Source organism: Mucilaginibacter corticis, assembly GCF_007558865.1.
GTDB lineage: Bacteria > Bacteroidota > Bacteroidia > Sphingobacteriales > Sphingobacteriaceae > Mucilaginibacter > Mucilaginibacter corticis.
The window spans coordinates 55,190-112,860 of the sequence record NZ_VLPK01000007.1 but is presented as its reverse complement, the minus strand read 5'-3'; the positions used below and the strand labels follow the sequence as shown (position 1 = coordinate 112,860).

The 57,671-nt window shown below is 44.0% G+C and carries 51 protein-coding genes (1 of these 51 cut by a window edge); 7 read left to right on the top strand and 44 right to left on the bottom strand.

Going from position 1 to position 57,671, the window contains the following annotated elements; all coding sequences use genetic code 11:
* The 16 genes from FO440_RS23245 to FO440_RS25015 form a co-directional block, all read right to left on the bottom strand.
* Window positions 1-1,500 carry the 5' portion of a M16 family metallopeptidase gene (locus FO440_RS23245; RefSeq protein WP_144250711.1) on the bottom strand. It extends 1,290 nt beyond the left edge of the window, so 1,500 of the gene's 2,790 nt are visible here — the first part of the coding sequence; its start codon is at window positions 1,498-1,500; its stop codon lies off the left edge, out of view.
* Window positions 1,501-1,665: 165 nt separating this feature from the next.
* A complete protein-coding gene (locus tag FO440_RS23240; protein WP_144250710.1) occupies window positions 1,666-2,799 on the bottom strand; it encodes a TlpA disulfide reductase family protein in 1,134 nt (377 codons plus the stop codon).
* Window positions 2,800-2,828: 29 nt separating this feature from the next.
* A complete protein-coding gene (locus FO440_RS23235; protein WP_144250709.1) occupies window positions 2,829-4,157 on the bottom strand; it encodes a MutS-related protein in 1,329 nt (442 codons plus the stop codon).
* Window positions 4,154-5,497 carry a MutS-related protein gene (locus FO440_RS23230; protein WP_144250708.1) on the bottom strand — a complete coding sequence of 448 codons (1,344 nt, stop codon included), beginning with the start codon at window positions 5,495-5,497 and terminating at the stop codon, window positions 4,154-4,156. Before FO440_RS23230 ends, FO440_RS23235 begins: the two co-directional genes overlap by 4 nt.
* A 93-nt stretch (window positions 5,498-5,590) precedes the next feature.
* A complete protein-coding gene (locus tag FO440_RS23225) occupies window positions 5,591-8,134 on the bottom strand; it encodes a Gldg family protein (protein ID WP_186292774.1) in 2,544 nt (847 codons plus the stop codon).
* A 7-nt stretch (window positions 8,135-8,141) separates the two neighbouring features.
* Window positions 8,142-9,071: an ABC transporter ATP-binding protein gene (locus tag FO440_RS23220; RefSeq protein WP_144250706.1), complete on the bottom strand. Its 930-nt coding sequence runs from the start codon at window positions 9,069-9,071 to the stop codon at window positions 8,142-8,144.
* 87 nt (window positions 9,072-9,158) lie between these two features.
* Window positions 9,159-10,676 carry a RagB/SusD family nutrient uptake outer membrane protein gene (locus tag FO440_RS23215; RefSeq protein WP_144250705.1) on the bottom strand — a complete coding sequence of 506 codons (1,518 nt, stop codon included), beginning with the start codon at window positions 10,674-10,676 and terminating at the stop codon, window positions 9,159-9,161.
* Window positions 10,677-10,693: 17 nt separating this feature from the next.
* A complete protein-coding gene (locus FO440_RS23210) occupies window positions 10,694-14,374 on the bottom strand; it encodes a SusC/RagA family TonB-linked outer membrane protein (RefSeq protein WP_186292773.1) in 3,681 nt (1,226 codons plus the stop codon).
* 278 nt (window positions 14,375-14,652) lie between these two features.
* A complete protein-coding gene (locus FO440_RS23205) occupies window positions 14,653-15,786 on the bottom strand; it encodes a FecR family protein (protein WP_144250703.1) in 1,134 nt (377 codons plus the stop codon).
* A 103-nt stretch (window positions 15,787-15,889) separates the two neighbouring features.
* Entirely contained in the window at window positions 15,890-16,468 is a 579-nt protein-coding gene (locus tag FO440_RS23200) for an RNA polymerase sigma factor (RefSeq protein WP_144250702.1), read from the bottom strand.
* 556 nt (window positions 16,469-17,024) lie between these two features.
* Window positions 17,025-17,960 carry a cation diffusion facilitator family transporter gene (locus FO440_RS23195; protein ID WP_144250701.1) on the bottom strand — a complete coding sequence of 312 codons (936 nt, stop codon included), beginning with the start codon at window positions 17,958-17,960 and terminating at the stop codon, window positions 17,025-17,027.
* Window positions 17,961-18,050: 90 nt separating this feature from the next.
* Complete coding sequence (locus tag FO440_RS23190) at window positions 18,051-20,324, bottom strand: GH92 family glycosyl hydrolase (RefSeq protein ID WP_144250700.1); 2,274 nt, start codon at window positions 20,322-20,324, stop codon at window positions 18,051-18,053.
* Between the two features lie 79 nt (window positions 20,325-20,403).
* On the bottom strand, window positions 20,404-21,465 hold the full coding sequence (locus FO440_RS23185; RefSeq protein WP_144250699.1) for a serine hydrolase domain-containing protein: 1,062 nt from the start codon (window positions 21,463-21,465) through the stop codon (window positions 20,404-20,406).
* An 88-nt stretch (window positions 21,466-21,553) separates the two neighbouring features.
* Window positions 21,554-21,808 carry an RNA recognition motif domain-containing protein gene (locus FO440_RS23180; protein ID WP_144250698.1) on the bottom strand — a complete coding sequence of 85 codons (255 nt, stop codon included), beginning with the start codon at window positions 21,806-21,808 and terminating at the stop codon, window positions 21,554-21,556.
* Window positions 21,809-21,984: 176 nt separating this feature from the next.
* Window positions 21,985-23,676: an FAD/NAD(P)-binding protein gene (locus tag FO440_RS23175; RefSeq protein WP_144250697.1), complete on the bottom strand. Its 1,692-nt coding sequence runs from the start codon at window positions 23,674-23,676 to the stop codon at window positions 21,985-21,987.
* Between the two features lie 2 nt (window positions 23,677-23,678).
* Window positions 23,679-23,804 carry a hypothetical protein gene (locus tag FO440_RS25015; protein ID WP_262711512.1) on the bottom strand — a complete coding sequence of 42 codons (126 nt, stop codon included), beginning with the start codon at window positions 23,802-23,804 and terminating at the stop codon, window positions 23,679-23,681.
* Between the two features lie 202 nt (window positions 23,805-24,006).
* Here FO440_RS25015 and FO440_RS23170 point away from each other — a divergent pair, with 202 nt between their 5' ends.
* Window positions 24,007-25,113: a DUF748 domain-containing protein gene (locus FO440_RS23170; RefSeq protein ID WP_144250696.1), complete on the top strand. Its 1,107-nt coding sequence runs from the start codon at window positions 24,007-24,009 to the stop codon at window positions 25,111-25,113.
* Window positions 25,114-25,123: 10 nt separating this feature from the next.
* On the opposite strand, the gene FO440_RS23165 is transcribed toward FO440_RS23170, so the two are convergent.
* From FO440_RS23165 to FO440_RS23110, 12 genes are all read right to left on the bottom strand, one after another.
* Complete coding sequence (locus FO440_RS23165) at window positions 25,124-25,519, bottom strand: ankyrin repeat domain-containing protein (protein ID WP_144250695.1); 396 nt, start codon at window positions 25,517-25,519, stop codon at window positions 25,124-25,126.
* Between the two features lie 174 nt (window positions 25,520-25,693).
* Window positions 25,694-25,996, bottom strand: a complete 303-nt coding sequence (locus FO440_RS23160; RefSeq protein ID WP_144250694.1) for a hypothetical protein — start codon at window positions 25,994-25,996, stop codon at window positions 25,694-25,696.
* Between the two features lie 128 nt (window positions 25,997-26,124).
* Window positions 26,125-27,843, bottom strand: a complete 1,719-nt coding sequence (locus FO440_RS23155) for a right-handed parallel beta-helix repeat-containing protein (protein WP_144250693.1) — start codon at window positions 27,841-27,843, stop codon at window positions 26,125-26,127.
* A 158-nt stretch (window positions 27,844-28,001) separates the two neighbouring features.
* Complete coding sequence (locus FO440_RS23150; RefSeq protein ID WP_144250692.1) at window positions 28,002-28,784, bottom strand: sugar transferase; 783 nt, start codon at window positions 28,782-28,784, stop codon at window positions 28,002-28,004.
* A 227-nt stretch (window positions 28,785-29,011) separates the two neighbouring features.
* The gene (locus FO440_RS23145; RefSeq protein ID WP_144250691.1) at window positions 29,012-29,932 is read right to left on the bottom strand and encodes a glycosyltransferase family 2 protein; all 921 of its coding nucleotides are present in this window, start codon (window positions 29,930-29,932) and stop codon (window positions 29,012-29,014) included.
* The gene (locus FO440_RS23140) at window positions 29,929-31,053 is read right to left on the bottom strand and encodes a glycosyltransferase (RefSeq protein WP_144250690.1); all 1,125 of its coding nucleotides are present in this window, start codon (window positions 31,051-31,053) and stop codon (window positions 29,929-29,931) included. Before FO440_RS23140 ends, FO440_RS23145 begins: the two co-directional genes overlap by 4 nt.
* Before the next feature lie 2 nt (window positions 31,054-31,055).
* Window positions 31,056-32,036: a glycosyltransferase family 2 protein gene (locus FO440_RS23135; protein ID WP_144250689.1), complete on the bottom strand. Its 981-nt coding sequence runs from the start codon at window positions 32,034-32,036 to the stop codon at window positions 31,056-31,058.
* Window positions 32,033-33,370, bottom strand: coding sequence for an oligosaccharide repeat unit polymerase (locus FO440_RS23130; protein WP_144250688.1), 1,338 nt, complete (start codon window positions 33,368-33,370; stop codon window positions 32,033-32,035). Before FO440_RS23130 ends, FO440_RS23135 begins: the two co-directional genes overlap by 4 nt.
* The gene (locus tag FO440_RS23125; RefSeq protein WP_186292772.1) at window positions 33,370-34,086 is read right to left on the bottom strand and encodes a glycosyltransferase; all 717 of its coding nucleotides are present in this window, start codon (window positions 34,084-34,086) and stop codon (window positions 33,370-33,372) included. The genes FO440_RS23130 and FO440_RS23125 overlap by 1 nt, the downstream gene beginning before the upstream one ends.
* A gap of 4 nt (window positions 34,087-34,090) precedes the next feature.
* A complete protein-coding gene (locus FO440_RS23120) occupies window positions 34,091-35,497 on the bottom strand; it encodes a flippase (protein WP_186292771.1) in 1,407 nt (468 codons plus the stop codon).
* Window positions 35,498-35,517: 20 nt separating this feature from the next.
* Window positions 35,518-36,753, bottom strand: a complete 1,236-nt coding sequence (locus FO440_RS23115; protein WP_144250685.1) for a protoporphyrinogen/coproporphyrinogen oxidase — start codon at window positions 36,751-36,753, stop codon at window positions 35,518-35,520.
* Complete coding sequence (locus FO440_RS23110; protein WP_144250684.1) at window positions 36,750-37,838, bottom strand: GumC domain-containing protein; 1,089 nt, start codon at window positions 37,836-37,838, stop codon at window positions 36,750-36,752. Before FO440_RS23110 ends, FO440_RS23115 begins: the two co-directional genes overlap by 4 nt.
* 128 nt (window positions 37,839-37,966) lie before the next feature.
* Between FO440_RS23110 and FO440_RS23105 the strand changes: the two genes are divergently transcribed.
* The gene (locus FO440_RS23105; RefSeq protein WP_144250683.1) at window positions 37,967-38,839 is read left to right on the top strand and encodes an FkbM family methyltransferase; all 873 of its coding nucleotides are present in this window, start codon (window positions 37,967-37,969) and stop codon (window positions 38,837-38,839) included.
* 9 nt (window positions 38,840-38,848) lie between these two features.
* Here the strand turns inward: FO440_RS23105 and FO440_RS23100 are convergent, their stop codons facing one another.
* The gene (locus FO440_RS23100; RefSeq protein WP_144250682.1) at window positions 38,849-41,350 is read right to left on the bottom strand and encodes an SLBB domain-containing protein; all 2,502 of its coding nucleotides are present in this window, start codon (window positions 41,348-41,350) and stop codon (window positions 38,849-38,851) included.
* A gap of 610 nt (window positions 41,351-41,960) precedes the next feature.
* Window positions 41,961-42,272, bottom strand: a complete 312-nt coding sequence (locus FO440_RS23095; RefSeq protein WP_144250681.1) for a hypothetical protein — start codon at window positions 42,270-42,272, stop codon at window positions 41,961-41,963.
* Window positions 42,273-42,363: 91 nt separating this feature from the next.
* On the opposite strand from FO440_RS23095, the gene FO440_RS23090 reads away from it, so the two are divergent.
* A complete protein-coding gene (locus FO440_RS23090) occupies window positions 42,364-42,744 on the top strand; it encodes a hypothetical protein (RefSeq protein ID WP_144250680.1) in 381 nt (126 codons plus the stop codon).
* A 29-nt stretch (window positions 42,745-42,773) separates the two neighbouring features.
* Here the strand turns inward: FO440_RS23090 and FO440_RS23085 are convergent, their stop codons facing one another.
* On the bottom strand, window positions 42,774-43,232 hold the full coding sequence (locus FO440_RS23085; protein ID WP_144250679.1) for a hypothetical protein: 459 nt from the start codon (window positions 43,230-43,232) through the stop codon (window positions 42,774-42,776).
* 207 nt (window positions 43,233-43,439) lie between these two features.
* On the opposite strand from FO440_RS23085, the gene FO440_RS23080 reads away from it, so the two are divergent.
* On the top strand, window positions 43,440-43,823 hold the full coding sequence (locus FO440_RS23080) for a response regulator transcription factor (protein WP_144250678.1): 384 nt from the start codon (window positions 43,440-43,442) through the stop codon (window positions 43,821-43,823).
* A gap of 26 nt (window positions 43,824-43,849) precedes the next feature.
* Here FO440_RS23080 and FO440_RS23075 read toward each other — a convergent pair whose 3' ends face one another.
* From FO440_RS23075 to FO440_RS23050, 6 genes are all read right to left on the bottom strand, one after another.
* The gene (locus FO440_RS23075) at window positions 43,850-44,689 is read right to left on the bottom strand and encodes a hypothetical protein (protein ID WP_144250677.1); all 840 of its coding nucleotides are present in this window, start codon (window positions 44,687-44,689) and stop codon (window positions 43,850-43,852) included.
* Window positions 44,690-44,777: 88 nt separating this feature from the next.
* Entirely contained in the window at window positions 44,778-45,812 is a 1,035-nt protein-coding gene (locus FO440_RS23070) for a fatty acid desaturase (protein WP_144250676.1), read from the bottom strand.
* Window positions 45,813-45,834: 22 nt separating this feature from the next.
* On the bottom strand, window positions 45,835-46,155 hold the full coding sequence (locus tag FO440_RS23065) for a hypothetical protein (protein WP_144250675.1): 321 nt from the start codon (window positions 46,153-46,155) through the stop codon (window positions 45,835-45,837).
* A gap of 9 nt (window positions 46,156-46,164) precedes the next feature.
* Window positions 46,165-46,896: an acyl-CoA desaturase gene (locus FO440_RS23060; RefSeq protein WP_144250748.1), complete on the bottom strand. Its 732-nt coding sequence runs from the start codon at window positions 46,894-46,896 to the stop codon at window positions 46,165-46,167.
* Between the two features lie 171 nt (window positions 46,897-47,067).
* Window positions 47,068-47,262 carry a cold-shock protein gene (locus FO440_RS23055; protein ID WP_144250674.1) on the bottom strand — a complete coding sequence of 65 codons (195 nt, stop codon included), beginning with the start codon at window positions 47,260-47,262 and terminating at the stop codon, window positions 47,068-47,070.
* A 185-nt stretch (window positions 47,263-47,447) separates the two neighbouring features.
* Window positions 47,448-47,795, bottom strand: a complete 348-nt coding sequence (locus FO440_RS23050) for a helix-turn-helix domain-containing protein (protein ID WP_144250673.1) — start codon at window positions 47,793-47,795, stop codon at window positions 47,448-47,450.
* A gap of 412 nt (window positions 47,796-48,207) precedes the next feature.
* On the opposite strand from FO440_RS23050, the gene FO440_RS23045 reads away from it, so the two are divergent.
* Genes FO440_RS23045 through FO440_RS23035 form a run of 3 tightly spaced genes read left to right on the top strand, consistent with a single transcriptional unit; the run spans window position 48,208 to window position 52,138 of the window.
* Window positions 48,208-48,825 (top strand): 2Fe-2S iron-sulfur cluster-binding protein, encoded by a 618-nt coding sequence (locus tag FO440_RS23045; protein ID WP_186292778.1) that lies wholly within the window; start codon window positions 48,208-48,210, stop codon window positions 48,823-48,825.
* 11 nt (window positions 48,826-48,836) lie between these two features.
* The gene (locus tag FO440_RS23040) at window positions 48,837-49,820 is read left to right on the top strand and encodes an FAD binding domain-containing protein (protein WP_144250672.1); all 984 of its coding nucleotides are present in this window, start codon (window positions 48,837-48,839) and stop codon (window positions 49,818-49,820) included.
* On the top strand, window positions 49,817-52,138 hold the full coding sequence (locus FO440_RS23035; RefSeq protein WP_144250671.1) for a xanthine dehydrogenase family protein molybdopterin-binding subunit: 2,322 nt from the start codon (window positions 49,817-49,819) through the stop codon (window positions 52,136-52,138). Before FO440_RS23040 ends, FO440_RS23035 begins: the two co-directional genes overlap by 4 nt.
* On the opposite strand, the gene FO440_RS23030 is transcribed toward FO440_RS23035, so the two are convergent.
* The 7 genes from FO440_RS23030 to FO440_RS23000 form a co-directional block, all read right to left on the bottom strand.
* On the bottom strand, window positions 52,127-52,708 hold the full coding sequence (locus FO440_RS23030; RefSeq protein ID WP_246104308.1) for a nucleotidyltransferase family protein: 582 nt from the start codon (window positions 52,706-52,708) through the stop codon (window positions 52,127-52,129). The two genes, FO440_RS23035 and FO440_RS23030, sit on opposite strands and share 12 nt — an antisense overlap.
* Window positions 52,705-53,814, bottom strand: a complete 1,110-nt coding sequence (locus FO440_RS23025; RefSeq protein ID WP_144250670.1) for an XdhC family protein — start codon at window positions 53,812-53,814, stop codon at window positions 52,705-52,707. Before FO440_RS23025 ends, FO440_RS23030 begins: the two co-directional genes overlap by 4 nt.
* An 82-nt stretch (window positions 53,815-53,896) precedes the next feature.
* Window positions 53,897-54,256 carry a response regulator gene (locus FO440_RS23020; protein ID WP_144250669.1) on the bottom strand — a complete coding sequence of 120 codons (360 nt, stop codon included), beginning with the start codon at window positions 54,254-54,256 and terminating at the stop codon, window positions 53,897-53,899.
* Between the two features lie 23 nt (window positions 54,257-54,279).
* Window positions 54,280-54,645 (bottom strand): response regulator, encoded by a 366-nt coding sequence (locus FO440_RS23015; RefSeq protein ID WP_144250668.1) that lies wholly within the window; start codon window positions 54,643-54,645, stop codon window positions 54,280-54,282.
* Window positions 54,635-56,191 (bottom strand): PAS domain-containing sensor histidine kinase, encoded by a 1,557-nt coding sequence (locus FO440_RS23010; RefSeq protein WP_246104307.1) that lies wholly within the window; start codon window positions 56,189-56,191, stop codon window positions 54,635-54,637. The genes FO440_RS23015 and FO440_RS23010 overlap by 11 nt, the downstream gene beginning before the upstream one ends.
* Before the next feature lie 172 nt (window positions 56,192-56,363).
* Entirely contained in the window at window positions 56,364-56,906 is a 543-nt protein-coding gene (locus FO440_RS23005; RefSeq protein WP_144250667.1) for a hypothetical protein, read from the bottom strand.
* Entirely contained in the window at window positions 56,906-57,460 is a 555-nt protein-coding gene (locus FO440_RS23000; RefSeq protein WP_144250666.1) for a DUF1543 domain-containing protein, read from the bottom strand. The genes FO440_RS23005 and FO440_RS23000 overlap by 1 nt, the downstream gene beginning before the upstream one ends.
* Window positions 57,461-57,671: the final 211 nt, after the last annotated feature.

The following is a 57,671-nucleotide window of genomic DNA, read 5'->3' as shown; positions in this document are numbered from 1 at the left end:
AACCGGCTGCGTTTTCAGCAGGCTTTCTTTGCTGGTTTCGTCATGGTAAGCCGTCATGCTTTCATCATCCACCGCTTTTATCCAACTGTTAAATACATCGGCGTTTGGTAAACTTGCTTTATCTTTTTCAGGTGCCATGATCAGTACGTCCCGGTCTGTCGCTTTTAAGTTTGTTTTGGCATAGGCATTTACTTCCTCCAGGTTAATACCCGACAGGTCTGTTTTTACCAGGTTATATTCATAGGCTATACCCGGCGAGGCATTGTCATGCAAAAAGTATTGCAGGTACTCTTTTACGTAGCTGTCTGACGGTGTTTTATCTTTTTCTTTTAAGGCTATTTCATACTGGTTCAGATAGGCTACTTTGGCGCGTTCCAGTTCGGTAGTGGTAAATCCAAAACGCATGGCCTGATCATTAACCCGCCAGGCGGCTTTAAAGCCTTTTTCCAGTTCGCCGGGTTTGGCAGTAACCGATACCGCGTAGTTATCCAGGCCACCCAAGAATTCGCCTGTGCCTGCCCCGCCGCTTAAAAACGGCGGATCGGCCTGCCGCTGCAGATCGGCAAAACGGTCTGAAAGCATCATATTGAACAATTCACGGATGATGCCTGTCCTGTAGTCTTCAGTCGTATGCAGCTTAAGTTCCGGCTGCTTCATGATCACCTGCGCCGCGGTAGCGGTCATCTCCGGGTCGGTTACCGCGATAAACTGGTTTTTTCCTGTTAATGGCACGCTGTATGTTGACCTTGGCTTTTCATTCGCGGGATTTTTCAAATCGCCGAATTTAGCTTTGATATCTTTTTCCATCGCGTCAACATTAATGTCCCCCACCACGATCAGCGCCTGCAGGTCAGGGCGGTACCAGTCATGGTAAAACTGTTTAATGGTTTCGGGCTTGAAGTTATTCAGTACTTCATCTGTGCCTATAGGCATCCGCTCCGCGTAGATAGAGTTGTTGAGCAATGTCGGGAAATATTGTCGCCTCATACGCTCGCCGGCACCTTTACCCAATCGTTTTTCTTCCAGTACTACGCCGCGTTCTTTATTGATCTCAACCGGGTCAAGCGTGGCTTCCTGCGCCCAGTCCCGCATGATCTGCAGGCCGTGCTGTACGATTTCGGGCTGGTCTGACGGGATAGGTAGTTGGTACACCGTTTCATCAAAACTGGTATAGGCATTCAGATCGGCCCCGAAACGCACGCCTGTTTTTTGCAGGTAGTTCACCAACTCGTTCTTCGGGTAATGCGTAGTGCCGTTAAAGCTCATGTGTTCCATAAAGTGCGCCAGGCCTCGTTGGTCCTCCGATTCAAGCACAGAGCCTACTTTATTGGCCAGGTAAAACGTTACCCTGTTCTTTGGCTCTTCGTTATGGCGGATGTAATACGTGAAGCCATTGGCCAGTTTGCCGGTTCGCACTGCCGCGTCAAAAGGTAAGGTTTGAGCTAAGAGGATCGATGGTGTTATTGCGAGTACCGCGAGTAGTTTTATTTTTAAGGTCATATTTTTAATGGTATTCTTTGAAGCAAGCCAAATTCAGCATTAGGATAATTAATTACAAGTACACTTAATTTTATCCGTAAATTTTACAGATTATCTATGTTTTTTTATTACTTTTTCCAGTTATTTCAGATAAAAATTGATACGCTTCGTTCTTTTTTCATACGGTTAATCCAAAATGGCTGCGAGTTTTTTCATTAGATCATCGCCGCGGAGATTTTTCCCGATGATCTTTCCGCTGGGGTCAATCAGGTAATTTTGCGGAATCGCCTTGATCCCATAAAGTTTAGCAACATCATTGTCCCAGAATTTTAGATCAGATATCTGTGTCCACTCCAACCCATCGGTTTTAATTGCCGATAGCCATTGTTCTTTATTACCTGGCCTGTCTAAAGAAACACCCAATACAGTAAAGTTTTTGTCTTTATATTTTTTATAGGACGTAACAACGTTAGGGTTCTCGCCCCGGCAGGGGCCGCACCATGATGCCCAAAAATCAAGCAATACATATTTGCCCTTAAAATCAGCAAGTGAAACAGGTTTGTCATTCACATCATTTTGGGTAAATAAGGGTGCCATAGCTCCAACTGATGTAGCACGTGCCGCGTCAATCGATTTTTCAAAAGCTTTTCCTGATGATGTACCGCGCACATCGGCAGACAGATTTTTATACAGGGGTTCAATCGCTGCAACATCGATATCCTGTCCGCCCGCCTCCGTTAATGCCATGAGGCTGATGTAAGAGCTCGGGTTTTGTTTTGCAAATTGCAGTAACACGCTCTTTTTATCTTCCTGCGCTTTAGTGAAACGTGCCTGCAGGCCGTTTACATAATCCGGGTTGTTTTTTTGATCAGCCGTGGCGGCATTATAATCTATGTTCACCTGCACCATCGCTTTATCCGGTGCAGCGGTAAAAGCCGCCAGCTTTACATATTCTTCGTTTAATTTAGAACCCGTAAAAACAGCGTTTTTTACAGAATCATTTGTAGTGAGGTCAATGTGCCCTTTCTCAAGAAACATCATCTTTACGTCCGCATTGCGCCCCAGTTTTGACAGGCCTGCTCCCTGATGGTCAAGTACCAGCTGCGCCATAGCCGGCTCTGCGATCACCCCTTTAAATAGAAAAGCATTGTCAACTGCTTTAGCCGAATCTTTGACTATTTTACCGTCCGTCAGGTAGTTTAAATATGCTTTGGCTGCTGGTTCTGCCGAACCTACTTTTATTTTTACCACAAAACTGTTATCCTGAGCCCAAACTAAAGCGGGAAAAACCGCAAAAGCCAATGTTATTATTTTTTTCATTTTGATTTGATTGATTATTACACTATTATTTAATTCCCTCTGATAATATCAAGGATCCCTTCATTTTCTATGATCATCATACCATGCCGGTCTGTGGTAATTCCCTCTGTAAGCCTGTAAGTATACTGTGGTACAAGACCATCCATTACTGTCGGTAAATAAGTGAACCTGAAATTACTGCATCTTTCCCTAAGCGTTTCCCCTACTTCAATAATGTGCGTGGAGATCACAAAAAAGCAATTACGGTTTTCAGAAAAAGCCTCCGTTATAGCAAGCGTCGCGTCATAGGCGTCTTTGACATTGGTACCTTTAAAGAGCTCATCAAATATGACCACCAGGTCTTTCTCCGCCGCTACTTCTTCGGCAACCTTTTTTACGCGCAGAACCTCGGCATAAAAGTGACTGTAGCCCAGGTCTAAATTATCCGGAACGTTGATAGACGAATAAAGTCCGTCTTTTACAGAAAACTCCATAAACGTCGCGGCCACCGGGAAACCCATATGGGCGAGGTAAATACTGATCCCGAATGATTTCATTAAAGTTGATTTACCTGCCATATTCGCCCCGGTTAAAAAAACAACATTAGCTTCACGGTCAAAAGCAATTGAGTTCCCGACGGCATGATCAATAGCCGGATGAAATACACCCTTAACAGTAAGTACATTTTTATCTTTCGGCAGGGCAAGAGCAAAACTTAATCCTTTTGCGCAGGCAACTGCGGCAACAGCTATATATACATCTAATTGAAAGATCAGCCCGGTAAGCTGTTTCATTTCCGCGTGCAGCCCGGTGCGTAAGAGATGGTCATACCTGATCAGTTTGAACAGCGGCAGAACCTTCACTCCCTGCTCCTGCTTTAACCATTTTAGTTTTGGATTGTTGTAAATGTGCCCTATCTGTGCTATTTGACTGCTATAAGGCGATCCCTTATCATCAAAGCGCCCCATAAAGTCGTGAAAGCGATTGAGCACGTCAATGGTTTTACATATATCCTTATTCAGATGTTCATATTGCGTATCCTGGGCGGCGGCCTGCATTACTTTTTTGGATAAAATACCCAGGCCGACTGTTACTTTATTGCTGCCACTACCCAGGCCCAGGTAGTTTTCCATTACACTAAATTCACTTTCAGTAAAAGGAAACTGAAACGCTTTACCGGTAAAATACTTAAATATACCGCTGCGCTGATTGATCTCGTCTGCATTCGTGAGCGGTGACTGGAACATCGTATCCATCAGCTTTCTGCCGCCTGCCGTCACTACTTTATCAAAAATCCTGGCAATTGAATTGTTTTTATGCCTGCCGGGAATATTTAGATCTTCCAATGTCTGTTTATCTGCAAAAAAGGTTTTGTTCATGTCGTTTTGTTTTTTCTGCTGCTGAGAATTTCCAGGATCCCTTCGTTGTTTATAATGATCATTCCATGCCTGTCGGCTGTGATGCCCTGTTCAAGCCGGTAAGTGTAAACAGGTTTGTTGTCATCCATTCGGGTGGGCAGGTATACAAAATTGATATTGCTGCAGCGTTGCTTAAGTACGTCTCCGGCTTCAATAATATGCGTTGATACCACGAACATGCAATTTCGTTTAGCCGCGAACGCCTGGGTGATGGCAATAGTCCCTTCATAGGCATCTTTTACATTTGTCCCCCTGAACAACTCATCAAAAATGACAAACAGGTTCTTTGCTACTCCCAGTTCTTTTGCTATCTTTTTCACCCTCAGTACCTCAGCATAAAAATGACTGTTGCCCGAGTTCAGATCATCCGGAAGGTTGATGGTCGTATAAATACCATCCCTTACCGAAAACTCCATCTCTTGGGCGGCTACCGGGAAACCCATATGTGCCAAATAAAGCGCAATACCTAATGATTTCATAAATGTTGATTTACCCGCCATATTGGCACCGGTTAAAAAAACAATATTGCTATCAGGCGTAATATTAAGGCTGTTGGCTGTTGCATTTTTAACCAGCGGATGATAAACTCCGGTTAACTTTACAACGTTCACATCTTTGGGTAATGCTTTTGGAAAAACATAACCGCGTTTTAAGGCGACCTCTGCAACGGACAGGAATACATCGAGCTGATAGATGAATGTAAGCAGTTGTTTAAGCGTGGCCCGGTGTTCAAACCGCAATAATTTATCAAGCTGAGCTATTTTTTGATACGATAATTTATCAACCTGTTTTTCGGCCAATATCACACTCAAACCGTCTTTTGACAGCCAGGTTTCTATTTCTTCTATGTTGAGGGCATATGGTGTGGAAGCGGCTGACGATTTTATTTTTACCACAAAGATTTGCATGGTTTGCCAGATCTCCGCAATTGCCGCTATGCCGTTAAAAATGACCTGATAATCGCCATCAGCTGCGATCAGCTGGCTAAATTTCCGCGCAAGGCTCTTATCGGATTCAGAGAGCATCGTGCGTTTATCGGTCATGCCCAGGTAGTTTTCGGCGCTATCCAGGTTTTCAGTCCGGAACGGAAATTTCACATTGATGGATTTGAAATACTGAAACGTTTTACAACGGTTGTTGATAGCCGAAACCTCTGCCAGCGGATAAAGGAACATTTGTTCAAGAATATCTGCACCGCCACGGGTATAGGTATTATTATATAACGCATAAACAGAGTCTGTGCCGGGTTTACCCAGGATGTTCAAATCGTCAAGCGTCTGTTTATCGGTAATAAAATTCATAGCTATTTTTATAAGGTGTACAGCAATTTGGAGACGGCCAACCAATTATAGCCATCTCCATATTTTTCTTGCTGCATTCACTAACAAACAAAATTATTTTCTTCTTCTTTTAAATAACGTTATAGCCCCCCAGATGGCTATTAATGCCGGGATAATGCCTTTAAGCAACCACATCAGCGCAGTGATTTGTTTTCGCGATATTTTCAGGTCCATATCTCTTGCAGGCGGCCGGGTAACGTCAACCGGAAAATTATCGTTACTAAACCATCTTAATAGTCCCTGCAGGTAATATTCGTTAAACTGGCTGCGGGAACGAGATAATTCGCCATTACTGATAAAATCAGCATCACCGGATACAACAATGTGCTGTTTTTTGCCATTAATTGTCCTGCTAAGCGCTACCGATATCGGGAATGCACCTTTTTGATCACCTTCTGCTGCATTAAAACTCAAGTCAGCTGTGGTCAGGTCTATCGAACCTAATTTTGTTGATCCCGCCGAATGGACCTTAGGGATATAAACACCTTCATCGCCAACCGAAACGCCCGCGGTCGCGACAGCTACAGGGGCGGCAGTGGCTACCACAGCTCCTGCTGAACTCGCACCCGCACTAACTACTGTTGCGGTAGTGATTGGTTTTACAGGTTTTATTGGCTTGACTGGTTTTACCGGGGCTTTCTTAATAACCGGTTTCTGCGCTTCTTCTTGCGTATTTCCTGAAAAAACTTTATTCCAGCCGTTTACCGGGCTCATTAATAATGGTTCGACCTTAAAACTACCGGGAATAGATTCTATAGCGGCGGCACCTTGCATGGTTACCATGATATTCGCTTTTTTCATCCGTGCCAGGTTGGAATCAACACCCAGCGCTTTATCAGAAATTTGCGCGTTTACAAAACCCGGCGTCGTATTTTTATCCTGCCTGATCAGGATGCCTTGCTTCAACTGCACTTGTATTTGCTGCAGTAAGGGGTTCAGTATCTGCTGTCTCCCCGGTTCGCCGGTTATCATCATATCGCCGCCTTTGCTGATGTAAGCCATTAGTCGCTGTTGTGCAACAGGGCTAAGCGGGACGGTTGGGTCAGCTAATACAACAATATCCGTACCGCCCGGGATGTCTTTCTGATTGATATCAAGTGTATCCACGTCAAAACCCTGGTTAACAAACGCTTTCCGCCTGGTTTTGAGGGCGCTGATCTGTTGGTAATCCCTGTCTGCCTTGCTGTCAATTCCTCTTTCATTATTTCCGGTCAGGAAAATAATTTTAGGTGCTTTGATCAGCAAACGTTTTAAAGCAGCATCAACTTCGGCTTCGCTGGCATAGGGGTTATTTTCGCCCATGTAAAAGCGCAGGAATGTGCTTTTACCATTATATTCAAGCTTTCTTATCAATAAATATCCTTCAGGCTCAAGATCAATTTTTTTGGCTACTTCTGCTGGTTTTATAAACAGGTCTTTATCAATACCGCTTGCAGTAGCCATTTTGTCGGCAAGGACATCTACATCATTTATTCCTTTGGTATTGGGGTTGTACCTGTAGTCACGGTAATTGGTATCAACCGGTTTCTGGTAATAATATACGTAATCTACGTCCATGCCGGGAATAAACCTTTTAAAATTTTCCAGCTTTCCCAGGTCCGCGTTGCGCGATTCGGGTAATACATACCAAATGCTCGGGGCCAGCATGTTTATATAGGTGGTAACCTTTAACGGCCCTTTAATTTTTGCCGCTATATCCTGGCTTTTATTTGTAATTGTAAGGGATTTAAGATCGGTAGTATCCCAATAGCCGGTAAACACAGGCCTTGAAGTGAGGTAACCCAGCCCCAAAGCCGAACAAACCAAAAGCAAGTAACGCCCCGCCTTAACTGTCCAGGGCTTTAATTCCCGCTCACTTTTCAGACGGAGTACGCACAATGACAGGAACGAGGCAATAATGATCAGGTAATAAAAGAGATCTTTGGTCGTGATCATGCCGGCTATCATTTTTTCGGTTCTGCCGTTAATGGAAAGGAAATAAGTAAGGTCCCTTACAAAATCAATACTTTGCCCGATCGTACCCACGTAACGTAATACAGCAAATACGGCCAGCGTACTAATGGCGGCAACGACCTGGTAAGTCGTCAGGCATGACATAAACAAGCCGATGGCCGCGTAAGTACAGATCAGTAAATAAAGTGCAAGCAAACCCGAAAAGATCATACCAAGATCTACATCTTTGATAAAAACCGCGCCTATAAACCCAAAGATGATCAGCACGCCGATCAGCGCCAGCCCATAACCGATTATGGCCAGGTATTTACCTAAAATGATCTGCCTGAGTTTTACCGGCGATGAAAGCAACAGTTTGATAGAACCGCTACTGGTCTCACGGCTCATCAGCCCCATGGTCAGTATCGGCAGGTAAAGATAAATATAGCCCTGCATTACCGTGAATAAACCGCTGTAACCGCCGAAAAGGGTACCGGTGATCGGCATGGTTTGGTAACCGAGTGATAAAGTTGTACGGGTATTTTGTAAATTCTCTAAAAAGCTGATACCACATTGTACCATGAAGATAGCCAGTACCAGCCAGGCCACAGGAGAATAAAATAGAATACTTAGTTCTAACCTGGCAATTTTTAAAATCTTTCTCATCTGTTTTTTATTTTGATGTTTTGTTGGATAATTGTGCAAATACCTCATCCAGCGAGCTTTTCTCCAGCATGATCTCTTTTAGTTCCCATCCCTGTTTTACGCTCATGGCTATTATTTTTTTAGAGATATCCGGTGATGCCTTGAAGCGTAGCCTGATACTGCGGTCATTAAGGGGCTCGACACCGGTGATACCCGGGATTGCGCTTAATACTTCGGTTGACGGCGGGTTGTCCATAAATACCAGCATGGTATCAGGCATAATGTAGTTATTGAAAGCGTCCATGGTATCGGCAAATACCATACGGCCGCTCTCAATCATTTTAATTTCTTTACAAATGGCCTGCACCTCGGAAAGGATATGCGTGGAGAATATGACCGCGTGTTCTTCGGCTATTTCGCGGATCAGCTTACGTACTTCTAAAATCTGGTTTGGATCCAGTCCGTTAGTGGGTTCATCCAGTACAACCAGTTTGGGCTTGTGAATAATTGCCTGGGCAATACCCACCCGCTGGCGGTATCCCCCGGACAGGTTGCGCAATAGCCGGCCGGCAAAATGAGCTACTCCGCATTTCTCCATCACTTCGGCAACGGCCTGTTTGATCTTATCTTTGGGCACGTTGCGGATCTCGGCACAATAAACCAGGTACTCTTCTACCGTCAATTCAAGATGCAGCGGCGCATTCTGGGGCAAAAACCCCAATAGTTTTTTCGCTTCTTCAGGCTCCTGCCTGATGTCTATTCCGTCGATATACACATTCCCTTCGGTTTGATTCAATACGCCGCAAAGGATATTCATGGTGGTTGATTTGCCGGCGCCGTTCGAGCCCAAAAGGCCCAGGATACCAACCTTATCAATTTCAAAATTAATGTCGCGGATGGCCCAGTCCCGGCTATACCGGTGCGACAGGTTTTCAATTTTTACAATGCTTTGTTTCACTATTTCTAAGTTTTAAGTACGTGGCTTTCCTATCCGGGATGGTTTTTTGACCATCCCGTCAGGTTAATTTGCAAAAGATCAGGGTGTTTATGGGTTATTTACCATACCGGGGTTTTGATTAATATAAGCCGGCGGCAGGCGTAAAGTGAGTCTTTCCGGTTTTAAAGTATAAATGGTGCTGTTTGTGGCATCCTGGTATAACAGGTGTTGTGCAGCGGGCAGCCCGGAGTAAATAGGGTCAGTTGACAGTCGGCGCATGTCAAACCAATGATGCCCCTCAACCGCAAACTCCCGGACACGTTCCTCTATGATAAATTTAACTAATGAGGTCGCATCTGCCTGGGCACTAGCCGGCACGGCGGCTTCAGCGGGCGGTATTCTGTTGTTGCGTAATGTGGTAACATCAGCAATCGCGCTGGCCAGCTCACCTGTGCGGGCTTCCGCCTCTGCTTTAAGTAATAACAGGTCAGGCAGTTCAACCCCTATGCGGATATATTTAAGGTTATTTCTTCTTAAGCGGCCGCCAGGAATAACGGTGCTGCGATCTGATTCCAGGTTGGTATAGAACATTTTTCGCCAATCATTCGCCGAGAACAGGTTGATGGTTTTTGCCGGTATGGTCAGGAAATCAGTAGGAAACTGGTTACCCCCGTATGGCCCGGCGTAAGTAAATACAGACCATAATGATTCCGTAACATCGGTCGAATTGGTAAAGGGCGAGTTTGGCCCGTTCGTGGCATCGACCGGTAAAAAAGAACCGCCCGGGGCAAGCGTCTGATTATAATTATACAAGGCCGGAGGTGTTTTCATCGCTGCCATATCAGTAAATGCCTTATTGAACTGGACAAGCGCATCGCTGTATTTACCCATAAAGAGGTAGACCTTACCAAGCATGGCTTCTGCAGCCGCCCTTGAGACCCGTGTTTGAAAAACAGATTGCACCGGCAAATTTGGGATCGCGCCGGTAAGATCACTGATTATAAAATCATATGATTGCTGCACGGTACCCCTGCTGAATGTTTTCACGGTAATATCCGCCGTTTTGATTACCGGGAAGCCGGGATCTGTAGCAGCTGTAGCAGCATTGTACGGCCTGGTAAAATAATTAACTAACTGTATATTGGTAAAGGCACGTTCTGCCTGGGCTTCTGATTGTAACTGCAATTTTTGCTGATCAGTACCGCCCTGGGCATTTTTCACCTCGTTAATAATTTTGTTGAGCGTGTACATATTGGATAAAAAGGTCGACAGAAAAGCAGGTTTACTGGGACTGCTGTAATCATTCGGCGGGTCATTTAACGGGAACACATCGTCTTCCCATTGAAACAAAGAACGGGCTGCCGGGTAAGCTGAATTCGGAAGATTATACGCGTATGCTTCGGCAGACACTTCATCACCCATCAGTGCAGCGGCCTGCCACATGCCTATGCCCCCGCCGCCAAGCATATAAAAGTTCGAACCATTCATCAGCTTATTATAATCGTCATAGGTGACCGCTACTATTTCCTGCTTGGGAATGACCTCTAAAAAGCTTTTTTTGCAGGAAGTAAGTGTCATTGCGCACAGCATAAAAATTACCGCTGTTATGTTTTTATATCTTTTCATTTTCTTTTTTTTGATGATTAGAAATTAATATTGGCGCCTAACGTGATGGTATGCTGGCCAACCGGTATCCCTCTTGCGCCATATTGCGCTGCCGCAAATTCCGGGTTGATGCCATATTTGTTGGCTTTCCACAAAAGCACATTATTCAACTGCAGTCTTAAGGATGCGCTTTGTATTTTTAACCAGCGTAAGGCTGCTGCGTCAAGGTTGTAGCTTAGGGTAGCCTCATTCAACTTCAGGTAGGATGAGCTTACTACGTTAATATCCGCATCCTGATAAAATGTAGTGCTTCTATCGCCGTAGTTTTCCACCGGCAGGTAACGCGGGATATTTGTTTTTTTCTCATCACCCGGCTTTTGCCAGCGGTCGAGGAAATCAACGTTTAAGTTCCCGCCAAGATCATTGCTGGTAGTGATCATACCGGAATAAAATGTGTTCACATCGCGGCGCATGACCCCACCCAGGTTATAGGTGATATTAATAGAAAGGTCAAATTGCTTATACCTGAAAAAGTTATTAATGCTGCCGTTAAACTTAGGGGTCGTGGTGCCCATATATTTAAGGTCCGTGCCCAGGGGTACATCAGGTTTTTTGGTGGTTTTGCCGTTGGCCAAATACACCAATGGGTCACCGGTTCCATCTAATCCGGCGTATCTGTAGGCAAAAAGTGAATTGCTGGAATACCCCACGGCGTATGAACTAAATAATCTGTAAGAGGGCGAGTTCTCATAACTTTGCGGTACCTGGTATTTAACCAGCTTGTTCGTATTATGCCCCAGAACAAAACCGCTTTGCCATGTAAAATTTGTAGTGGTGATATTCGTGCTGTTCAGGCTGATATTGATGCCATTATTTACCAGGTCGCCAATATTGGTGGTCGCACTTGTTGATCCTGTAAAGTAATTCTCCGGCGCGCTTCCCAGTAAGTCGGTCGTGCTTTTATGATAATATTCGATCGAACCTGTTAAACGATTATTCAATACGCCGAAATCAACCGCCAGGTTGGTGGTATGGGTAGCTTCCCAGCTTAATTTGTTGTTCTGAGGACTTGAAAGATTATAAGCCGGGCCTCCGATTACAGGATAATAATAATTGGGGATTTGTTCTGCACCCAAAACATCATATACCGTACCCGCATTCAGGTAGGGAGAATTACCTGTAATACCATATGTACCTCTTAAAGCCAGCGCGTCAAGCCATTTTGCAGGCGACATGAAATTTTCGCCCTTTACGTTCCACTTACCGCCCATGCTGTAGGATGGTTTATTTTGTGCGGATACATCGCTGCCAAACAGGTTGCTATGATCCCTGCGCCAGCTTCCGTCAATACTATATTTACGATTCAGCGTGTAACTGGCCAATGCGAAATAAGAATTATAACGCGTTACTGTCTCCGTTTCCCGAAATGGCTGCTGAACATAACCACCGTATCCGCCAACCGTACCAAAAACACCCTGGTTAAGCGTGTAATAATCAAGCAGCGGGTAACTTTCCAGTTGCGGATCATAACCATATATCGTTTCCTGCCGGGTATTTGCTTTCCTTTCATTGGCTTCCTGGCCTGCCTGTAATGACAGGAGGTCATTTCCGTCCCTGCCGGAATAGGTATAGGCCAGTTGGTTACGTACCGTCCAGCTGCGCTGGTTATTATTTGAGGGCTGGTAGTACTCGCCGTCAACCGGAATTAAATAAGTTGGCGGGTCGCCCGGCATGGTATTGTTCAATAATTGTTTACGATAGCTGTACGCTTTGTTATTTTGTGTATACAGCATTTCGGTTGGCGATACAGAATAGCCATAAGTACCCAGGTACTGCAAGCCCTTCCAGATCCGGACCGCAGCATTGCCGACCAGGTTGATCGCATAGGAATTAATCCTGTTGTTGGTGTAATCCAATTCGTCCAAAGGCTGGTAGGTGCCCAGGTCAATGCCGCTGGCTGTCGAATATTGTTTGATCACATCCGGTGTCCAGCCGGACAGGTAGGGTAAATTGATATTGTTCCCATTAGCGTCTTTAAACAGCTGGTAGGGCAAAATATCAGGCTCGATCGCGAGCGGGCTTTTTGATGAACTGACATTATCGGCCAGTTGCGCGTCTAACGAAAAAGAAAAACGGTCGTTCGGCGTAAAAGACTGATTAAGATCTATTTTATAAGTACTGCTGTTTTGGCCTATAGAACTGCCATGCGAATCAGTATATCCTAAAGAACCGTAGATGGCATATGTACCGCTACCGCCGGATGCCGATAAGGTATGGCTTGTGGTAAAGGCATTACGCAGCCACAAATCTTTAAATTGTTTGGTATTATCAATTTGTGCCATACTGTCCAGCTGGGCATTGGCACGGGCGGCTGTGATGAGCCCCTGGTTCTGGTTATACAAGACTTGCTGGCTGGGTGCGATCGTATTATAATTGTACGGGCTGTTAATGTCGCTGTACGGAAAGTCTGCCGGGTCAAAAAGTTGTTTGGCAACAGCGATATACTGGCTGCTGCTCATATAACGTTTACGGGCATAGTCAAAATCAGGCTTACCTTCAAAATTCATGAAGCCGTTATAGGAAATCTTTACTCTTTGATTTCGGCTGCCGGCTTTAGTTGTTACGACGATAACCCCGTTACCAGCTTGTGCGCCCCAGATAGCAGCAGCAGCAGCGTCCTTTAGTACGGTGATATCAGCTATATTATCAAGATTCACCGAGCTAAAATCGGGAACTATCACCCCGTTGACCACATATAAAGGTTCGGTGGTCAACCTGATACTGCTTTCACCCCGGATCACCGACTTTTGGGTTTGGGTGCCGGTCGCCTGGTTGTAATTATAACCGTTTTCATAATACGGCGCTACGATCATTCCCGGGATCTGCCCTTCAAGCCTTCCTATCAGGTCCAGCGTACTCGAGCGGTTCGCTATTATTTTCAGATCGGGTTTTGAGAATGAACCAGTGGCGCGTTCTTTTGATAATTTCTGGTAACCTGTTTGTACAAACACTTCTCTTAATTTTGAGGTTACCGCATGGAGCTCAACCCGCAGAAAAGGCATGTTTTTCTTCACCTTGAATGTGTATGTTTTATAGCCGACAAAAGAAATACCTAATTCATCCCCTTCTTCGGCATCTATATAAAACAAACCGTTATCATCTGTAACATACGTTACCTCTGATACAACAGCGACCTGGGCGGTTGCCTGTGGTAAAGATTGCGTTGTTGCCTGGTTCGCATTTGAAGTAGCGGGTACCGCTACAGGTAGACCCGCGGCCGCAGTGCCATTTCCATAGCCACCCGGGCGGTTCTTCCGTTTTATAAAAAAAACTGTGGCGTGACTAAGCGGACGCCCGGTGGTATCGGTAATGATACCCCTGACAGTTATGGGGTCGTCGAACAGGTTCTTTATCCGCTCAACTAATGAGGGGGCCGCAGGTTTTAAAATAATATTGTTTCCTACTATTGAATAGGACACCGGCATATCTTTAAAGCACGCGTCCAGCGCTTCGGTTAAAGAAGCATTGCTTACATGCACATCAATATCAGCTATATTCAGCTTATCTTCATCGTATATAAAGATATAGTTGGTCTGCTTTTCAATTTTTTGCAGCACATTTTCAAGTGATGAATGTTTTTCATTAAGGGTTACCTGGCTGTAACCTTTGGCGCTTGCCTGTACAAGACCAATAATAAGGAGTAACGTTGACAACTTCATAATGCGTAGGAGTTGTTTAAAGTTTGGGCATGCGGCATGCATGACTATCGGAATAGTACGGAATTTCATTACATTTGTGATGTTTGGATTAATACACTAAACTCAGCTCAAATTTTGTTTATCCCGTTTACCGGGAAGGGTTAGTCCAAAAAGCTTTCCGTGGCTGTGCGTCAACACAGCCACGGTTTTTTTGCAATAACCTGTGGTGGTTAAACCTGTTGTCGTAAATAATATACCATAGTTAATTAATTAAGGGGTTAATGATCTGTTAATTATCTTTAGCTGTTTTGCATGATGATGATCTTTTTACCATCGAGCCTGAATTTGATACCCAGTTTAACCAGTATTTCCAAAACGTGCGACGCGTTAGCGTTCCGCTGCACCTTACCTGTTATGGCGGTTTCTGATATTTTACCTTCATAAACCACCTCAACATTATACCACCGTGCAAACTGCCGCATGACGGTTTGCAGGTCGGCGCGTTTAAATCTAAAAAGGCCGTCTTTCCAGGCTACCACTGTTTCTGTATCAGCATTTTTTATTGCTATATCGGCCGCGTTTGAGAGGATAACCGACTCTTGCCCGGGCACTAACATAGCCAGACGGTTTCCTTTTGATACCTTAACGCTACCCTCTAACAGTGTTGTCCGCGTAGCACCTTCATCCGTATAAGCGTTAATATTGAAATGTGTACCTAACACTTCAACCGTCTGGCCATTAGTGCTTACCCTGAATGGTTGTGCCTTATTATGGGCTACTTCAAAGTAGGCCTGCCCTGTAATTTCAACGCTTCTTTCATTACCGGTAAACGTTACCGGGTAACGGATGGATGAGCTCGCGTCGAGCGTGACTTTTGTTCCGTCGGACAAGGTCAGGCTATACGTGCCACCGGCGGGCGTTAGCATCGTATTGTAATCAATAACCGGAGCTAACTGGGATTTTTTAGTTGCCCGGTAAACTATTTTGCCATCTGCGGTTTTATTAATAGCGGCATTGCCCTGGGTGGCAAGCTGCCCGTTGTTGGCGCCTGTTAAAACAAGCTGCTTACCATTATTTAAAACTAAGATCGCCTTATTGCTGCCCGGGGTGGTCGCACTGGCAATTTTTTGAATGATCCTTTGTTGCTGTAACTGCGGGGAATAATTAAAGTAAAGCGCTATGGTGATAAAGATGAAGATAGCTGCGGCCGCTGTTACTTTATACCATGTTTTAAGAGACCTTACTTTTCGAGGCCGGACAGGCAAATTTTTGAAAATTTTATCCAGGTCGGCTTCACAATCGTGATCGCCAAGGTCATCAATTTCCTTTAGTTCATATTGAAGGTACCAGTCTTCTACTAAAGCTTTCTCGCGTTCATTACAGGTACCTGTATTATATCTGTGAAGTAATTGTATGATATCTTGCCGTTGCATAAAATAATTCTAAGATTTCCATCTTTAATTAATACTATGACAGGCGAAAAGTATCCAGGGGTTAGATAAAATCTAAATAAAATAAACTTTATTCTAATTTTAGTTACAATTGGGTAATTAAAACAATATAAATAAGCAAACCGAGGCGAACACGCAATATTTTCAGGGCATTTTTAACTTGTTTTTTTACAGTTTCTTCAGAAATATCCAATTTTTCGGCAATTTCACGATGAGTTAAATGAGATTTCCTGCTTAATTCAAAAACTTCGCGCATTTTAGGCGGCAAAGCGGCAATTTCTTTTTCAATAATTGCTGCAAGTTGCTTTTCGCGCACCAAATAATCAGTTGCGGCCACATATCCGCTTGCATAGTTTAACAAGGAGTCTATATGCTTCGTTTCAACTGTCCGGTGCTCAATAATATTAAGTACCCTGTTTCTGACCGCCGTGTATAAATAGGCAGAGAGTGTAGTTGTTATAAAAACATCTTCACGCTTTGACCATAAACTGGTGAACAGATCCTGTACGATATCATTAGCCGCGTCCCTGTCTCCTAACTTTTTGTACGCATGCGTATGCAACAGCCACTTATACCGGTTATAAATTTCAACATAGGCATTTTCGTCCCCTTCCTGTAACAGGGAAACTAAATCGTGATCAGAAATAGCAGTCAGCGGGATCAATATAATTTAAATATTATACTAATTTAATAAAAATTTAATCATGCCGGAAATTATATCATCATTTTATGAGTAAGATAACGGGTGTGATTTTTTTCCGCATATATATGGTAGACGAGCATTGGGGTGGATATTCGAAACGCTTGATCATGCAATTCCATTGTTTCTAGGGCACCGATTTGTGTTGTCGGATATTGTAAATTGTTTTTCTCTATCGATAAGTTACGAAGGTCAAGGTGTTACGGAATCAATTTATTGCATTCGCGGGTTAGGGTCGGCAATTGCCTCGGAATTTCCAGTACAGTGAGCCTCTAAAAGAATTGGATACCGTTTCTGAGATGATCCTGAACCTGCAGCCCACACAGCTGAAAAAGGACGGATCGGATTTAACAACTTGGTTGTGCCAATTGCAATGCCATTATCATATATATCTAAAGATCAAATACTTAAATTCAAAATACTGTGATTAACTGTTCGGTATTGTTACAACAGTCCGTACAGTATCGAACATTCATACTTTATCTTATTTCACAAAAAAGCTGCGTCAAGAGCTGAACTTTCAGATATAGGCTTGTACGTTAGCATCGATCTTGTCTAAATATACATCAGGCTGAATAATCAGAAACCTGATTCTTTTAAACTCTAATTTTATCTCCTCCCGGAGGCGGTCCGTCGCCTGAGTGATTTCGGCGGTGACAAGACCAGGCTTAAATGCCACAATGAGCATCATTAAGATCTCATCCGGCGACTGGTAGGTAGACATCAGGTGCATCAGGCTAATTACATCTTTATCTTCTTCAACAATTTGCCGGATGCGCTTTTTCGTTTTGTCTTGTATGCCCTCGCCCATAAGTAAACTCCGGCTTTCGCGTGCCAGTATAAGCGATATCACGATCAGGATCAATCCTACCAGCAATGATGCTACCCCATCCAGGTACGGCGCATTTAAAAGATGATTAAGAAAAAGACAAACGGCAACAATCACTAATCCAGCGACGGCAGCGCTATCCTCGAATAACACCAGGAAAGTTGAGGGATCTTTACTGTTGATAAAGGCGCCCCACCAGGATTGCCCCTCACGTAACTTATTGAATTCCAAAGCTGCGATTATCAATGAGGTCCCTTCAAAGACAAGCGACAGGGCGAGAACGATGTAACTCCAATTTGGATCTCCCGCTTCCACAGGATGCAAAATATGCGTAACGCCCTGGTACAACGATATGCCTCCGCCTAAACCGAAGATGAGTATGGACACGACAAAGGACCAGAAATACAATTCCTTACCATAGCCCAGCGGATGATGTTTATCCGGTTTTTGTTTACTCAGGCGCAAGCCCATGAGCAAAAGCATTTGATTGATGGTATCGACAACTGAATGTATGCCTTCAGCGATCATGGCTGCACTATGACTGATGGCACCCGCGATAAATTTGATAACTGCTATCATCAGGTTTGCCAGCAGTGCTGCGTAAATTGACTTGTTTTCTGCGCTCATTTCGTATGGCTATAAGTCAGAAACATGCCTTTATGTTTCCCCTATAGTTAATATTTATATTTCGCACAAAAAATAAGACGTGAAAGCTTCCTACTTCACCGGCATCGGCCCCATATTCATTTCCAACTTACCGCCTGCTACCAGGTCTTTAAAGCTGATAAAATTACCGCTCAAAGCTTTGCCGTTCAGTTTGGCAGATTGGATGTAAATGTTCTTAGCCGAATTGTTGTAGGCATTAATGGTAAACGATTTCCCCTTGTAATAACCGGGGTTCAGGGTGATCCTGATTTGGTTAAACAAAGGGCTGGTCAAGTCTATCCGCAGGTCGGGCGATGTGCCGCCGTTCATTTCAAAAAGGCCCATCGAACTTAAAACGAACCACGCCCCCATCTGCCCTTCGTCCTCATCACCGTTCCAGCCCACGTAAGGCGAATCGTCATAAAAAACATCCAGTATCCTGCGGGTGTAGTATTGGGTAAGGTAGGGTTTCTCTGTATAGTTAAACAAGTAAGCGGCCTGCATATTTACCTCGTTACCCTGGTTAATATAATATTCTGCAGATTGGCCCCAGGTCCTGTCCAACGCGTGGGCGGCAAACTGGTGCGGTTCTGATCTTTTAAAGCCTATCTCCAATCGTTTAAGGAATACATCTTTGTCGATATACTTTACCAGGCCGGGCACATCATGCGGCACATAAAACGAATATTGCCACGAATTACCCTCAACAAAATGATCAACTGAAAACAGGTCGAAATTATCAATGAACTGTCCGTTATCCTTTTTAGGTACCACATATTTGCGTACAGGGTCAAACACGTTTTTCCAGTTGGCAGACCGATTTAAAAAGAATTGGTAATCATCCTGCTTTCCTATGTATTTAGCCATCTGCGCTACGCACCAATCATCATAAGCATAATCAAGTGTTTTTGAGGTCGCGCCTTTTTCTGTTGATATGTAGCCATACTTGGCATAAGCCGAGATCTGCGGATTGCCCGGATATCCGCCGCAGGTTGGCTGCGGCTCAACCTCTACGTTTTTCTTCATGGCTTTGTAAGCGGTTTCGGCATCATTCTTCATAATGCCCTTTAAATAAGCGCTGGTGATCAACGCCATTTCATGCGAACCTTCCATAATGCCCGAATATTCAATACCCGTAGGGCCTTTTGATAGCCAGCCGGTTTTTTCATACATCTCTAACTGGGTGCCAACTAGTTTTTCAACCGTTTGCGGCGATGCCAGCGTCCAAAGCAGGTTCAGGTTCCAAAAAGAGTTCCAGTAAGCATCCCCGCCTATCATAGCTTTCCGGTTTGATGGCAATTGCTGTACATTTTCGCAGGCATCGGTGTATTTGCCATTCACATCACTCATGATCATTTTACTGGTAAAACACCTGTACAGGTTGGTGTAAAATTTTTTCTTCTCGGTTTCTGAGTCGCCCTCGACCGTAATGGTATTTAAGATCTTGCTCCAGGTGGCGCGGTTGGCTTTAACCAGCTTATCAAAATCCCAGTTATAGTCCTTTAACTCGCTATCCAGGTTAATACGGGCCTGGTCTATACTTACAAATGAGATTCCCGTCCTGATCATTACTTGTTCGGGCTTTGAAGTTGGGTAAGTTACATACGCGCCAACATCCTTACTGCCTTTTACCTCATGATCATTGTTGGTTTCCTGCTGATTTACATAGCCATGAAACTGCGCAAAGGGTTTGCTAAATTGCATGACAAAATAAAGCGTGTAATCATTAAACCCTGCTGTTGATGATTTAGCATAGCCCTGGATCTCGGTACTGCTGTTTTTGGTGATCACGGCGTCCTTAATTTCCAGACCATACTCTGAGGGCACGCTTAGCTGCACCATTATGCGGTTTGAGCTATCGGCAGGGAAACTGTAACGTTGTACGCCGGTACGTTCGGTGGCGGTTAGTTCGGCTTTCACATGCGGGTCAAGCAGGTAAACCGAATAATATCCCGGCGATGCATGTTCCTGGTCATGCCTGAACCTTGAATGAAAACCGGCATTAGCACCTTTAAATGGTTCGTCCGGCGATCCCGGTTTCAGGGCCAGGTCACCGTTGGCGGGCATGGTGAGCAAGCCGGCCATTATCCAGCCGTGAATATGTGTAAAGCCATGAATGCTGCCTACCGAATATTCATAACCGCCCTGCCATACATTGCCCTGGTTATCGGGGCTTAACTTTACCATCCCGTTAGGCATGGTAGCGCCGGGGAACAGCATCCACCGGCTGTTTGATGTGCCGATAAAAGGATCAACATAATCTATCGGCGCCTTTTTCTGTGCAAGAACGGGCGCACAGGCATAAATAAATAAGCAAAATAGCAGGACACGTTTTAACAGGCTCATGGTATGGTTTGAATATTTAAAGATAGCTTAAGGCAGGACAATAATCAAAAGCGCAATCTATAGGAAGCATATCATCGCATCAGGGCGTAAGCTCTTTAAAGTGAAAGGCATTTTTGATGATATTTTTTACCAGCTCAAACCCGTTATTACCATTGGTAAACAAGATGATTCCCCGTTTGGATTGTGGTAATAAAATGATCAGCGTTTTTACACCGTCGTCTGCTCCGGTGTGCATCAACAGGTATTCGCCATTTTCCAAAGGGGTCATTACTTCCCAGCCCAGACCCATATTTTCAACTGTCCCGGGTTTCATTTCCACCTGCGGGCTGACCATTTGCGCAAAGGTTTCAGGCGATAAGGCCGTGCCGGTCAATACCGCCAAACCGAATTTGGTGTAGTCGCTGATTGTTGTTACCAGCCAATCTGCCGCAATGGTTTGCGTAATTTTGACCATTTTGATCCGTTCCCCTTTTGTATCATGCGGGTCGGCAAAGCGAGCAGAATCCAAGCGATCGCTCCAGCCATAGCGGGTGTTTTTCATGCTCAGCGGAGTAAACAAAACCGAGTCGGCCAATTGCTGTAAAGATCGATGAAACTTGCTTTCCAGAGCATGCCGCAAATATTCATAGCCTTCACCCGAATAGCTGTATTTTGTGCCGGGGTCAAACATAAACGCCAGCTTTTTATCCGGGTTTTGTGAGCGCCAGTTTGGGAAGCCGGTCTGGTGGCTCAGGATGATGCGGGCAGTTAATCTTTTGTAGCGTTCGTCCGGTTTCAGATCCGGGTCTATCCAATATTTATAAAGTGGCTCATCCAAATCCAGTTTGCCGGCATCGATTAATTTTAATGTAAGCAATGCGGTAACAGGTTTGGTTAACGAAGCTACGTTAAAAAGCGTGTTGATATTGGCCGGGCTTCCGTTAGCTAGCCGGCCGAAAACTTTAGTCTCCTTTATTTTCCCGTTTTCAAATACACTTGCAGCTACAACTGGTACTTTATAGCGTTTCATCAAATCAGGAATGCTATCCAGACAACCGGCCGGCATTTGAACGGGCTTTAAAGTTTGCCCCTTCGTTAACGTTACGCTAAATACGAGTAAGAAAGCAGTGGTATACCAGGTGAATTTATGGCATCTGTTCATCTTGATCCTCTTTTGCGTGATTAGACTGGTAAAACGGGTTATCGGTTACAATCTTTTCCGTTATGTATAACTGTCAGCTGGCGTTTGATTACTTATCCAAAACAGGCGCTAAGCTAACAATCAAGCGACGGTTGCTTGTCTTAGTTCCATCCAGGGCCGAAATTACCGCAATGGCATCATTTTCGCTAGCCATTACCACAAAGGCATAACCTTTGGCTTTGCGCGTCTTTTTGTCCCTAACAAGCTTCATCTCCACAATGTCACCATGCGGCGCGATCAGTTGCGCGAGCCCCATCTCATCCATTTCCAATGGATATCCCCCGATAAATAATTTTATACCCATTTTATGTCAAATGTAATTTTTCGATATCAAGTTCCGAACTGATTTTTTCCTTTTAGACAAATATATAATGACTATCTTGACGGCAGTCAATCGTATTGATCGAACCTATACCTTATCAGAGTACGAACCCTTGGCAGATCTGCCGGGGCTTTTTTTGATCCAAAAAAACCTGCTATTTAAATCAACTTCCCGACAATACGCATGGAAGCGGCTTCACCGAAATCCAGTCCGGAATAATCCGGGTTAAAACCGCCGATAAAAGGCACCGCCATCATATAAATTCTTTCATTGATCTCTCCGGCATCATTGATGATCCGGAAATGGTCGTCAATGGTAATGCCCGGTACGTTCAAGTAATATTCCCCCTTGTCATTACGAAAAACACGCTGATTCCCGTCTTTTAAATAAGCCTCCGCAATGAGCGGATCCTTAAATTTTACTTTCGCAGCTGAAACCGTTTTTTCAGCAATCAAACCGGGGAATGGGATTTCATCATAATTCAAATGCGGCTGGCCTACACAATCGATAAAAGTTTCATAGCTTACAGCTACTTTTTCTCCTGCTTCATTGGTGTAGTGGTAGTTGATGCCGCCCGATTCCCTGGCTTCCACATTACTGTTTTCTCCTACCCTGACCAGTTCTAAAACGCCGGCATCATAGAGCGCGATCATTTCCTCTACCGAGTCCTGCGGTGCAAATGCAATGACAATGGCGATCAGTGGCATTAATGTCTTTTGTAACCTGAGCATATCCTCCGCTGAAAAATACTTCGCAGGATAATTCATCGCAAAACTCAGCACAGCCAGCATTTCTTTCCAGTAAACGGAGCGTTTTAACTTTATCGAGCGTTCCGCTTCCGCATATTCCGCCTTCAGCAACTCGAACGCCGGCGTATCTTCACGCCTGATCATCATCAGTTCCACGAAGTCCTCCAGGCTGAGGTCTTTGATGAGTTCATAGAAATCAGGCCTGTTCGTTTTTATTCCTTCCAGAAAATTGCGGCGGTAGACCTCATCCAGCGGCAAAAAACCGTCATGTGCTGCCTGGATCCGGGCCACTTCGCCGGCGTCCAAAACGGAATCCTTGGACAAGTGGGAATCTTCCAAATGAAACCGTACCGCGGGCAACAGACCATTCCGCGAATGCAATACGATCTTAAACTGCGGGCAGTCTTCACGCAAATGATACACCTTTTTTCCTTCGGCATTTAAGGAAAATGATCCGTTATTCAGCGCGAGCGTGCGTAAGGCATCAATTGCCGTGAGTGAAGAACCACGAATGGCAATCGTATGATTAACCAGGTTGGTCAATTTCTGCGGCGGGTAAGGCGAGTCAAAATAGCCGGGCACGATCCCTTCATTGTGTTTTGGCCAGTAATGCCCGCTGCATACCACGATCTTGTCAAATGTGTATACCGCATCATTTGCGGAACGAAGTTCGACCTGGTTACCGGAAACCGAATCTTTGATGTCGCTGATTTGCGCCTGGTAATGCACCTTCACTTTCAATCCCATTTTTTCCGCCTTTATCAGGAGAAAACTGAACTGCTGGGTCAGATACGCACCAAAAAGCAACCTGGGAAGTACTTTATACGCATTGAAATTTTTTACAGATACATCGTAACGATTGGCGGCCTGATAATTCATGCCTACCCAGTCATCAACGGTGGTGACCAGCTCAGGGATTTCGTTACCGGATACATTAGTGATATGTTCAGGGCAGGCACCTTCCTCACTGTAAGGCATCCCTGCTCCCAGCTTATTTGTCTTTTCAAAAATATCCACGCTGAAATCCGACCGGCCGGTATCCACCAGGCGTTTGAGGATGAACATTGCGCTCGGGCCACCCCCTACAATCCCTATACGCATGACTAAGCAGCTGCGGCTAAGGTCCTGTTTCGCTTACGCGCTTTCCATTTTTTCAGGTCCGCTTTCAGATCAAGAATGATCTTGCGGTCAAATAATTGGATTTGTATTAATTTATTCTCAGTTTTCATACGATTCTTATTGCGAAGCTTAATACATATATCATTCCTAAATATAATCGCCCCATCCTGACCGTATTTTCATTCAGAGAAATTAATTATCCTATAAAGATATGCCTGTTATTGACTGCACTCCGTACAGAATAAACGGCGGAAAGCAGGAGCCACCTAATTTTAACGGAAACAATGCAGGCGCCGGACAGTTATAGCCTTGATGGAAAAACGCAGGAAGAATTACCGGACATGGATCAAAGGGTTAAAATTACGCTACCTGGTCATTGCCCTGTTGATCATTGCTGTGATCGTGGTACGCCTGGCCTTACCGGGTATCGTCAAAAATTACGTCAATAAAAAACTGAATGAGCTTCCCGGTTATACGGGGCATGTCGAAGACATTGATATCCACCTATTGCGGGGTAGCTATGTGATTCAGGGACTTTTGTTAAGGAAAAAGACAGATCCTGCACCCTACCCTTTTTTACAGATAGGCCGGGCAAACCTCGCCTTGGAGTGGGGAGCAATTTTTAAAGGCAGGCTGGTTGGCGTAGTGGCGCTTGACCGGCCCGTGATCAATATTTTGACTACGGAAGAAATAGCCAGAGAGCCATCAAAGGAAAGCTGGACAAAAACCGTGAAAGCCCTGATGCCCATGACCATCAACCGGCTTACGATCACCAATGGAAGGTTTGATTACCGCGACCTCAACAAACAGCCGAACACCGATCTGCATATTGAAAAGATGCAGCTTACGGCGCTTAATTTGGCGAACGTGCAAAAAGCCAGCGATCCTTTACCTTCACAGGTTAACTTCACCGGGATTTCCATCGGAAACGGGAATCTCAAACTGGATGCGAAAGTAAATGTATTGAAAACCATTCCTGATTTTGAGGCCGGCATGCAGCTTACTGGGGCGAACCTGCTCAGCCTGAATGTTTTTTTCGAAGCGAACGCCAAAATGGATATCGAGCGCGGCGGTATCGATATCTTTAGCAAAATGAGCTTAAAAGACGGTGAAATGAGCGGCTATATTAAACCATTCATCAAAGATCTTAAGGTATTGGATGTAAAAAAAGACATCAAAAAGAAAGGCGGTGTACTGCGGGTCGTTAAAAAAGCGGTGGTTGGTTTGTTTGCCAAAGTAGTTACCAACCCTAAAACCAAAAAGATCGCTACCGTCGTTCCGATCAAAGGCAATATCAAAGACCCTAAAACCAGCGGCTGGGCGAGTTTTGTGGGCATATTAAGAAATGCCTTCGTACACGCGTTTCACGAAAGCCTGAGCAGTGAGTTAACGGCACAAAAGCCGGCCGGAGCCCAATAAAACGCAAGCATTAATGTCGATCAGCGCCGCGTTTTAATAAAAGCTCAACGATATGATTTTGGCCAAACAGGACAGCAAAGCCCAGCGCAGTGCTACCGTTAGCGTGCTTTACGTTCAGGTCGGCGCCAGCGTCAATGAGCTGGGTGGCAATATCCGTGTAACCTTTATATGCCGCACCCATCAAAGCCGTGTTCCCGCCTCTATCAGCTGCATTGACATCGGCACCTGACGAGAGCAAAAGCGCCACCGCATTATGCTGGTGATTAAAGACAGCAATGCTGAGGGGCGAATTTCCTTTATCATCCGTGTCGTTCAAGTTCGCACCCCCTTGCAGGAGATCCAGCAGGACGGGAATATCGCCTTCTTTTGCTGCGATCACCATCAGGTTATTTGTGTTAACGGACATTTTCAGGAATTTAAGGTTTTCATTATCGGGGTTTAATTCATGTTTTACTACTTTTTCTTCGGCACAGCGGCAATCTCTGTTTTAGCCGTAGTCGTTTTACTGCTCTGGTAATCTGATGGTCCTTTTTTACCCACCGGGTTTGGCATTTTTTTCTTATCCTTACTCATGTTTTATTTATTTAATTAAATTAAAATTAAGGTCATCGTAATGGTCCATCCGGTATTGAATCAGTCTTTCTTTACCTTCATCCCCCAATGCGATCAATTGATTGATATAGGAACGAGCACCAGCTTTAGCGCCGCGAATAGCCAGTTCCCGGCTTTTATAGCCATAGTACAACTTTCCTAAAGGTTGCAATCTCAGCGGGCCAATGGGTTTAAGTCCGGCGCGATGAAAATCATTTGTTGATATTTCGGTTATCGCAGTATCGTTCCGGAAAACCCGGAAATACTTCGCGTAGTTTTGTTGCTTTATCATAGCTAGCAATATAACTCATCCCGACTGCGTTTGTGTCGATTTAAATTCCGGAAACCCTAAGATGACTTTCAAACCACTATCATCGTGGGTCGGGGGTTCACGAAAATTACGAATGGATTCCGGAGCGATTATTTTCTAAGAAGACTTATTTGTTTGATTTCAAAAAAGCCAACGGATTTTCCCTGTTCAGGATCGATTCGTAGTTGAATAAGTTTTCCCTTCCAGTTTTTGAGGGTTGACATGTATATATCGTAAGTATGAAACTTTTCCCGGTCTTCAAATAACCAAAAGTCCAGGTGTTTTTTTTCATCCGGAATCGTGTCCATTGCTGTTAAAAAGTAGATTTGACCGTAACGCGCAGCGGTGGAATTTTTTAAAATTATCCTTAAAAATGTCGCCGAATCAATGCGCAGCCCATTTGGGTCTGCCCAGGCGATGCTGGGGTCGACACCAGTGATAACACCCCTTAACAGACCATGGCTGACCTGTAACATACCTATTCCATTACTGTAGGCTCCATTCTTCCAATTTTGAAAATTACCAGGATCATCAAATTTCCAGTCTTTGATGATTTCCGGTTTCTTTTCAGGATCACCCATATTCAAATTGCCGATTAAATCAATCTTGGTTGTATTTCCTGTTCCACCGAAAAACCGGGTACCTTTTGAATTATTATATTTATTATTCAAAATTTTTGCAGTCGGGGTTTGTCCTTTTTCCCAATCGACTACAGCAATCTGATAGCCCCCCTGCTTACCGGCCCAGTCATTTCCGATAAAAGTGCAGTTAGTTATTACGGCATTGCGGGTCGCTGATTTTAAATTTCCCGGTGTCGCCAGGAACTCTATTGCGGGTCCTGCATTATGTTTAAAAGTGCAGTCTACAATCGTCGGATTTTCATTATCGCATTCGAAGTCCACAGCAACATTGTCCGGGCAGGAGTTGAAGGCAGTATTATTCACGGTGACATTTTTTAATACCACATTTTTAGTGTACATCACTTGAATGGCACCCGTGCCCGAAGCTGCATATTTGGTTCCGTTCTCAATGACAGAATTTCTAACAGTGCAATTAGTTGTGCTTGTGATAAATAAGCTTACAAAGGATATGGGATCAACCGTATTATCATGAATATTTAAATCGGCATACTGGATTTCAGCAAATTTATTTGAAAGGGCCTGCGCTCCATCGACACAATGGTGATTTCCCCAGTCAATCGCAATCCCTGCGCCGGTCCGGTATACTTCCGTATGTGTTATTTTAAAATCAGTTAACACCCGGGTCTGATCGTTTGGGGTATCTTCAACGCCTGTAATTCCAATACCATAAGACCAGCTTACCCGGTCTCCCTGCAATTTTGCCGGCAAACCTTTAAAATCATGGGCAACGACATCTGTTATATAAACTGACCGGTTATGGTAGGAATGATCGTAAAATAAAACAATACCGGCTCCCCCATTGCAGACTTCAATGCCGGATAACAGAAGATACGCCGGATTATTAAGACGAATACACCTGTCGGCCGGATTCCCGGAACGTTGAATTTTCGGCCGTTCGCCCTTTCCATATGTCCCGATTCTGATAAATTGGTCAGCCTTTCCCGAACCGTTAATCGTAAGCTGGGTGTACCATATGCCGCCCCGCTTTAAAAGAATTTCGTCTCCCGCATGAAATGTTCGTGCGTTCACCGGTGCAAAATCCGCCCAGGGTGTCCTGCCAGAAGTGCCGTCATTGGAATCGCTACCGTGCGGATCGATATAGTATGTCTTTGCTGCTAAAGAGTTGCCATAAGCAGTCGTCCAGATAAAAGCTATAATAAGTAAAAGTTTATTTATGATGGGTCCCATCAGTTCTCATATATTACAACTGGCTAAAAAACGATATCACCCAAAAAACGCAAACGAGTAAACTTATGACTAATAAAACGCCTGTGAACAAAACAAACGTAAATACGGATGGAAAGACTAAGCTAAGCATAATGGGATTTTTTAATTCATGTTTACAACTATTTTCCCCTACCGCCAACCATTACACCAACGGTTTTTAGGATGACCGTAATATCATATCTTATATTGAAACGTTTGATATAAGCAAGATCGTGGTCCAGCCTTTCGCACATTTGCTCAATATTTTCTGCGTAACCGAAATTGACCTGCCCAATAGAAGTAATGCCCGGCTTTAGTTGTTGCAAATGTTGATAATCCGGTCTTATTTCCAGGATCTTTTTTGCAAAAAACTCTCTTTCCGGGCGAGGACCAACAACAGACATGTCTCCTTTTAATACATTCCAGAATTGCGGAAGTTCATCCAGCCGGGTGCGCCTGATGACCCTGCCCCATTTGGTGATTCGCGGATCATCTGCACGGGACAATTGCGGGCCGCAACACTCCGCATTGCAATGCATACTTCTGAATTTATACATATAGAACTTGCGCTGATTAATGCCTAATCTCTCCTGTCTATAGAACACAGGTCCACGGGAGGACAACCATGTAATCAACAAGATAAGAAAAAACACCGGAAAACCCAAAATCATTACCAGGATGGAAAAACAAACGTCAAAAATTCGTTTAGCTGCAACTGAATTTTCCGGGTATACCTTTTCCGGATCATTTTCAGCCAGCTGAATTTCTGTCGCTAACAATCCGCCTGGTATGACCTTTAATGCAACCTGCACATTGGTCCCAACTTTTTGATGAGTGAATTCTTGTTGTATTTCCGTCGCATTGTCAGCATCCGAAAAATAAGCCCATCCTTGTTTGATGGCCTGGTAAAAGTTTTTACTCATATGAACTAGGTTTGAATAATTTCAAATGCTTGAGTAAAGCATAATCAGTTCATTTGCTCAAATTTCAAACCATAATCTCAAATAATTTAATTATTAATATATTAATTATATTACAATACAAAAACGCCCTGCCAAAAGGATTAAGAAATCATTTGCTGTTTTGATTTAAATATAATTTAGAAAATATTGTTCTTTAAAAGAAACAACTTGTAAATTTTAGACTACAATTATGACGAAGTCCAGTAACCCTTATTCATCGAAACATGCTTAAGGATAAAACGGGGAATGAGCTTGTAGAATTTTCCAAAAGTGTACCCAAGCCATTTTCCGCTTAAAGAACGAAAAACGGAGAACAGCTGAAATCGATCCCGTTCGGCTACATACGAGAGCTCAGACTTTACGTATTTTAATCCTTCACCAGTAGGCTTGCCGTAAGTTTCAATCAACCATTTGTTTTGTTCATGGAAAACCCTGGTATCAAAATAACGCCGGAACTCAGCTAAAAAGGAATAAGTATGCGAGTGGTTAACCGTTGCCCCGGCCACATAAGCTAGTTTGTGTCCATTCATTAACAGTTTCGCTGAAGCAATAGCATCCTCGCCCATAATGCTGTCCGATGAAAAACCACCCATGTTTTTTAAAGCCGATACCCGATAGGCTGAGAATGAATTGGAACAAAAAAAAACTTTAAATCCAAATTGAAGCCTGTCATCGAAGCTGCGGCTATAAGACTGCGCAGGATAGTTAAACAGGCGCGCATGTGTTTCTAACAGTCCAGCGTTGACGTGAGGCAACTGCCTTCCATATGCCAGCGCAACTTTGGGGTCATCAAATGCTTTTACCAGATTAGACAAACTTTGTTCTGTAGTGGGTATGGCATCCTGGGTAAGAAAAATACATATGTCTGAGCCCGCAGCAAGATCGACCATCATCTGACGTGTAGCGCCATGGTTAAAAGTCGATGCAGGAATTTGTTTGACTTCGAAACCTTCTTTTAAAGCCAAATCAACGGTTTGATCAGTAGAACCGGAGTCCACCACAATCTTCCGGTAAAAAGTCAAATCCTGTACGGCGATGCCTTTCAATACATCTGACCATAGAGAACCACCGTTATAGGTCGGAATTAACAAACTTACCAGCGTATTCATTCAGTTCTTCGGTTATCAATTAAAAAACGTAACAGATCGTCCCAGTTGTCGTAAAACGGTTCAGCTGGCTGCCTGTCAAAATTGTGATCAGGGACAAATTGCCCGTCCATCAACCTAGCCATTTCTTCAGCTAATGCGCCCGGATCATTTACATCAAAAAATTTTACTTTGCTATAATTGCCAACCGTTTCATGCGCATAAGGCTCATCAGCAATTAATATGGGTTTTTCATAGGGTATAAATTCCGATACGGGTAATCCCCATGTTTCCAACTTTGATGGAAAAATCAGACAATCCGCTATTCTGTAATATTTTTCTATCATCTCCCGGGGCTGTATTCCTAAGAATTCAATCTGGCTGATATGCTTGTATGCCTGGTGAATTTTAGCAGCATATTTGTTTTCGCTGCCATTCATCGTCAGGAGCAGACTAAAATTATTAAAGTTGTGGCTAAGAATTTCCGCCGCTTCACATACACATTCCATATTTTTGAATACTCTTGGAAATGAGGGATAAAAAAATAAAATATGTCCTGGTTTCGGATGAAACGGCAACGCCGCATGATCACCAGAGTGACTGCTAAGATTTTTCGCGAATTTTGGGTAGGCAACAATACAATCGACGCCATACATGCTTTTAAAGGCCCTTCTTATCCAATTTTGCTGAACAATCACGAAAGCATTTTTACGGATGTTGATACGGTATAAATATTTATAAAAAATCGTAAATAAAGTAAAAGTTGAATCGTAAAAAATTTCCTTAAAAGACAACTGATAAAAAGGGGATGGATTGTGACAATAAACTACCTGATAATCGCAGGCGACATTTGGTGTCATGTCATGTAAGGAGATCCAAATGTCAGGCCGGTAAAAAGCAGCTATTTTTTTTGAGGTAACATACTCGAAGCGAAGTCTTTTCATCCAGGAACTTTTAATATCCTTAAATGGCAAGATCGTAAAACCGTCAGCAACGCCGGCTATCAGTTTTTCGTCATGTACCAACACAATTACAGACAGCTCGACTTCGTTCTTCAGATGGGACAAAGACTTCATGACATCCCTGAGAATGCTCAATATTCCCCCTTCTACCATATTTACGCCTGAAACAACGATTGTCAACATACTTATTGATTAAGCATATCAGATTCTATTTGTTTGAACTGTGCGTAGAAAAAAACAATCATGTATACCATACCAACGTTCTGGAAAAAAGTCAACTTGAATATTTTATGTTTGAGTATCTGATATAACATGGCCCATCGTCCTTTGTAGTAACCATTTAGATACTCCGTCAACAGTTGTTTGTCGTTGTTTTTTAATTGCGCCCCAAAATTTTGATTAAACTGAATGAGCATAGTCATTTGCCTTTTATAGTTTAGGAGCTGATCATTTAACCCTTTTGTGAAGCGCCCATATCTTTTTTGAAAGCTGGAGCCCTGGGAGGTTACATTTTGTTGATGTTGACGATATTTAATCATTGGTTCAGTTATAAATCCGCTATATCCAAAAGCAGAGGTGAACAATGCAACCCAATGATCATGGTTGACGGAGGTTCGCGGGATCACGCGGACCAGGTCGAGCAAAGATTTGTTAAACATCATGGTACATCCAAAGGCGAAATTTTGCACGAGCGTTTGCTTAAACCCCAGCTGAGGCCGTAGTTTGATAGCTTGATTTATTTCCTCCCCGTTTTCACTTATCATTTGGAGACTTCCATATACCAGAACGGGGGCATTGGGATGTGCGTCTTCCATTTTTTGTAGCTGATTCAAAGAAGCCTCTATTTTTTCAGGTAGCCAAACGTCATCCTGGTCACAAAACATAAAATATGCAGCCTCCAAATCCTTGCGTGCTAAATCAAATAATGCCGCAAAATTGGCAACGGAGCCATGTTCTTCTCCTTCATTAATCGCTAAATTTATTTTTCCATTTTTTTTAAGATACTTTTTCACTATTTCAAGGGTCAAATCAGTCGAGCCGTCATCCCTTATCAGCAATCTCCAGTTTCGGAAAGTTTGGTTGATGACACTATCTAATTGTGCCTCGATGTATTTTTCTCCATTATAGGAAGCCATTAAAATTAAGATCAATGGTTCGTCGTTCATTTTAATATTTTTAGCGAAAAGAATCTGGATTTAAAATCAAAAAGGGGTACATACAGCAGTAATGCGATGACGAGGAAAACCGGAAATATCAGTAATGCATTTTCCAAGCCTGAAACAGCGACGGGTGGATCAGTTTCAATAAAAGTAAGATTAAGGTAAAGAAATAAAAATGCAAGTTGGCCAATGATGTTTCGCTTCAGCACAAATAGTAATTTATTCCGTGCAAAACTCAAGCTCCAGCCGATCAGAAATGAAAATACTATACTGCCATAAAAGCCATAGTACACATATCCAAAAACGTTATGCCTTGCGTTCGGCCCTGTAATCAGATCCGAATCGGAGTACAGTTGAAATAGCTGAACTCCTAAAACACCCGGCTGGTTTTCCCTTGGAACTATTCGTAATACGCTGAATATATCACCAAACAATGCCAGGAAGCCTTTTGAGCCATCAATGGTTTCAATATTATGAGAGGGGTAAGAAAAGTAATAAGTGTCGCCCGACGCTACTAAGCGGTATAAAAATATACCAAGGCTGTTTTGCTCACCGGGATTATTTTGTTGTGATTGAATAAAGATAGTCAGGAAAGCTAACAGCAGCCCGCAGATGATCAAATATCTTTCATATTTGCGTAAATTGAAAAAACTACCGCTATGTTTCCCGGCATTTAAAATAAGATAAATAAAGAGAACAAAGCCTATGTTCATAAAAAGGCTTTTACTACCCGACAATATCAGGCTGGTTAGTAAGAATAGTCCGAATCCAGCTAAATAAAAATTTAACTTTAATGAATTGGACTTTTTGAATAATAGATAAATCAGCAAGAAAATTACAACCGGTCTTAAAACATCAATGATCCGCCCCAAAATGCCCAGTCCCCCGCTGTCTGCATAGGCGCCGGTCCTGGATTCCATGAATAGCGGAATTCCCACCAATTTATAGCTCAAAAGCTGGATTAAAACGTATGAGCCTGAAGTGATGAAAAACAAAATCTTGACGAACATTCCCTCTTCTTCAAAAACCGCATTGCCGCTATCCAAATCAACCAGCTGGCGGGTATTTAAGGGCGCAAAACAAAATAGCCCCCCGAAAAATGCCAGTTGTGTTAACAGATAGCTGTACAAATATTTGATATCCATACTTTGGGTGGCATACAGAAAAATAACCACGGAAAATCCAAAAACCGAATAGAGCAAATTAAAGATCAGCGGGTCTAACAAAGAAAGGTAGGTTGTCTTAAAAATAAAATAATAGAGCAACAGCGCGCCTGCCAGAATTAAAAGATATAATGGAAGATGCTCATACAGCAGTAAACCGAATGCATACCAATCCATTAATCACCTCCATTTTTTTTGATTCCCAGCCTGTTTTTGAGGCCGTCGAACTTCCAATAGACATAAGACAGTAATTGATATACAAGACCGTAATTCCGCCTGACAATTTTAAATACTTCATGAAAGTTTTTTTTGTCACTGGTAGCTCCGTCGAGACCGTGAAAAGCGACAAACGGCGAACGGTGCACTTCCATTACTTTCTTAGCCAGATAGTAACGCTGACAGAGGTCAAAATCGCAAAAGAAACGGTACCGTTCATCATGTACCAGGTCCGGGCCACGCTTAAAGAATGCCCCTTGATGAGGAATGGTATTTTTTATTTTGAGCCAGTTGTTAACTTCAGGATATTGCTTGCCATTGCCCGTGTAGGTTGAAGGAAAACAAATCACGTCGGCATTACTTTCGGACAATTTTTTTAAGGGCAGTTCGTTTAATAGATCACCCGCCAGTATAAAGATTAAATATTTACCTTTTGATAACTTAACTGCCTTATTTAAGGCATCCGGAATACCCCGGTCGCGTTCACTTATAAAAGAGTCAATATGTTGACGATGCTTCAAAATTACTGATTGGGTTCCATCCGTGGACCCGCCGTCTACCATCACATATTCTACCCGGTCAGAAAGATGTGGGATGATGCTGTTAATGGTTCTTTCCACAGCATCAGCGGCATTATAAGTTACAGTGACTACACTAACCAAGATTTCGCTCTTCATAAATTTATAGATGTTTAAAATTGACCAGCGAGTAAATAAATGCATTTTTAAACCAAAACAGCTGCAAAGCCAGGAAGGACAGGCAATATGTTATTCCGGCAACAAACAGTATCGGTATTCCGTTCCAGGCAGGCAAAAAGCCATAGCGGATAATTGCCGTCGCCACCGCGCTGATTATGATTTGTACGATTAACCTGTAATCTAAAATAATGTTTATTTCCTTTACTGCTGCAGCCACTATGTATACACAAACAGCGGTTTCCGCCGTTACGCTGGCGATTGCCGTTCCCATGAATCTGAAATGGGGGATCAGCAAAAAATTCAGGGCTAAACTGATGGCTAAACCCACAAGAGTCGCATGCAGAATTTTTTTTTCCTTACCGGCGGGCAATAAAAATTGCGCACCAAAAACATTACATACAGCGATTATAAACGGGATGAAAGATAATAATCTTAATGCAGGAACAGCAAGGACATACTTGGGACCGGCCACAACATTGATGATATCGCCGGCAAACATTATGCAAAAGAACGAAAATGGCAAACCAAGCAGCAAGACGACATTCAAGGATTTTTCCAGTGCTGAACGAACTGACTGCATGTCGTTCTTTGAAAAGTATGCTGCTATTCTTGGGATAAGTACCAGGCCTACCGCGTTCATTAAGGTCCAATAGATTTTCACCAATTTGAATGGAACATTATAATAACTTACATCCACATTACTGGTAAGAAATTTCAATATGATCGTATCAATTACCGCGTAAACACTGACGGAAACGTTGATACTGAAAAGTATCAACAGTGACTTAACATGCCTTTTTAATTCCAGCTGCCCTGTGTAGGGATGATGATAATTTTTCAGATAATAAATAAAATTCAGCAGCGCATTAGCGATAACTGCAAGCGTGAGCAGCAAATAGTAGATATCATTGTCACCGGCATGTTTCACCAGGCAGATAATACCCAGCACACAAAGGCTACGGATGATTAACGAGCGAACGGTTATGTAGGTAAATTTTTCAATTCCCTGGTAAAACCATTCCATTAAAAAAGAACTGCCTATCAAGTTCAGGCAAGAGATTTTAATCATCTTAAAATCTCCGTTGAGACCGGGTATTAACAAATATGCGCCTACAAGAATGATCGAAAATAGTAAGGCAAGGCTGACCTGGATCGTCAGCAGTTCAACAACTAGTTTTGACCGTGACGGTTCATCAATTTTCAATTTTGAAATTTCTCTGATGCCGTAAAAAGGGATACCAACGGCTGAAAATAAGATCAAATATTGCGTGAACGCGTCATAAAAAAAATAACTACCCAAGCCGTCACTTGACAAAGTTCGCGTAACGTAAGGAAAGGTAATTAATGGAAATAATACGGCCGAGGATGATAACAGCAGATTGCTGATCATGTTCTTTCTAAGTCCCATAATTAAGCAGTATCGGAATTGATTTTTTCGGCAAGCGTCATAGCGCTTTTAATACATACGTCCATATTATAGTATTGCCATTCACCAAAACGCCCCAGTGTATGAAGACCTATAGCATCTAGATAGTTTTTCACCGTTTGTGTCGCTGTTGCATAATGTTCGTCAAATACGACGTAAGCATGGTCAGATACATGATAAGCTAACGGGCGCACCAGGAAGGGATCTTTTTTTCCATTCTCATGCATTTCCTCGTAAGTTTTCTCGCCGACAGTCTCTGTAATAGAATAGTTCGCTTTAGGTTCAAAAAAATTTCCGATATGGATATACCTGTGAAAAATATTATCGAGTCCGGGTACATACGTCCAGGTGTGCTCCGTACCTTTGGTTTCCCAGAACATCGTAGTAACCCGGTTAAATTTCAGCTTTGCTGCCTGTTCTTTTACAGCTTCATCACTGCCGGTAATCATTTCAGGCAGTAAGTTTAATGGCATGGTGGAAATCAATATATCATAAACCCGATCGTTATTTACCAGCCATTTCCCGTTCGGCAATTTTTCGATTCTTTGAACCATAAAATCAGTGGTGATGGACAGGTTTTTAGCAAGCGCATCAATAAAGCTGTTTTGATTGTTGGAATTGGGGTAATAAAAATAGGCATGCGGCATATTATCCCTTGCGTCGCTGAGCAGTCCCTTTAAGAAAGACCTTTTGTCGGGGACAGGTAATTTATCATTGACCCAGGAAGGACTCATATTTTTCGGTGCCATGCCCCATATTTTGGAATTATAGGGGATGAAATACAATTCTGCTAACGTGTCGCCAAATTTTTTCCTAAACCAGTCCTCCAAATCTGAGTAATCTGCATCGTCATGAGCTGTTAGCAAAGCCTTGGTAATATCTAAAGCGAGGTCCTCGTCTATCTGGAAAATTTGTTTAACCGCAAACTCGATAGGATATGAAACTTCATATTGATTGAGCTTAATATTTGCGTTCCGCCTGACTAAATGCCATTGATCTTTTGGTAAAATTTCATTGAAAACAAAATCCATTACCTCAGAGAACTTTGAGTTAAAACAATGCCCGCCCGTCAAATGGTAAGTCATATCGTTTATTGTCGTGGTTCGGGCTATACCCCCAAAATGGGGAGCTTTTTCAAGTAGTTCTACCTGATGATTTTTCCTCAGTAACTGGCCAATACTTAAACCGGATATTCCTGCTCCGATGATACCGATCTTCATGATAAAATAACGTATAATTTGTAAAAAAAGCGTTTTGCAAGTAGTGCTAAAAGTATCGCAATCAACCCCAGAAGAGCACCGATAATTAAGCCTTTAATTTTGCCTATATGACTAATTTTAAGAGGATACTCCGGCTGATCCATAAACTGGATCAAAGGGGTCTGCTGCCGCAATGTAATTTTCGCCAGTTCCAGGTTCTTAATCATTTCACTGTAAATCACGTTGCCGGCCTGGACATCAATCTGTTTTTTTTGAGAGGGCAGTCTGAGCATAAGCCTGGCAGGATTAGCATTGGGTGCAGCATCCATAGAAGAAGCTACACCGGTTAATGCCGAATTAAGCGCTATTCGCACGCTGTCCGATTGTCGTTGCAATATCGCGACATTCAGCGCACTGCGCTTGGTTTTTGTCTGGACATAATAGTCGTTGACATTGTTTACCAGATTGTCTGTAAACAGTTTGGCAAAAATTTCATCTTTGAACGTAAAGGCGACTCTGATCACGCCCAATTTTTTGTCAGGTTTACCGACTTCCAAATTATCCTTATTGATAGTTTCGATGATGTCCGTAATTAAGCTGTCTTGTTTCCGGTTGAATTTTTCCGGAGGTCCGATAAAATTCACGTCGCCTGTTTCCGGATCCTTTTTCCATTTTAAAGTTAATTTTTTTGAATTTACGTAACGATCAATCAAGCGTTGTCTCGTGTTTCCGATGGCAACGTCGGTAAGCAATGTTTTTTTAAGCATCAAACGGGATCTGTAAAGTTCCAATATGTTGTCACCTTTGAAAATGCCTCCTCCGCCGCCTACGTCAAGCCCCGCAAGGGATGCTAAACCCGCATATTCCCCCAAAACACTACTTTTATCATTTTCATCCAGGACAAAGGTGCACACGGCGGTATATTTTGGCATCGTTACAAGGGATAAAACCACTCCTCCCAGCGCCCCCAGACAGGTGAACGTCAACAATAATTTCCATTTTTTTAAAATATCGCTGATCACCAATATGATTTTTTTGATCAGCTCAATAACAGATATTTGCTTTATCACTGTCTCACGTGGAAGTGGCGTGCCTGGTTCGTTCATATTTAATGTTAAAAAATGCCAGCAAGTGAACTACAAAGCGGACATAAGAAAGTTTTAAGTAGCATAAAATTCATTAAAGAAAAACACTGTTGACGTCTTTACGTTCTTAAAGGGCTAAGAAAACCGTTATGACGTTCAATAAATTTCTGAAAAAAATTATCAGCAGATTCAACTTCCATGTTTATAAAACAATTAACAACGTTAAGTATAAATTACCTATTTTGAATGCTGTCGGCACACTTAATGTGCGATCGCATGAAGAATGGATGGTGCAACTGATGGGCCACCTGCTGACCAGTAAAGGTACTACTTTTGTAGATGTGGGCGTTAATATCGGCCAGACACTGTTAAAAATACGGAGTATCGACCAGGAAATTGCCTACATGGGATTTGAACCCAATCCCGTATGTAATTATTATACACAACAACTGATCAAAGCGAATGGGCTGAGAGATTGTCAATTATTTCCGGTAGGGCTAGGAAACGCGGTAGGATTTAAACAATTCTATATTTTTGAAAAGGATGATATTTCATCGTCGGCCGCTTCGACTATTGAAGATGTTTTTGGAAAAACGCCGGTTACAACTGATATCATACCTGTTTTCGACCTGGATCATTTTAAAGACACTTACCTGAAAGATAAAAAAATTGATATCTTAAAAGTAGATGTCGAAAATGGGGAACTCGAAGTTTTTGAAGGCGGACTGAAAACTATTGCCCAGTTTCAGCCAATGATCATTACCGAAATACTTCCAATCATTAATAAGGATACTATCGTAAAAACGAATGAACGAAAAGCCGAAATGCAGCGCATCATGGAAGAAATTAATTATAGTTTCTATAAAATCATCATCAATTCCAAAGAACAATTTATAGGTCTCAAAAAGGTTTCCAATCTTGTATTGGAAACAGCTGATTTTAGCCAAATCGAATTGGACTATAATTATCTGATAGCACCTCTGTCAAAAAAGTCAATCATAACGCCATTCATTTTAAACTAAGAAAATTTATTATTTGTGGAGGCTAATGATTCCAAGAATTATAGCGCCTAATGATGCCAGTCCGGTAGTGTATCCCAGAATCTCTTGCGCTGTGTTGCCTTTAGGTTCGGGCTTAGTAGGCACATATATTTCGCTGCCAGGCTTAACTTTCGGATGGCTGTTAAAAAACAAGAATTTTGATGTTCCTTTAACAGTCCCATTCGGATATACTACGTAAGCACCACGCCTTAATGCCCTTGGCGAAAAACCACCCGCATTTAAAACATAGCCTTTAAAACTTTTTCCGCTACTGTACACTACCGCGCTTGGATAAAGAACCTCGCCGTTCACGCGTACGATTTGTTGTTGCTTGGGTATTCTTAAAACATCGCCATTTTCTAAAATCAGGTCGCCATCTTCCCCCGGCTTTTCTAATATCTTTTTGAGATTAATACCTACATAATTATTTCTGTATTGGGTAGTATCTGTATTACCCGCGTTTGCATCGTCGTTTTTGTATGACTGCTGTAAATGTTTCAGCCTTGCGTTTTGTTCTTTAACTAAAGCAGCCGTATCTAACTTAGTTTTATCGACACCAAGTACCGCAGCATTGTCTCTTTTTAAACTTCCACCTTCTACATCTGCTGATTGCGTAACACCTCCGGCCCTTCTTATCAGATCTGATATTTTTTCATTCTTTTTTTGAATGGTATAATTACCCGGAAAAATAACCTCTCCCTCAACTTTGACCACCTTTTGGGTTTCATATCCGGGCAGACTATATACCGATACAATATCAAACGGCCTGAGCGAAAAATTCATATCTTCAAATTTCAAATTCTGATCTATATTTACGCTAAACACCTGTGCTACAATGCTGTTTTTTTGATTTGGGTCACTATCAAATACGCGACGCGATACTTCAATCCGCTTTGAACTGGCGCCCTCTGCAAAGCCACCGGCTTTGATGATCAGATCGGCAACCTTCATGCTGTCGGCATAAGCAAAATCTCCCGGTTTTCTTACCTGGCCTTTAATGCTTACTTTATATTTATCATGCAGATCAAACATTGATGTTACAGAAACGCTGTCTTCCCTTTGCAGGGCAATATCTGAGGTAGCTTTACTTAATACATCCTGTACACTGAAAGATAATTGCTGCGTGCTATTATCAGCATTAAGCCTGGTGATGCTCCCTCGGCCGGTAAATGCATCTTCTTTTAATCCGCCCGCATTCTTTATTAACTGAGACAGTGTTAACTGGTTCTGCAATTCAAACTGGCCCGGCCTGAAAACTGCACCCGTAATGGTTACCCTGTTCTCATACCTGTCCAGGATCCTTGATACTGTATATTTATCGCCGCGAAGCGGGGTATAAGTACCAAATTCCGTTTCGCTGATATCCTTGAACCTGTGTTGCTGATTGTTAACCTGGTCAACTTTAATACGTTCTGTATAGGCCTGGTCTGTAAAACCACCGCTGTAGTTTAATATGTCCTGCAACTTTTCACCGGGTATGGTTTCAAAAATAGCGGGTATTTTAACTTCTCCTTTTAGCTCGACATGAATACCATATGTCGGTACATGAATTACATCCTGGTCACGTAGTACGATATTATTTTTACGGTCGCCTTTTACCAAAAAATCATACAGATCCAAATGACTCACTACCTTATTATTTCTGATCACGTCGATTTTCCTGAACGAACCAATATCATTGGGACCTCCGGCTGCAAATAAAGCATCAAAGGCGGTAGATAATGATGATAAGGAATAAGTACCCGGCTTAACCAACTCGCCTTGCAATATTACGCTAATTGTACGTATATCGCCCAGGCTAACAGTCACAGATGTACCCTTGTCTATGGCATAATTATTTGCAGCCAGTTTACTTTTTATGGCCGACGTTGCCTGCTCGATAGTTTTACCGGCAACGTTTAAAATACCGATACCAGGAATGTTGATATTGCCTTCAGGTGTAACCGTGAGCTGCCAGTTTGCTACAGAATTACCATAAACATTAACAACTAATTTATCATCAGGGCCCACTATGTAATTTACCGGGGTAGCTAACTTTAAATTAGGCTGAAAGGTATTTGCTTTACTGTTTCTGAAAAGACTTGCGCCAAATATCTTTGGTTGCATGTCTTTAAACAAGTCTGTTCTTAACTGCCTTAACGTATCGTTAAGCTGATTATTTCCCCTGCGGGCCGATTGGGTACCGGTATCTGTAACACCGCTATTATAGTTGGTGCTGCCGCCATCTTTTGCGCGTATGTCGGCTATGCGTGACTGTAAACGCTGTACCTGGGTTGCCGGTAAATTTCTGCTTTGTGCAAGCTGGATCAATTGACTGTCTGAAATTCCCTGTGATTGTGCGTTTTGCAAAAGCTGCCTTATCTGTGCATCAGCGTAATCGTCGACATTAAAGTTTGATAAATTTTGTGGTAATGACTGGGCATATACCGGTGGTAGGGCTAAAAAGCATAAAATGACCAGCAGGAATGCTCCAAAGAGTTTTAATTTATTCATGTTTTATTTTGAATTGTAAATGTAACACTCTTTAATACAAAATGATAGACCAAGAAGCACAGTTGCAAGTAAGATGAAACACGTTGCTGACAAATTCCAATTCGCAATAGCTGAAGAATTTTGTATTTCTTTGCGAAGCATGGGCATTGCACCTGTTAAGCTATAAAGTGTTGACATTCAAGCCCGCTGCGCAATTTTGTTTCCTTAATAAATCGCACATCGTCCAGCGTTTCGTTTTTAGGATCGTTCCGAAGTACTCCTTTTCGGACTTTTTTTTATTAGCTGTCTTTTTTGGTGTCTTTCACGCAATTGGGCACTGTTTTTTCGCCCTTCTTTTTCATCCCTTCCTTTTTGTAACCTGACCAGCAGGGATCTTTTTTCTTTTTAGTTGCCATGATTCTGATTTTTGTATTTGATCCAATAACCGTTCCATAAAATTGGAGCTGCCGGGAAAGGGCTAAGTTTTTTTTGGGAGATCATAGGACGGCAAGACAAACTCATTTTCCGCGCTTTTCTTTTCCCTGTTAAGTTTTTTGGCAATGTACTTGACCAGTCGGCTGCCTGTAGCCATATCGATTGAATGATTCAACAAACTCAAATTTTTGACCAGCTAATCATCGTCAGCAGTGCCTTCCTCATAAGTCTGTTTAGACGGGTCGCGTTTCGGGTCATTGTCGGATTTGCCGGTTTGCGCCTTGGCATAATCAGGACTTCCTTCCTGGTCAAGCGGTTTAAAATTGTTGGATTCCGTATGTTCTTCAGCAGGCTGCTTCCGGTTAAAGTAAGCGTTATCCTCGCCTGCGTTTTGAGCCGGATTGTTGTCATCATTACCAGCTTGGGTGATGTTGTTTTTACCAAAGTTTTCACCACCGTTTGGCTGTCCTTCTTTTATGATTTTTGTTGTTTCGTTGTTAGCGGACATATGCGTTATTGTTTATCTTATAATATAAGGCAAGGTGATGCAATTTGTTTGCACCGAGTTTAGCTCTTATCTTCGCAGTAAAAACCTGAAAATGAAGAAATTTGTAATTTTCCTATTATTATCTGTTTCCGGTTTAATCGCAAAAGGACAGGCATCAAAGTTTGAAGTGGTATCGAGAGGGAAAGATAGTAAAGGCAGAATAAACCGCTTATCAGTATATGTTTCTAAAATGTCCCTGATAAAAAAAATCAATCCGGTACTCTGGGGGAAGTACAAATCGACTAAAATCAAAACGTTTCAGATTTTCTATTATGACGACAAAAAGATAGCTAAAGCTTATCACCAATTGTTATACAATAAGAAAATCACGAAAAAGCAGATGAACAGCATCAGTAAGCACGTCGTTGGGGAATTTGAATTTGTATTAGGAAAAGAAAATTTGTTTGTAGGGAAAAATGCTTTGCTAAATTAGTAATGCTCAGATGGGTCGTGATGATTTACTTACAGCTTATCGACTTTATTTCGTCTGAGACTCAACATGACCGCAGCTGCAATCAGACCCCCGGCGGTGTACCAGGCCACTGTCATTATTTTGGTTTGCGGGGTACGCGTCACCGGCGCATCATTCAAGGCCAGAGGTTTTGTCAATTCCAGAGCGCCAATACCAGCAGCCAGTCCGCTGGCGGCGCCCGCCAGCAAAAGTTTTTTTTGTTTGCCCAGACCGATCAGGCTATAATAGGCCGCATTGCTCAACAGATCAGCGGCCATCGTCGCCATAAAAAGGTCGTTGCCGCCGGGCGGCTCGATTCCGATTTTGTCCAAGCCTTTCGATAGCGCCTCTTCACCGATCAGATCAACGCGGGGCGCATCACGGGCAAAATGTTTTACGGCCTGGTGTAAAACATTCAGGGCAAGTGCGCCCGCAAGTCCGCCGATGCAACTGCTGATTATTTTGTTCATGACCGACTTATCGAAATACCGTGCCAATCCTACCGAATATTTTACCAGTTCAGGAGCATAATTAAGTTTCCGGTTTTGGGACGATGTATCAAACGCAAAGATTAATTATTTTAATTTGCCAGGCGGATTACTGGCATGGAATTAGTCCGCTGACGAAGACAGGTAGAGATCTAAATACAGCCTGAAAATTTGGCAAGAAATAATGCAATGACACACAAGATTTTGCTTTTAGAGGATAATGCGGACATCACGGAAATGCTGAGGACCTGGCTTAGTTCGCTGAATTATGAGGTCATTACTTTTCAGCAGGTAGAAGATATTGTTACCCTGGCGGAAGAAGTTTCCCCCGATTTGGTGCTGCTGGATTATTTACTGGGAGGCATCAATGGCGGAGAGTATTGTGCCCAATTAAAAAAGAATGCCGGCACGCAACATATTCCTGTAATTATGTTATCGGCTCATCAGCGGGTTATCGAATCCCTGGGCCATTATGGTTGGGACGCTTTTATTGCCAAACCTTTTGATCTGTCGGAGCTAGCCTTAAAAATCAGCGAGTTGATCGACAAGGCTCATGATCCTCTAGCCGTTTAATTCGTTGATGACCTGTTCTTTGGCTTTCAATGATGATGCCTGTACCTTAAACGCAATAAGCGCAGGCCGATCAGGTAGGGCATCATAAAAGGGATAGCGGGAACGGCAGCCAGATAGCCGGCGGTAGCGAAAGGCTCAGGTACAGACGGCGGAAGAATAACCAAAACAATACACATGATACCTACAGCGAGGAACCAGCTGCTGCTGCGCGGAGACATCAACTTTGCCTTTTTAAGGGAAAGCACGAACAGTAAGGTCGCGAGATTGGTCAAGGCCACTTCAACTACGGAAACTACGTAGAAAAATTGTCTGACGGGTAGGTACCAATCCGGTCTTTTACCGGCCGGTAAAGTAATGAACAAGCGGAAGGCGCTTGTTAAAAAATACCCCCAGTAAGCCATGTTCAGTATAAATAATGGGAGCGCAATACTGAATGCCATCAAACCGAGCACAGCATAGTTGCACTCCGCCTGATCAGCTAACTTTATTTTCATTAAAGAAAAGCCCATCAAAGCGAGGATACCCCCTAAGATCAGCAGGCTGTATCTTACCTCCTGTTCTGCCGCTGTCGCCAGCCAGGCCGACATCGCCGGGGGCGGCGGCCCCATACCGGCAAAAACGGCGAACAAAATCCATGGAAAAATCAGGAGCAGGCCCGCGTTTCTCCAGCCGCCGGATGGTGTTTCCCCTGCATTTGCCCCACGTTTAAAAAGCTGCCGGATGGCAAAAATCATCAGGCAGGTATTGAGAAACCACAAAGGCAGGTAAACATGATAACTTACATGCCCGATGCCAAATCCGACTGCAGCGACCAGCGCAGGTAACAGATATAGATAAATCACAGCTGATTTTTGCGCGCGGTCCATAGGCGATTGTGTTAATCCCTTAACTTATCGAATTTTATTGGCCTAAACTAATAAAGCCTGCTCAAACTGACGAGCCAGAATAACCCGTTTACGATGACCGGTTTTGCCGGTATGGTTGATGATAATCCCGGTAAAAATCTTTTTTGGAATCCCGGTAAGCGCTGATCGCGCCAAGCCAGTACATGGTTTTGATGTAGCACCAGGCCAGGTCAAGCTGATGCGGCTTGAATCCGCTGCGGGCGCTTTTAGGGTATAAGTGGTGGTTGTTATGCCATTCACCGGCTACATAGCCCGGCCATAGCTGATTGATCGAACGGTCGCCGTGATTGTAATCGACACCCGGTCTTTGCTTTTCTTTACCTTTGGCATGGCCTTCATAATTAAAGGTCCGTACACCTACCGCCCAAAATCCCGCTGCTCCAAAGAGACTCACTGCTAAAGCAGTCCCGCCAATGAGATAAAATGCGGTAAACCAAAATGACCAGTTAAGCAGCCAGGACAATAAGGCCCGCCAGGGATTGACATAGGATCCCCAGCGCTGGTATTGCTGATAAGTATTGGCTTTTACGCCTGTATGTTTCATTAACAATTTTACGCGGTTATAGCAGCCTTCACCCAGATCCTTGGCGATGGGCTGATGATTGACATCGGCCAAAAAGCAATACAGGAAACCTGCCTGCGCGTTATAAGGATCTCCGGGCTGATCAGATTTGGAGTGATGCACGTGGTGTGAAATGACATAGATCTCTTCCGGTATCACGTTAATGGTCAGGTTTTGCGTGATGAATCGCCAGAACTTATTTTTAAACGTGTATGCACCGTGCGTACAATAGCGGTGGTGCCAGATGGTCCCATGCGTACCCATGACGATCATACCGTAAACAAAGGCGGCAAGTATTGTCCACCAATACTGGTAACTGATCAAAAACAAAATAAAGAAGGCGGACAGGCAGATCACTTTCAGCCAGCTGAAAAAAGGCAGCCAGTTTTTCCTGGTTTTAAAAACATTCAAGCGGGAAAAGAACTCTGCAAAAATTTGTTTGGCGGTAGGCTTTACTAAAGCCTGCTGCGCATCCTTCCAGCCATAGGAAGGGGTTTGTAGTACGTAATCTAAAAATGGCATGATGAATTGCTTTAATATTAAATCAGCTGCGTTGACGGCCGGCATTGTAGGCGACAACGTATTGCAGCTCTTGCTGACGGATCGTTGTTGCATCCGGCGCTGTTTCATTATTTATTTTTTGACGCAGTTCCAACCTGATCAGGCCAAGCAGTTCCACCAGACTTTCGGGCATGGTTTTTAAGGACACCGCCGGGAAATATTGTTTTTCCAGCAATGTTTTTCCGTGTGCCGATGCCAGGGTAACTTCCCAGTTTTCATCAGCTTTAAAACCGAATTCGCGTGCGCAGTTCTGCAGGTCGTAAACATAAACCCGGGCCTGGAACTCTATTGTTTTTTCTGTCATAATTGTTGTTTAATAAACTTTTCGAATTTTAATGATCTTCAGCCAGTGCATCATTTTCATGACCGGGTAAACCGGATCGATCTCAAACCAGCGTTTGCCGAAATTGGCGCTGTTGGGATGCTTGTGATGGTTATTCTGAAAGAGTTCGCCCAGCATCAGGAAGTCGAAGGGTGTCGTATTTTTGCTCTTGTCCTTATTATCAAAATTGGTATAGCCGTATTTGTGGCCGCACCAGTTCACAATGGCCCCGTGGATCGGGCCCATCATAAAATGGATGGGTAATAACAGGAAAAGCCACCAATGTGCAGCAAAGAAGATATAGAAGGTCGTATAAGCTGCACCAAAAAGAATCCTGGATAAAATTGACGAACCCATGCGGTCTATCAGCGGCCATTCGGGATAATGTCCGGGAAATTGTGCCTCCGGATCCTTAACCCTTTTGACATAGTCGCTAAACGTACTGACGGTATGTTTCATCATTTGAAACACGTCAACGAAGAAATGCGGCGAATGCGGATCTTGCTCGGTATCACTATAAGCGTGGTGCGCCCGGTGCATGAGCGCGTAAGCGCGCGGGTTTAAAAAAGAGGCGCCTTCGAAAAGGTAGGCCAATAAATAAAACACGCGCTCCCAGGCTTTACTGGTGGTAAACATGCGGTGCGAGGCATAGCGGTGCTGGAAAAAGGTTTGAAAAAATAAAGAGCCAAACCAGTGAGCTATAAAAAAGATGAATATGATCAGCATAAAACTAGCTTTAACAGTAAAATAACAGGCATGGCTTTTCCAGGACTGTTGCGGTAAAAATTGGGAAGGGATTGGGTGAGGGTGGTCGCCGGATCCGGCGGTATCGGGTAAAAAGAAAAGCACCCGTCCTTGAACGGATGCTTTTACGATAATTTTATAGCAGGCTAATTAGATTACTTTAACATTGATCGCATTAAGGCCTTTTTTGCCTTCTTCGGTATCAAATTGAACCTGATCGTTTTCACGGATCTCGTCAATTAAACCAGATGAGTGTACAAATATGTCACTCCTGTCATTAGTTTGTGAAATAAATCCAAAGCCTTTTTCAGCATTAAAAAATTTCACGGTTCCTTCTTTTTGCATTATATTTTATTTAATAAGTCCGCAAGGTACGAATATAATTTGGTATATTTTACTACTTGTTAAAATATTCAATTATAACGTTAACATATCACTGGTTTTAGAAAGAACCGTATCTGTAAAGAATTTAAACTCGGGTGTACCTTTATCTCATTAACTGTGCAGGAATGACCTTTAAGTAAAGTGCCTTATTTAACTTGCCTGGCTTCGGCGTTTTTCAATTCCTGATAAAGTTCGATCAGTCTTTTTTGAAGGGTCATCACTTCTGCTTCTCTTTTCGCTAATTTTTGATTTACCGTCGCAAACTCAACCTTAGTCATGCTCCTTTCCGCCAATACATCCAAGTCCAGTAATTGTGCTGCCGATAAGCCGAAAATCGCCGCTATTTGTTCCAGTCTGGATAGGTTAATGTCTGTAACCCCGCTTTCAATTTTGGATAACGCAGGAATGGATATCGCTAGCTTATTTGCAATATCATGCTGGTTCCAGCCTTTTTGCTGACGTAATAATTTGATCTTTTTTCCAAGCACATTCATATCAGGAAGGGCTAAATGAGAATAGCTACAGGATCAAATATCGTAAAATTATTTTAGAGATGAAATGTTAGTCACTTAGCTCGAACGGGTAGAGGACTCCGTTTAGCAGTTCCTGCATCACTTTTCCGCCTTATCAACTAAATCCTGGCAGGCGATATCTATAGCAGTTTATTGTTCTGTTGTAGCTCTCGTAAGCCGCAGTTTTTCAACCGGTTCGTTTGTATATTCCAGATTTGTCATGCTGTACTATATAGCATTTAAGGTAGATACAGGGTTTGGAAATAAATGTTGACGTGCGAAATAAGGATAGTTACGGTTTCACTTTTAATTAAGCTGATTTATTTCCTGATTGTTTAAACATTTGCGTTAAACGATGTGTTTCTCTACTGTAAATCAATAGATCGTGGAACACATGGACAATTCACAGGAAGATCAGGAAGCGCAAAAAACGGGTACGACCAGGCGCCAGTTTTTGGGACAAGTTGGTTTGGCAAGCGCCGGGCTGCAGCTCGTCCCCCTGCTTTCTAAAGCCGGGAGTATGCTGCCTGACAATGAAGCGGCCCCAGCTGAACCGGTTACCGTTAGTTTAATGGTCAATGGCAGCAGGAAGACCCTAACACTCGATACCCGCGTCACGCTGCTTGACGCGCTCCGCGAAAAACTCCAAATGACGGGCAGCAAAAAAGGCTGTGACCATGGGCAATGCGGTGCCTGCACGGTGTTGGCCGACGGCCGCAGGATCAATTCCTGTCTGCATTTGGCCGTGATGTGCGAAGGAACCGAAGTTACCACGATTGAGGGGCTGGCCAAAGGTGAGGAATTGCACCCGATGCAGGCTGCTTTTCTCAAACATGATGGTTTCCAGTGCGGGTACTGTACGCCCGGCCAGATCTGTTCCGCCGTCGGGCTCGTCAGGGAAGGTCATGCGCATACCGACGAAGAGATCCGCGAACAGATGAGCGGCAACATTTGCCGCTGCGGTGCCTATAACAATATCCTGGATGCCATCAAAGAAGTTCAAACAGCCTAAACCGAGAAGAAATGCAACCATTCAAATATATAAAGGTACCGGACACCCCCGCGGCAATCCGTGCTGCCGGTATCAACCAGGCTAAATTTATCGCTGGCGGCACGAATGTGCTTGACCTGATGAAACTCGATATCGAAAAGCCCAGGCAACTGGTCGATATCAACCAATTATCCCTATACAAGATCGAAGAACTGCAGAACGGCGGGATAAGAGTCGGCGCGCTGGTTAAGAACAGCGACCTGGCCTATAACCCGGCCATCAAAAAGAATTACCCGCTTTTGTCCGAAGCGATCCTTTCGGGGGCCTCACCGCAGTTACGCAATATGGCGACCACGGGCGGCAACCTGATGCAGCGCACACGCTGCCCTTATTTTTACAGCACCGATTTTGCCTGCAACAAACGGGTGCCTGGTTCAGGTTGTGCCGCGATCAGCGGCTATAACCGTATGAACGCGGTATTAGGTACCAGCGATCATTGTATCGCTACACACCCTTCTGATATGTGCGTGGCCATGGCGGCCCTAGGGGCTGTGATCCATGTGCAGGGCGCAAAAGGAACTAGAGCGATACCTTTCGCGGATTTTCACTTATTGCCGGGTCAGACACCTCACCTGGAACATAACCTGAAAGCTGACGAGTTGATCACGCATGTGGAATTACCGCCATTAGCTTACGCGGCCAGGTCACATTATTTGAAAGTACGGGACAGGGCCTCCTACGAATTTGCTTTAACTTCGGCCGCCGTTGCACTTGATATCCAAAACGGGATCATCAAAGCCGCAAGGGTCGCCCTGGGCGGTGTCGGTACCAAACCCTGGCGTTCCATCGCTGCCGAGCAGGTATTGACCGGTTTACCGCCGAATACCGCCTCTTATCAAAAAGCGGCAGACACGGCTATGCTGGATGCGAAACCCAATAAAGATAATGCCTATAAAATAGAACTGGCCAAACGTACACTGGTACGCGCCTTGACCACAACCGGAGAAATATCATGAACGAGCTCACAGGAAAACCAATAGACCGGGTTGACGGCAGGCTGAAAGTTACCGGGGGAGCAACCTACGCGGCAGAGTTCCCTGTCAAAAATGTTGCTTATGGCGTAACGGTCACCAGTACCATAACCAAAGGCCGCATCAAAAATATAGATACCGGCGCTGCCGGGAAAATGCCGGGTGTGCTCGGGATCATGACCAGCGAGAATTGTATGCAGCTGCATTTCCCCGCAGGATCAGATCCCGGCGCAGGTAAATATGCGGAGAAAGACCTGTTGCCTTTGCAGAATGACCGAGTATTTTATGGTGGCCAGCATATCGCGGTCGTCGTCGCGGAAACCTTTGAACAGGCGGAACATGCTGCTGCGATGGTAAAAGTTGAATACGCGGAACAAACGCCTGTTGTCGGGTTTGAAAAAAACGCCTTGACAGCTTACAAACCCGCCTCTGGTTTGGGTGGTGCCGAAACCCAGGTAAAACGCGGCGATGCAGATGCGGCGATGCAAACCGCGGCTGTAAAAACGGATGCCACATACACCACGCCGGTGTTCAGCCATAACGCGATGGAACCGCATGCCAGCCTTGCCGTTTGGGAAGGCGATCAGCTGACGGTTTACGACGCTACCCAATCTGTAATGGGTGTAAAAGCATTGCTTTCAGCTATGCTGGGTGTCCCCGCTGAAAAAGTGAGGGTAATCGCGCATTATATCGGCGGCGGTTTCGGGTCCAAAGGTTTTACCTGGGCAAACCCCTTTTTAGCGGCGATGGCGGCCAGACAATTCAACCGCCCGGTAAAGATCGCCCTGGCCCGCCAGCAGGTATATTCCACTGCCGGCCGCCGTACCCAAACTTCACAAAAGATCGCGCTGGGTGCAGATCGTTCCGGTAAGTTGCTCGCTGTCAAACATGCGACGATTTCCGAAACTTCTTTTGTTGACGAATTTGTAGAAACAGCAGGCGTCGCTACGCCGATGCTTTACAGCAGTCCAAACGTGGATGTCAGCCATGAACTGGTTCGGCTGAACCGGGGTACCCCCTGCCCGATGCGCGCGCCGGGTGAGTCTGTTGGCACTTATTCGCTGGAAGTGGCTATGGATGAGCTGGCTGAAAAACTGAATATAGATCCGCTACAGCTTCGCCTGATCAATCACGCCGATACGGAAGAGCAAAAGAAAAAACAGTTTTCTGAAAAGAGCCTGAAAGAATGCTATGAGCGCGGCGCAAAAGCGATAGGCTGGTCGAACTGCCCGGCAAAACCAGGGCTGACAAAAGAAGGCAGATACCTGGTAGGCTACGGTATGGCGACAGCCACCTACCCCGCTAACCGGAGCGCCTCATCCGCGAAAGCCACTTTATTCGCAGACGGTCACGCGGAGATCCTTTGCGGAACCCAGGATATTGGTACAGGAACTTACACCATCGCGACACAGATCGCGGCAGATGCCTTCGGTTTGCCGGTTGACAAGGTTACCGTTAAATTAGGGGATAGTATGTACCCTAAAGGCGCGCAGTCCGGTGGTTCGCAGGTGACCGCCAGCGTTGGCCCTCCGATAAGAGCGGCAGCTTTGGGCGCGGTCGATAAGCTGATTACAATAGCGATCGCAGATCCGGGTTCTCCCCTGCATAACCAAAAGAGGGAAGATATCATAACCGGGAACGGGCGCATTTTTTTAAAGGACGACGCAAACAAAGGCGAACCGCTGGTTGCTGTGCTCAGCCGGAAAGGATTGGACAAAATCGAGGCGGATGCCAAAACTAATGTTTCCACGCGGCCTTCATTGCCGGCACCGGCACCGGCAGGAAGCCCGGAAGCAAAAACGGAAGAAGAAAGTAAAACCAACATGGCCGTACAGGAAGACGAAAATACGGACAGGTCTGCTTATGCCTTCCATTCCTTCGGGGCACAATTTGTCAAAGTATTGGTCGACCCGGACCTGGGAACGATCAAAGTGGACAAGATCGTCGGCGTAATGGATATCGGCAAAGTGATGAACCTGAAAACGGCTGTTAACCAGATCAAGGGCGGGATGATCTTCGGCCTGGGGATGGCTTTGATGGAGAATTTACAATATGACCCGAACAATGGACGGATCGTGACCCGTGACCTTGTGCAATATCTTGTACCCGTGCATGCGGATATCCCGGAGATCGAGGTGCAGTTCATTGACCGGCCGGATCTATATATCTCCCCTTTGGGCGCGAGGGGAATCGGCGAGATCGGGGTGACCGGTATGGCGGCGGCGATTGCCAACGCGGTCTATAACGCAACGGGTAAACGAATCAGGGACCTGCCGATCACGCCGGATAAACTAATTGTTTAATTTCAATAAGCGGGCATAGTCTTCGACGGTATCAATGTCAATAGCTCCTTTGTCAAAGGGAATCGTAACTACTTGCGCTGCATAATCTTTGAGTATTTTTTTTGCTCCATCTTTTCCTGACAGTCGCAATAAATGAGGGAACAGACTGCGGTTAAACAATACGGGTACGCCAATCGCATTGTTGTAGGAACAAGCGACAATAGCCTTACCTGTAGTTTCCTGTTTTGTAATTAATGCATTTAACAATCCGGCGTCAACAAAAGGCTGGTCGCAAACCATGATGATCGCATTGTCGAAAGTATTGTCCTTATCGATTTCCCCGATCGCCAGCCTTATTGAAGATGCCATACCTTCTTTCCAGTTTTCATTATAGAGGATCGCAACTTCCGGGAATTCCTTGATATGCTTGGCATTGGCTCCTAAAATAATAACTATGGTTGCGCAATCGGATTGCAGGCCGGCTTCAACGGAAAGTTCCAATAGGGTTTTGCCTTTAAAGTCCAGGTTTTGTTTGGGTTTTTTGAGCCTGGATGATTCTCCGGCGGCGAGAATTACTAAGGCGGTCATCATGTGCTGTGAATTACGGTCGTTTTATATTTTAAAGGATGTCCGTTTCTTTCGGAAAATACGGCTTTGATCTCGGCTACGATGGAAAGTGCGATCTCTTCGGCGGTTTCTGAACCAATATCCAGACCTACCGGGCCATGTATGGTTTCGAGGTTTCTTTCTGTAATATTCGTGCCGCTTTCTTCCAGTTCGCTTAGCATTCTTTCCAGTTTTTTCTTCGGGCCTAAAATACCGATATAGGAAGGGTCCAAGGGCAGCAAGTCTTTCAGAAAGCTGAATTCGTAATTGTAGTTATGGGTCATCAGCACGAATGCGGTCCATTCGTTTATGGCGATATTTTGTACGATTTGCCCGGGTTTGGCAACCAACAATTGATGCGGAAGCGGAAAGCGGTCCGCAGTGACATAATTCGGACGTCCGTCTATAACCGTTATATGCCATCCTAATACCGCGGCGAACTCGGTCAAGGGGATCGCGTCATTACCTGCACCTAAGATCACCAGGGAAATTAAGGGTTTAACACATTCTATAAATGCCGTGCAGCCTTCATAACCGGTAACCACAGATCTTTGGGTATTCAACGCGTTATTCGCGTCTTCCAGCAATTCATTTTTGTAAGGTAATTTTTCAATGCCGGCGGAAATGATTTGACCATCCGCGATAAATAAACAGGAACCCGGCTGGCGCGCCTTCCTGTTTTCCAGGTTAAATAAAGTGACGAACACCGCGTAACTTTTATTGGCAATAGTTGCTTTTAGCAGCGAAATGGGATTAGTTAGTCCCCCGGTAATGGGCTCGATCAGGATATGAATGATCCCGTTGCAGCCCAGGCCGACGCCCAGTTTCGCATCGTCGTCATCCATGGTATCGTAAGTCACCAGCAAGGGTTCCTGCTGCAGGATCACCATCCTGGCTTTACGCAAGGCATCCCCCTCCAGGCAGCCGCCGCTGATCGCGCCGGTTAACTGCCCGTCTTCTGTGATCAGCATCCTCGCCCCGGCCCTGCGGTACGCTGAACCTTCCACCAGGACGACCGTGGCCAGCGCGGTTTTTACACCGGTTTTAACCGCCCGTTCATAAGCGGCGACAATGTCGATGAGCTCTTTCATTAAATCATTAACACCATAATTTAAATAGCGTTTATATTAAGTGGTAATTTCCTGATGCGCTTTCCTGTCAGGTCAGATCCGTTTAATTGACTACCCCGCTAACGATGTTTAAAAATTCCTGGTTGTTAATGAAAGGCTTCGGCACAAATGCATCGGCTTCACACAACATTGCTTTTTCATGCAGGTCCGGGATGCCCGACATTAGGATAACGGGAATCTGTATTTCCTTATAAAGTGTTTTGAGTATGATGCAGATGGTATGTCCGCTGATATGAGGAAGCTTTTCATCCAGTAGAATGCAATCGGGGTTTTGAGCCAGGAGTACTTCGGGTGAAGCGGTTTGATTCATCGGGATGACCGTCCAGCCGGCGCTTTCCAACATCAGGGTTAAACATTCCAGCAGGTCTGGATCATCTTCTAAAATAACAATGCGTTTTCTCATAGCTTGTCCGTAAAAAACAAAAATTATGCGGCGATCATTTCATTAACCCGGTTGACCAGCATTTCCAAATCGAAAGGTTTGGCCAGGAAGCTGTTCGCACCAGCCTCGTTGGCAATCCTTTCGCCTTCCCGGCTGGCCGAAATAACTATTACCGGTAATGCCCTGGTATCCGGGTTCTTGCGGAGCGTGCGCAATACCTGATCTCCTGACAATACCGGCATCCACAGGTCGAGCAGGATCAGGTCCGGATTTTGCTTTTCTATTTCATCATAGATGTGAAGGCTGTTTTTAACCGGGACGATGCGGTAACCCGTCTCTTCGAGCACCAGTTCCAGCATATCTAAAATCCCTTCATCATCATCGCAAATCAATATCGTTTTATCGCTCATTTGTATTCCTTTCCTCCAGGGGCAATGTAAAACTGAATGTCGATCCTTTACCAGGTTCGCTTTCCACCCATAATGTACCACCATGATTCTTGATGATCTGATCGCACACATACAAGCCGATTCCCATGCCCGGGAAGCGTTGTTGTATTTCGCCTACCCTAAAAAAGCGGTCGAATATTCTTTTTTGATCTTCGATTTTTATGCCCATCCCGGCATCCGTAACCGCTACTTTCAGAAAGTTGCTCACCCTGGACAGGTAAACTTTCACCTCATTGGATTCTGGCGCATACTTAACGGCATTCGATAATAAATTGTTGATCACCTGCACGATATGTGATTCATCGCCGGCGTAGTTATTGGTGGCTTTTCCACTAATAATAATCCGGTGGGTTTTCGTTGCCGCCTGAATATTTTCTACGGCTTCGTGTATGGCTTTGTCAAAATCGAATTCCTCTTTGTGTAATTCTATGTTGCCCGTCTGGATCCTGGACATGTCGAGCAATTCAGCAATCAGGCTGTTAAGGCGTTCCACATAAATCCCTGTTTTCCTTAGAATATCCTTAAACTTATCATCAGCGCTGTCCGGCATCAGCCGCTGCATGATCTGTACATAACCTTTGATAGTGGTCAGTGGTGTCTTTAGTTCATGGCTGGCAATCGACAGGAAATCATCCTTTCGCCTTTCGATTTCCCTCCTGTCCGTGATATCCTCGATCGCAATCAGTATCCTGTCCTTGTATTGGCCTTCGAGTTCTATGCGGTGGGCATTTAGCAACATCAGCTTTTTTCCGATATGGGGAAAATCGTGCTCCACTTCAAATTCTTCTACAGGATTATTGGTGGGAAGAATATTTTCCAGCAATTCTTTTAATTTGGGGATATCCCACTGACCGTTACCCAATTCGTACAGCAACTTACCTTCGGTTTCTTCTTTAGATACTTTAAAAGTCTTCAGAAAATGATCGTTGATGCTCAGCACCTTAAACGCCGGGTCCAGAACAACCAGGCTTTCCCTGACCGTCTGAACGATACTGGACAGGTAATCTTCACTCTCTTTCAGACTTTTGGTGCGTTGCCGGATCTGGGATTCCATGATTTCCTGTTGATGCAGCAATTCCATTTCGGCTTTTTTACGGCGGGTGATGTCGTTTTGAACACCAATGAAATAACACACGACACCCTGTTCGTTCTTGATCGGCGACATGTAAAGCTCATTCCAGAAAAGGGTACCATTCTTCTGGTAATTCCGGATTTCAACAACGCATTCTGCGCCGTCCTCCACCGCCTTTCGAAGTAATAGCCGCTCTTTCTGATTACGATCTTCTTTTTGTAAAAAGCGGCAGTTATGTCCGATAATTTCATGACGTGCGTAACCGGTCATGCGCTCAAACGATTTATTGCAATAAATGATCGGATTATCAGGTTGCTGATTATCGGTTAAGATAATCCCTGATATGGAGGAATCCAATGCCTGGATCAGCAGGGAAAGATCCTGTTTTATGGTGTCGTTGGAAAATGAAAACTCTCCCTGATTTAAGCTGTCCAATTCATGTCCTTTCAGTTTTTTTCTCCATTATGCAAAAGCTTTGCCAGCCCTGCAAAATTCTGTTCAAAAGGTCCGGTTTGGTTCATTCACGCGCAATGACAGCTGCGACCGGCAATAAGAGCGCAAGAGACTGTATGGATTTTAACACACCGATGTATAATGGAAACCATAACTATTTTTCGTGACCAAGGCAGGAATTGATCAGCTGCAGTAACTGGTCGCGTAAAACTGCATTGCCGCCCTGCATACTTTTTACAAGTTGTTTTTTTCTTTTCAGGTACTTTCTCAAATGTGGTTGATCATGTTTTTGCATCCAGTTAATATTATACATCAGGTCTGCGTATTTAACTGTCTGTGCCGGCGAGCTGATGGTTGCAAATCGTGCTGCTTCCCGCTTTTTTCGATCGGCCTTTTCCAATAGCGGATACGCGATGCGGGTAAATTCATTGGAAAGTTCAGTCACCGCACGGGTGATCAATTGAATTTCATCAGAATTGTATTCAAATAAAAGTAAAGCGGTCTGCAGCGTCTTTTCTGTAACGTTCGTTTTTTCGAAAAGATCGTGACAAAGCCCGATCTCGTAGCCCAATGGTATCAGGCTCGCCCTTTCCGCCACCGCCTTTAGGTGACTGGCATAAGGTGACAGGGTGCGCCGGATGAGCTGACCTGCATGCTGTATCGCTATCCACTCCAGGAGCCTTTTTTGACGCTTCATCAAATCTTATCCAATTTAAAATAGCCTAGATGAATACGATCTTCCGGCGCTTCCCGGGCTTCTTCAAATATAATCCGGTAACGTGCTTTTGCCGCAGGGGATAACAAATCCCCGATCGCATGGACACTATCAACGTCGATCCCATACTTTTCATCAATGTGGGCTGTAGCGATACCCTTCAGCGAATTAGTTTTAAAGAACAGGTTATTTTTGGCCGCCTGGACGGCTTTAAGGCGGCTTGCCTGTACCGTAAGTATGGTATAATGCTGTTCTTCCAGTTTACCGCTCGTATAACCGCCAAGGTTAAGAAAGTACAAATTTCGTTCGGGATGAGGATCAGGCTCATCCTTTGGGAGAATCTTAAGCCCATAACTATCGACTTTAGTTACCTCACGCCAGCCGTCAATGTGCAGGCTCGCGCCGGCTTCCGGCCAAAAGGCTTTGACCTGCGGAACCAGTTCGGCGATACTGCCGGCGATGCCGAAAAAGTAATCATGTTGCTCGACTACCCGACCCGGTACCTCCGCCCCTAATAATAACTGGAAAAGCTTCATGCCCCTAAGCGCTCAATAATAGTACCAGACAATGTCTCAGTCAAATTGATAGCTCTAACCTTCCGGGTTAGAGCCATCGCTATACGTTTAGTATTTATCCATCATGGAGCTTATCCGAGGGAGGTGAGATTTGCAGTTTTTGTTTACCTTTAAATTGTTTTGAAGTATCCGGAAATTGCAACTAGTCAAATAAACCCATAAACCTCGGTCT

What these genes read in the sequence shown, in the direction of transcription:
- FO440_RS23050 (WP_144250673.1), bottom strand. Translation starts at nt 47,795, where the DNA reads ATGAATGTGCTTGGAAAAAAGATCAAATTATTACGTCAGCAAAAAGGC.
- FO440_RS23030 (WP_246104308.1), bottom strand. Translation starts at nt 52,708, where the DNA reads ATGATGACCGCCTTAGTAATTCTCGCCGCCGGAGAATCATCCAGGCTC.
- FO440_RS23205 (WP_144250703.1), bottom strand. Translation starts at nt 15,786, where the DNA reads ATGCAACGGCAAGATATCATACAATTACTTCACAGATATAATACAGGT.
- FO440_RS23020 (WP_144250669.1), bottom strand. Translation starts at nt 54,256, where the DNA reads ATGAGAAAACGCATTGTTATTTTAGAAGATGATCCAGACCTGCTGGAA.
- FO440_RS23070 (WP_144250676.1), bottom strand. Translation starts at nt 45,812, where the DNA reads ATGCCATTTTTAGATTACGTACTACAAACCCCTTCCTATGGCTGGAAG.
- FO440_RS23145 (WP_144250691.1), bottom strand. Translation starts at nt 29,932, where the DNA reads ATGAATACGCTGGTAAGTTTGTTAATTCCGACCTATAACGGTGGTTCT.
- FO440_RS23175 (WP_144250697.1), bottom strand. Translation starts at nt 23,676, where the DNA reads ATGCGTATAGGGATTGTAGGGGGTGGCCCGAGCGCAATGTTCATCCTC.
- FO440_RS23105 (WP_144250683.1), top strand. Translation starts at nt 37,967, where the DNA reads ATGACGTTCAATAAATTTCTGAAAAAAATTATCAGCAGATTCAACTTC.
- FO440_RS23035 (WP_144250671.1), top strand. Translation starts at nt 49,817, where the DNA reads ATGAACGAGCTCACAGGAAAACCAATAGACCGGGTTGACGGCAGGCTG.
- FO440_RS23135 (WP_144250689.1), bottom strand. Translation starts at nt 32,036, where the DNA reads ATGAACGACGAACCATTGATCTTAATTTTAATGGCTTCCTATAATGGA.
- FO440_RS23110 (WP_144250684.1), bottom strand. Translation starts at nt 37,838, where the DNA reads ATGAACGAACCAGGCACGCCACTTCCACGTGAGACAGTGATAAAGCAA.
- FO440_RS23040 (WP_144250672.1), top strand. Translation starts at nt 48,837, where the DNA reads ATGCAACCATTCAAATATATAAAGGTACCGGACACCCCCGCGGCAATC.
- FO440_RS23140 (WP_144250690.1), bottom strand. Translation starts at nt 31,053, where the DNA reads ATGTTGACAATCGTTGTTTCAGGCGTAAATATGGTAGAAGGGGGAATA.
- FO440_RS23180 (WP_144250698.1), bottom strand. Translation starts at nt 21,808, where the DNA reads ATGGGTATAAAATTATTTATCGGGGGATATCCATTGGAAATGGATGAG.
- FO440_RS23120 (WP_186292771.1), bottom strand. Translation starts at nt 35,497, where the DNA reads ATGATCAGCAATCTGCTGTTATCATCCTCGGCCGTATTATTTCCATTA.
- FO440_RS23080 (WP_144250678.1), top strand. Translation starts at nt 43,440, where the DNA reads ATGACACACAAGATTTTGCTTTTAGAGGATAATGCGGACATCACGGAA.
- FO440_RS23005 (WP_144250667.1), bottom strand. Translation starts at nt 56,906, where the DNA reads ATGAAGCGTCAAAAAAGGCTCCTGGAGTGGATAGCGATACAGCATGCA.
- FO440_RS23015 (WP_144250668.1), bottom strand. Translation starts at nt 54,645, where the DNA reads ATGAGCGATAAAACGATATTGATTTGCGATGATGATGAAGGGATTTTA.
- FO440_RS23055 (WP_144250674.1), bottom strand. Translation starts at nt 47,262, where the DNA reads ATGCAAAAAGAAGGAACCGTGAAATTTTTTAATGCTGAAAAAGGCTTT.
- FO440_RS23075 (WP_144250677.1), bottom strand. Translation starts at nt 44,689, where the DNA reads ATGGACCGCGCGCAAAAATCAGCTGTGATTTATCTATATCTGTTACCT.
- FO440_RS23235 (WP_144250709.1), bottom strand. Translation starts at nt 4,157, where the DNA reads ATGAACAAAACCTTTTTTGCAGATAAACAGACATTGGAAGATCTAAAT.
- FO440_RS23185 (WP_144250699.1), bottom strand. Translation starts at nt 21,465, where the DNA reads ATGAACAGATGCCATAAATTCACCTGGTATACCACTGCTTTCTTACTC.
- FO440_RS23090 (WP_144250680.1), top strand. Translation starts at nt 42,364, where the DNA reads ATGAAGAAATTTGTAATTTTCCTATTATTATCTGTTTCCGGTTTAATC.
- FO440_RS23240 (WP_144250710.1), bottom strand. Translation starts at nt 2,799, where the DNA reads ATGAAAAAAATAATAACATTGGCTTTTGCGGTTTTTCCCGCTTTAGTT.
- FO440_RS23115 (WP_144250685.1), bottom strand. Translation starts at nt 36,753, where the DNA reads ATGAAGATCGGTATCATCGGAGCAGGAATATCCGGTTTAAGTATTGGC.
- FO440_RS23230 (WP_144250708.1), bottom strand. Translation starts at nt 5,497, where the DNA reads ATGAATTTTATTACCGATAAACAGACGCTTGACGATTTGAACATCCTG.
- FO440_RS23165 (WP_144250695.1), bottom strand. Translation starts at nt 25,519, where the DNA reads ATGTCCGTTAACACAAATAACCTGATGGTGATCGCAGCAAAAGAAGGC.
- FO440_RS23160 (WP_144250694.1), bottom strand. Translation starts at nt 25,996, where the DNA reads ATGATAAAGCAACAAAACTACGCGAAGTATTTCCGGGTTTTCCGGAAC.
- FO440_RS23095 (WP_144250681.1), bottom strand. Translation starts at nt 42,272, where the DNA reads ATGTCCGCTAACAACGAAACAACAAAAATCATAAAAGAAGGACAGCCA.
- FO440_RS23195 (WP_144250701.1), bottom strand. Translation starts at nt 17,960, where the DNA reads ATGAGCGCAGAAAACAAGTCAATTTACGCAGCACTGCTGGCAAACCTG.
- FO440_RS23155 (WP_144250693.1), bottom strand. Translation starts at nt 27,843, where the DNA reads ATGGGACCCATCATAAATAAACTTTTACTTATTATAGCTTTTATCTGG.
- FO440_RS23150 (WP_144250692.1), bottom strand. Translation starts at nt 28,784, where the DNA reads ATGAGTAAAAACTTTTACCAGGCCATCAAACAAGGATGGGCTTATTTT.
- FO440_RS23215 (WP_144250705.1), bottom strand. Translation starts at nt 10,676, where the DNA reads ATGAAAAGATATAAAAACATAACAGCGGTAATTTTTATGCTGTGCGCA.
- FO440_RS25015 (WP_262711512.1), bottom strand. Translation starts at nt 23,804, where the DNA reads ATGAAAACTGAGAATAAATTAATACAAATCCAATTATTTGACCGCAAG.
- FO440_RS23085 (WP_144250679.1), bottom strand. Translation starts at nt 43,232, where the DNA reads ATGAACAAAATAATCAGCAGTTGCATCGGCGGACTTGCGGGCGCACTT.
- FO440_RS23000 (WP_144250666.1), bottom strand. Translation starts at nt 57,460, where the DNA reads ATGAAGCTTTTCCAGTTATTATTAGGGGCGGAGGTACCGGGTCGGGTA.
- FO440_RS23045 (WP_186292778.1), top strand. Translation starts at nt 48,208, where the DNA reads ATGGACAATTCACAGGAAGATCAGGAAGCGCAAAAAACGGGTACGACC.
- FO440_RS23065 (WP_144250675.1), bottom strand. Translation starts at nt 46,155, where the DNA reads ATGACAGAAAAAACAATAGAGTTCCAGGCCCGGGTTTATGTTTACGAC.
- FO440_RS23100 (WP_144250682.1), bottom strand. Translation starts at nt 41,350, where the DNA reads ATGAATAAATTAAAACTCTTTGGAGCATTCCTGCTGGTCATTTTATGC.
- FO440_RS23125 (WP_186292772.1), bottom strand. Translation starts at nt 34,086, where the DNA reads ATGAAGAGCGAAATCTTGGTTAGTGTAGTCACTGTAACTTATAATGCC.
- FO440_RS23130 (WP_144250688.1), bottom strand. Translation starts at nt 33,370, where the DNA reads ATGGATTGGTATGCATTCGGTTTACTGCTGTATGAGCATCTTCCATTA.
- FO440_RS23025 (WP_144250670.1), bottom strand. Translation starts at nt 53,814, where the DNA reads ATGAAAGAGCTCATCGACATTGTCGCCGCTTATGAACGGGCGGTTAAA.
- FO440_RS23190 (WP_144250700.1), bottom strand. Translation starts at nt 20,324, where the DNA reads ATGAGCCTGTTAAAACGTGTCCTGCTATTTTGCTTATTTATTTATGCC.
- FO440_RS23210 (WP_186292773.1), bottom strand. Translation starts at nt 14,374, where the DNA reads ATGAAGTTGTCAACGTTACTCCTTATTATTGGTCTTGTACAGGCAAGC.
- FO440_RS23170 (WP_144250696.1), top strand. Translation starts at nt 24,007, where the DNA reads ATGGAAAAACGCAGGAAGAATTACCGGACATGGATCAAAGGGTTAAAA.
- FO440_RS23225 (WP_186292774.1), bottom strand. Translation starts at nt 8,134, where the DNA reads ATGAGAAAGATTTTAAAAATTGCCAGGTTAGAACTAAGTATTCTATTT.